The organism is Acidovorax sp. SRB_14 (genome assembly GCF_012932145.1).
GTDB lineage: Bacteria > Pseudomonadota > Gammaproteobacteria > Burkholderiales > Burkholderiaceae_C > Simplicispira.
In genome coordinates, this window is the sequence record NZ_MWOK01000018.1 from 1 (window position 1) to 57,671 (window position 57,671).

Below are 57,671 nucleotides of genomic sequence, written 5' to 3' on the forward strand. Positions count from 1 at the left end.
CCGGGCTTTGCCCTGCTCGCGCCGCAGCGGCTGTACCTTGAGGCCGGTGCGCACACCGCCCCGGCCGCACTGGGCGCCGGCTGGCTGATCGTGGCCGAGGGCCCCGGCGGCGCCGACCCGCTGGCGGACGAGCCCGGGCGCCTGCTCGACAACATGCTGCGCGCGCTGCAGCTGCACCGCCACCCACGGGTCTTCCTGTGCACGCTGCAGACGCAGGCCTCCGACGCGCCGCCCGCCGCGCCCTGCGCCGAGGCCCTTGCGCAGGCGGTGGCGGCCGTGCAGCCGGCACTGGTGCTGGTGATGGGACGCGCAGCGGCGCGCGCCGTGCTCGGGCGCAGCGAGCCGCTGGGGCACCTGCGCGCGCAGCCGCATGCCGTGGGCGGTGTGCCCGCCGTCGTCACCTACGATGCGCCCTACCTGCTGCGCGCACCCGCGGCCAAGGCCGCCGCCTGGGCCGACCTGTGCCGCGCGCGCGCGCTGGCCGGTGGCGCGGCCCCGGCTTCGGCACCCGGCTGACCGCCACGCGCTGTCACGGCGCGGTCGCAGAACCGGTTCACGATGACTCGGCGGCCGCGCCCCGAGGGCAATGCGATAATCGCCGGCTTGATTTTTGTGTGGAGAAACACCTTGGAAACCTACCCCAGTCGGTAGCTTTCAGCTCCCAGGCCAGTGGCGGGGGTTGAAAGCGCACCCCATTCCCCCGCTACCGATCGCCATTTCCAGGGAGTGAGCCATGCTCAACATCTTCACGCTTGCCAACGGACGACTCTTCCAGGAAGAAATCGAGTCGCTCGAAGAACTGTCCCAGTTCCAGCCCATCTGGGTGGACCTCGAATCGCCCACGCTCGACGAAAAGCGCTGGATCAAGCAGTACTACGGCCTGTCGATCCCCGAGGACGCGATGGACGAGGACATCGAGGAGTCCGCCCGCTTCTACGAAGAGGACAACGGCGAGCTGCACATCCGCAGCGACTTTCTGATCGACGACGACGAAGACCCGCGTTCGGTGCGCGTGGCCTTCATCCTGAACCAGCACAACGCCGACCTGAAAAGCCGCGGCGTGCTGTTCTCCATCCACGACGAAGACGTGCCCGTGTTCCGCCTGCTGCGCATGCGCGCACGGCGCGCGCCCGGCCTGATCGAGGATGCCAAGGAAGTGCTGCTCGCACTGTTCGACACCGATGCCGAGTATTCGGCCGACACGCTGGAGAACATCTACGACGAGCTCGAAAAGGTGAGCAAGCAGGTGCTCTCGGGCGACGTGACCGACGCGCGCGCCAGTGAGGTGCTGGCCGCCATCGCGCGCCAGGAAGACTTGAACGGGCGCATCCGCCGCAACGTGATGGACACGCGCCGCGCCGTGAGCTTCATGATGCGCAGCAAGATGCTCAACGCCGAGCAGTTCGAGGAAGCGCGCCAGATCCTGCGCGACATCGAATCGCTGGACAACCACACGGCCTTCCTGTTCGACAAGATCAACTTCCTGATGGATGCCACCGTGGGCTTCATCAACATCAACCAGAACAAGATCATCAAGATCTTCTCGGTCGCCAGCGTGGCGCTGCTGCCGCCGACACTGATCGCCAGCATCTATGGCATGAACTTCAAGTTCATGCCTGAGCTGGAATGGTCGATGGGCTACCCCTATGTGCTCGCGCTGATGCTGGCCAGCGCGCTCGTCCCGATGTGGTACTTCCGCAAGCGCGGCTGGTTGAAATAAATTTCAAGCCAAATCGGCATCAAACGCTTGTGCAACAAGCGCTGATAGCTCTTTATTTCATAGCGAAAGCAGCAATGCGCGCACGATGTGGTCGGCGTAGCGGCTGGCCACGGCCGCGATGAAGCGCGGAAAGTCCACGTGCGCGTCATCGTCGGCGCGGTCCGAGATGGTGCGCACCGCCGCGAACGGCACGCCGTAGTCCAGGCACACCTGGGCCACGGCCGCGCCTTCCATCTCCACGGCCAGCACCTCGTGGCCGGCGGCGCGCAGCGGCTCGCGCAGCGCGCGCGACACCTGGGCGCAGGTGACAAAGCGGTCGCCACTGGCGACCAGCCCCTGGTGCAGGCGCGGCGCGTCCTGCATGAATTCATGGTCAAAATGGCCTCCAGCGCTTTCCAGGCAAGCGCTGACAGCTCCTGAAAGCAGAGCAGTCAAAGCCGCGTCGCAGGGCAGGCGCACGCCCGCGTAGCCCGGCACCTGCCAGCGCGCGAACAGCGGCGAGGCGTCCATATCGTGCTGCACATAGTCCTGCGCCACTACCACGTCGCCCACGCGCACGCCCTCGCCGAGGCCGCCGGCCACGCCGGTGAAGACGATGCGCGTGGCGCCAAAGCGCTCGATCAGCGCGGCGGCCGTGGTCGCCGCCGCCACCTTGCCGATGCCGCTGAGCGCCAGCACCACCGGCTGGCCCTGCAGCACGCCCCGGCTGAACACGCGCCCGGCGTGCCGCACCTGCGCCGCCTGCTGCAGGCTGGCGAGCAGGCCGGATTGTTCTTCGGGGAGGGCGCTGAGGATGGCGGTGGTCATGGCGGCGGGGTCGATCCAACACAAAAACGGCAAAGAAAAGCCCCGGGCCATCGACGGCGCCAGGGCGGCGGCACGGCGCGCGGGCCGTGCACTGCGGGGCCGGTGCGCACGCGGGCGCGCACCGGCTTGCGAGCTTACTTGATGTCCACGCCGTAGAAGTTGTGGCGCCCGAATGGGCTGAGCTTGAAGTCCACCACCTCCTTGCGCACGGGTTTCAATTGCACCGCGTGCGCAATGGTGAACCACGGCGCCTGCTCCTTGAAGATCACCTGGGCCTTCTTGTACAGCTCGGTGCGCTCGGCCTGGCTGGTCACGGTCTTGGCCTTGACCACGAGCTCTTCATAGGGCTGGTAGCAGAACTTGGCGATGTTGCTGCCGCTGGCCGACTGGGCCGAGGCGCAGCCGAGCAGGGTGTAGAGGAAGTTGTCCGGATCGCCGTTGTCGCCGGTCCAGCCCAGCATGCCCATCTGGTGTTCGCCGGCCTGCATGCGCTTGCGGTACTCGCCCCATTCAAACGATTTGATCTCGGCCTTGACGCCGATCTTGGCCAGGTCGGCCTGCATCAGCTCGGCGATGCGCTTGGCGTTGGGGTTGTAGGGGCGCTGCACCGGCATGGCCCACAGGTCGGTGGACAGGCCGTTGGGGTAGCCGGCCTCGGCCAGCAGCTTCTTGGCCGCGGCCGGATCGAACGGATCGTCCTTGACCGCGTCGTTGTACGACCACATGGTCGGCGGGATCGGGTTCTTGGCGGCCACGCCGGTCGACAGGTAGACGCCGTCGATGATGGCTTTCTTGTCGATCGCCATGTTGATGGCCTTGCGCACGCGCACGTCGTCGAACGGCTTCTTGGTGGTGTTGTAGGCCAGGTAGCCGACGTTCAGGCCGGGCTGCTCTAGCACCTGCACGTTGGCGTCCTTGCGAATGGCGTCGAGGTCGGCCGGGTTCGGGTAGGGCATGACATGGCACTCGCCCTTTTGCAGCTTGGCCCAGCGCACCGAGGCGTCGGGTGTGATCGCATAGACCAGGTCGTCGAGCTTGGCCTTGCCGCCCCAGTAGGCCGGGAAGGCCTTGTAGCGGATCACGGCGTCCTTCTGGTACTGCACCAGGTAGAACGGGCCGGTGCCGATCGGGTCCTGGTCGATCTTCTCGGGCGTGCCGGCCTTGAGCATGGCATCGGCGTATTCCTTCGATTGCACGGCCGCATACGGCATGGCCAGGTTGGCCAGGAATGGCGCCTCGGGCTTGTTGAGCGTGATCTTGATGGTGTAGTCGTCGACCTTGGCCACCGACACCAGCAGCTTGGGCATGCCCATGTCGTTGAAGTACGAGTGGTTCGGGCTGGTGACCTTGAAGTAGGGGTTGTCTTCCTTCCACTGGCGCTCGAACATGAACAGCACGTCGTCGGCGTTCATGTCGCGCGTGGGCTTGAAGCTCTTGCTGGTGGTGTGCCACTTCACGCCCTTGCGCAGGTGGAAGGTGTATTCCTTGCCGTCGGCCGACACCTCCCAGCGCTCGGCCAGGCCCGGCACGACCTTGGTGCCGCCGCGCTCGAACTCGACCAGGCGGTTGTAGATGGGCTCGTTGCCGTCGAACGAGGTGCCCGTGGTGTTCACGCCGGGGTAGAAATTCTCCGGACTGCCCTCGGAGCAGAACACCAGGGTCTTGGCCGAGGCGGCGCCAGCGGCCAGCAACACGGGCAGGGCCAGCGCGGCCAGGGCGAATCGCTTGCGCGAGGGGGTGTGTGTCATCACAGGTCTCCTTCAGGTTGAAATCAGGCCACCGGGGTCGGCGACGCCGCAAGAGGTGCCGAACCGGTGGCCGGCGCCAGGAAATCCTCGGCATAGTGGCAAGCCACCAGGCGCTCGTCCACCGGCCGCTGCAGCGGCCGCTCGGCGCGGCAGCGCTCGGTGGCGTAGGCGCAGCGCGTCGAGAACACGCAGCCCGGCGGCGGATGCAGGGGCGAGGGCAGTTCGCCCTTGAGCACGATGCGCTCGCGGCGCGGGCCGCCCGCGGCCACCAGCCCCGGCGTCGACGCCAGCAGCGCCTGGGTGTAGGGGTGCAGCGGCTGCGCAAAGATCTTGTGCTTGGGGCCCTGCTCGACGGCATGGCCGAGGTACATCACCAGCACGTCGTGGGCGATGTGGCGCACCACGGCAAGGTCGTGCGAGATGAACAGGTAGGCCAGGCCCAGGTCGCGCTGCAAATCGGCCAGCAGGTTCAGCACCTGGGCCTGGATCGACACGTCGAGCGCGGACACCGGCTCGTCGGCGACCACCAGCTTGGGGCTGAGCATGAGCGCGCGCGCAATGGCGATGCGCTGGCGCTGGCCGCCCGAGAACATGTGCGGGTAGCGGTCGGCGTATTCGGGGCGCAGGCCGACCTGGGCCAGCATGGCGCGCGCGCGCTCGGCACGCTCGGCCTTGGACAGCCGGGTGTTGATGGCCAGCGGGTCTTCGAGCGCCGCGCTGATCTTCTTGCGCGGGTTGAGCGAGCCGTAGGGGTTCTGGAACACCAGCTGCACGGTCTTGCGCAGCTGCTGGCGCTCGCGCGCCGTGGCGTGCGTGACGTCGGTGCCGTCGAGCACCAGGCGGCCCGACGTCGGCGTCTCGATCAGCGACACCATGCGCGCCAGCGTCGACTTGCCGCAGCCCGACTCCCCGACCACGGCCAGCGTCTGGCCCGCGCGCACCGCAAACGAGACGCCGCCCACGGCCTGCAGCTGCGCCGGCGCGCGCAGCAGGCCGCGGCGGATCGAATAGACCTGGCGCAGGTCCTCGGCCTGCACCACGGTGGCGCGGTCAGGCACCGCGGCGCCGGGGAACTGCGCGCTCATGCGGCCACCTCCACCGCCACCGGGCCGTCGGCCTCGATGCGCACCTGCCGCGTGGCATCGCGCAGCGGATAGTGGCAGCGCACCTGGATGTCCGGCAGGCCCGCCACGCCCGCCGGCACCGGCCGCAGCTCGGGCCGCAGTGCCTGGCAGCGCACCGTGGCGTAGGCGCAGCGCGGCGCGAACAGGCAGCCCGTGGGCCGGTCGTAGAGCCCGGGCACCACGCCGGGGATGGTGGCCAGCCGCCCGTCGGCGCCGACCTGCTCGGGCATGGCCGCCAACAGCGCTTCGGTATAGGGGTGCTGGGGCGCGGCGAACAACGCATCGACCGTGCTCTGCTCGACCACCTGGCCGGCATACATCACGGCCACGCGCTGCGCCATCTCCTGGACCACGCCCATGTTGTGCGTGATCAGCACCAGCGCCATGCCGCGCTCCTGCTGCAGCTGGCGCAGCAGGTCGAGGATTTGCGCCTGGATCGTCACATCGAGCGCCGTGGTGGGCTCGTCGGCGATCAACAGGCGCGGGTTGCAGGCAATGGCCATGGCGATCATCACGCGCTGGTTCATGCCGCCCGACATCTGGTGCGGGTAGTCGTTCAGGCGCGCGCTGGCGGAAGGAATGCCGACCTGCTCGAGCAGCTCGGTGGCACGCCTGCGGGCCGCTGCCCGGTCCATCTTGAGGTGCAGGCGCAGCACTTCCATCAGCTGGAAGCCGATGGTGAAGCACGGGTTCAGGCTCGTGGTCGGGTCCTGGAAGATCATGGCCACGTCCTTGCCGACGAGGCTGCGGCGCTGGCGGTCCGACAGGCCCAGCAGGTCGTGGCCGGCGAATTGCAGCTGCTGCGCGCGCACCTGGCCCGGGTAGCCGATCAGGCCCATCAGCGCCATCATCGTGACGCTCTTGCCCGAGCCGGACTCGCCGACGATGCCCAGCACCTCCCCTTCCTGCAGCTGCAGGCTGACGCCGTCGACGGCGTGCATGACGGCCCCCTGGGTGGGGAAGTCGACGTGAAGATTCTCGATGTCCAGCAATGCCATGGCGTCGTTTACCGTTTGAGCTTGGGGTCGAGCGCGTCGCGCAGGCCGTCGCCGAGCAAATTGAAGGCCAGAACCGCGACCACGATCATCAGGCCCGGGAAGGTGACAACCCACCACGCGCGCATGACGAACTCGCGCGCGTCGGCCAGCATGGTGCCCCACTCGGGCGAAGGCGGCTGCGCGCCCAGGCCCAGGAAGCCCAGCGCCGCGGCATCGAGGATGGCCGTGGACACGCCCAGCGACGCCTGCACGATGAGCGGCGCCGCGCAGTTGGGCAGCACCTCGCTGAACATCAGGCGCAGCGTGCCGGCGCCGCTGACGCGCGCGGCCGTCACGTAGTCCTTGGACACCTCGCTGATGACGGCCGCGCGCGTGATGCGCACATAGTGCGGCAGCACCACCACCGCCACCGCCAGCATGGCGTTGATGAGGCCGGGCCCCAGGATGGCGACGATCACGATGGCCAGCAGCAGGCTGGGCAGCGTCAGGATGATGTCCATGAGGCGCATGATCGCGATCTCCAGGATGCCGCGGTAGAAGCCCGCCACCAGCCCGAGGCTCACGCCCAGGGCGAGGGCGATCAGCACCACCACGGCCCCGATGGACAATGACAGCCGTGCACCGTGGATCAGGCGCGAGAGAATGTCGCGGCCGATCGCGTCGGTGCCCAGCAGGTAGGTGGACATGCCGCCGTCCTGCCAGAACGGCGGTTTCAGAAAGGCCGCGCTGTTGGTCTGGTCGGGCGCATGCGGTGCGATGAGCGGCGCAAACAGCGCCAGCAGCAGCAGCGCGCACACGACGACCAGGCCGAACACCGCGCCCTTGTTGGCGGAGAACGCGCGCCAGAACTCGCGCAGCGGGCTCGGAGGGGTGGACGCGGCGGGGCGCGCCGTCAGGATGGTGGAAGCCATGGCGCGCACTTTCAGTGGCCGGCGCGGATGCGCGGATTGATGATGCCGTAGGTCACATCGACCAGCAGGTTGACGAGCATGACGACGGTGCCCAGCAGCAGCATGCCGCCCTGCAGCACCGGGTAGTCACGCCGGTTGATGGCCTCGATCAGCCACTTGCCCACGCCGGGCCAGGAAAAGATGGTCTCGGTCAGGATGGCACCGGTGAACAGCACGCCTACCTGCAATCCGATCACGGTGACCACGGGAATCAGCGCATTGCGCAGCGCATGCAGGGCCACGATGCGAAAGCCCGAGAGCCCCTTGGCGCGCGCCGTGCGGATGTAGTCCTCGCCCAGCACTTCGAGCATGGCCGAGCGCGTCATGCGCGCCACCACGGCCAGCGGGTTGGTGCCCAGCACAATGGCCGGCAGGATCAGGTGTTGGAGCGCCGAGAAGAACGCGGCGGTCTCACCCGCGCGCAGCGAGTCCCAGAGCAGAAAACCGGTGCGGGGCTCGACATAGTGCATGACGTCGATGCGGCCCGACACCGGGGTGACGCCGAGGTAGACCGAAAACCCCATGATGAGCAGCAGACCCCACCAGAAGATCGGCATCGAGTAGCCCGTGAGCGACACGGTCATCACGCCATGGTCGAACCAGGAGTTGCGCTTCACGGCAGCGACGATGCCGGCAGGAATGCCCAACAGCAGGGCGAACGCAATCGCGCACAAGGCCAGTTCGATGGTGGCCGGAAACAAGGTCAGGAACTCGTCGAGCACCGGCACCTGGGTGATGATGGATTTGCCCAGGTCGCCCTGCAGCACGCGGCCGATGTAGATGCCATATTGCGTGAGCACCGGCTTGTCGAGCCCATACTCCACCAGCAGGGCGGCATGGCGCGCGGCATCGATGCCACGCTCTCCGGCCATGGTCTCGATGGGGTCGCCTGGAACGAGGCGAATCAAAAAAAACGCCAGCAAGGTCATCCCCAGAAAAGTTGGGATGAGCAAGCTGACGCGGGTGAGCAGAAAACGCAGCATCGCTCAATGATGCATGAAGAATCCGGGGCCTCTGGCTCAGGGTTTTCGCTAAAAAACCCTGATTGGCGGGTCCTTGCCGTGCCGCAAGAGACAGGCTATTTTTTGTCGCGCAGTTCGCGGCGCAGGATCTTGCCCACGGGGGTTTTGGGCAATTCGGTGCGGAACTCGATCACCTTCGGCTGCTTGTAGCCGGTCAGGTTGGTGCGGCAAAACTCCCTGACCTGCGCCTCGGTCAGATCCTCGGATTTCTTCACGATGACGAGCTTGACGGCCTCGCCGGTCTTCTCGTCCGGCACCCCCACCGCCGCGCATTCGAGCACGCCCGGGCAGTTGGCGATGACCTCTTCGACTTCGTTGGGATAGACGTTGAAGCCGCTGACCAGCACCATGTCTTTCTTGCGGTCGACGATCTTGAAGAAGCCATGCTCGTCCATGGTGCCGATGTCGCCCGACTTGAAGTAGCCGTCCTCGGTCATGACCTTGGCGGTTTCATCGGGGCGCTGCCAATAGCCAGCCATCACCTGGGGGCCCTTGATGGCGATCTCGCCAGGCTGCCCCAGGGTTGTCACCTCGCGGCCCTCGTCGTCGAGCAGCTTCATGTAGGTGCTCGGAATGGGGACGCCGATGGTGCCGGTGAATTCCTTGGCCGTCACCGGGTTGCAGCTGGCGGAGGGGCTGGTTTCTGACAGCCCGTAGCCTTCGCAGACCGGGCAGCCGGTCTTCTCCAGCCACAGCTTGGCCACGGCGCCCTGCACCGCCATGCCTCCACCCACCGAGACCTTGAGGTTTTTCCAGTTGACGGTGTGGAAGTCGGGGTGGTTGGCCAGGCCGTTGAACAAGGTGTTCACCGCCGGGAAGCTGTGGAAGGTGTGCTTGGAAAGCTCCTTCAGTACCGCAGGCAGGTCGCGCGGATTGGGGATCAGGATGGTCTTTCCGCCCGTGCGCATGCTCAGCATCATGTTCACGGTAAAGGCAAAGATGTGGTACAGCGGCAGCGCGCAAATGCTGGTGGGCTGCTCATTGGCGGGCACCTGCTTCATGGCGGGTGCGTTCCAGGCCTCGGACTGCAGTACGTTGGCAATCACGTTGCGGTGCAGCAGCACGGCCCCCTTGCTCACGCCCGTGGTGCCGCCGGTGTACTGCAGCAGTGCCACATCGTCGGGCTTGATCTCCGGCTGCTTGAGCGTGCCCCGCTTACCCTGCGCGATGGCGTCGTTGAACCGCACCGCGCCCGGCAGGCTGTAGGCAGGCACCATCTTCTTCACATTGCGCACCACGTAGTTGACCAGCGCTCCCTTGAGCATGCCGAGCTGGTCGCCCATGGTGCACAGCACCACGTGCTTGACGGCGGTGTTGGCGATGCACTGCTGCAAGGTGTGGGCAAAGTTTTCGATGATGACAATGGCCTTCGCGCCCGAGTCCTTGAGCTGGTGCTCCAGTTCCCGCGGCGTGTACAGCGGGTTGACGTTGACGACCACGAAGCCCGCACGCAGGATGGCGGCCACTGCCACCGGGTATTGCGGTACGTTGGGCATCATGATGGCCACGCGGTCACCCTTCACCAGGCCCAGGCCCTGCAGGAAAGCGGCCATGGAACGGCTCAGTGCGTCTGTTTGCGCAAACGTCACCTCCTTGCCCATGAAGCTGTAGGCCACGCGGCCCGCGTGGCGGCGGAACGCCTCGTCCATCAGTGCGACCAGCGAGGGGTACTGCGCGGTGTCGATGTCGGCAGGCACACCCTGCGGATACGCGGCCAGCCAGGGACGATCGGTCATTCTTGTCTCTCCATACTTCTTGTTGCAATTAGACCGGCATTGTCATGGCGTGCACCGGCTCCCCGCGTCTGTGCTTTCCCTAAGGCGCGGCAAGCCCGGTGCCTGCCGTGCCCGCTGTCGCGCGCGCTATTCGATGGCTTTGGCCATCTCCTCGACGACTTTCTTGGCATCGCCAAACACCATCATGGTCTTGTCCATATAGAACAATTCGTTGTCCAGGCCTGCGTAGCCCGAAGCCATCGAGCGCTTGTTGACGATCACGGTCTTGGCCTTGTAGGCCTCCAGAATGGGCATGCCGTAAATGGGGCTGCCCTTGGTGTGCGCGGCCGGATTCACCACGTCGTTGGCGCCGAGGATGATCGCCACGTCGGCCTGCCCGAACTCGCCGTTGATGTCCTCCATCTCGAACACTTGGTCGTAAGGCACCTCGGCCTCGGCCAGCAATACGTTCATGTGGCCCGGCATGCGCCCGGCCACCGGGTGGATGGCGTACTTGACCGTGATGCCTTTGTCGGTGAGCTTTTGTGCCAGCTCCTTGACCGCGTGCTGCGCGCGTGCCACCGCCAAGCCGTAGCCGGGCACGATGATCACGGTCTCGGCATTGCCCAGCACGAAGGCAGCGTCGTCGGCACTGCCGCTCTTGACGGGCCGCTGCGCCTGCCCGCCGCCGCCCGCCGCGGTGGTGGCCTCGCCGCCAAAACCGCCCAGGATCACATTGAAGAACGAACGGTTCATGGCCTTGCACATGATGTAGCTCAGGATCGCGCCCGAACTGCCCACCAAGCTGCCGGCAATGATCAGCATCGAGTTGTTCAGGCTGAAACCGATGCCGGCCGCCGCCCAGCCCGAGTAGCTGTTGAGCATCGACACCACCACTGGCATGTCGGCGCCGCCGATCGGGATGATGATCAGCACGCCCATGGCAAAGGCCAGCGCCAGCATGGCAAAGAACGCTGGCCAGCTTTCGGTGACAACAAAGACCAGGCCCAGGGCCACGGTCAGCAGCCCCAGCACCAGGTTCAGCTGGTGCTGGCCGGCAAACTGCACCGGCGCACCCTGGAACAGGCGGAACTTGTACTTGCCGGCGAGCTTGCCAAAAGCGATCACGGAGCCGCTGAAAGTGATCGCGCCAATGGCCGCGCCGAGGAACAGCTCGAGCCGGTTGCCATAGGGAATGGCGTAGCGCAGGAAGCCATCGACGACCACCGCGCCGTCGGCGGTGGGCACGCCGACCGAGGCGGCAACTGGCACCGGCGTGATACCGAAAGCCCAGGGCTCGGCCACCGCGGCGATGCCGATGAACACCGCTGCCAGGCCGATCATGCTGTGCATGAACGCCACCAGCTCGGGCATCTTGGTCATCTCGACCCGCTGTGCCATCCCGGCGCCGGCGCTGCCGCCGACCAGCAAACCCAGCAGCACCCAGCCCAGGCCGAGCGCACTGCCGGCCAGAGTGACGATGAGCGCCGCCGTGGTCACCACGGCGATGGCCATACCAGCCATGCCGAAGGCGTTGCCGCGGATCGAGGTGGTGGGGTGCGACAAACCCTTGAGCGCCTGGATGAAACAGACGCTGGCGACCAAGTACAGCAGGGTGACGGCGTTCATGCTCATTTCGCGTCTCCCTGGGCCACCACGGGTGCCTTGCGTTCTTTCTTCCGGAACATCTCCAGCATGCGGCGCGTCACGAGAAAGCCGCCGAACACATTGACGGCGGCGAGCGCCACGGCCAGCACGCCCATGGTTTTGCCCAGAGGGGTCTCGGTCAGGGCGGCCGCCAGCATGGCGCCGACGATGACGATGGCCGAGATGGCATTGGTCACCGCCATGAGGGGCGTGTGCAGCGCGGGCGTGACGGTCCAGACCACGTGGTAGCCCACGTAGATGGCCAGCACGAAGATGATGAGGTTGAGGATGGTGGGGGAAACCAGGTCCATGGTGTCAGTTCCTTAGTGTGGCAAGGCCATCGGGAAGGGGCCAGAGGCACTGCAGGCGATGCAGCCGCCCTGAAGCCCGTGGCGCGGCGTCGGTGTGCGCACTGTCAAGCACGCCTCACCGCGCCCTGGTAGGCGACCAGGCAAGCGTCCACGATGTCGTCGTTGAGATCGACCTGCAAAACGCCCTGCGCATCGATGACGAGCTTGAGGAAGTCGAGCACGTTGCGCGCATACAGGGCAGATGCATCGGCCGCCACCAAGGCCGGCAAGTTGGTTTCGCCGATCAGCGTCACGCCATGCTGGAGCGTGACGGCACCGGCCTGCGTCAAGGGGCAGTTGCCGCCCTGGGCGGCCGCCAGATCGACAATGACCGACCCCGGTTTCATGGCCTTGACCATGTCTTCGGTGACGAGCACGGGCGCAGCGCGGCCCGGGATCAGCGCGGTGGTGATGACGATGTCGGCTGCCGCCACGCGTTTGGCCACTTCCTGCTTCTGGCGGTCGAGCCAGCTTTGCGGCATGGGCCGGGCATATCCGCCCACCCCCTCGGCGGCCTCTTTTTCTTCGGGTGTTTCATAGGGCACGTCGATGAATTTCGCGCCCAGCGATTCGACCTGCTCCTTGACGCTGGGGCGCACGTCAGAGGCCTCGATCACCGCGCCCAGGCGCTTGGCGGTGGCAATGGCCTGCAGGCCGGCCACCCCTACGCCCAACACCACGACACGCGCGGCCTTGACGGTGCCGGCGGCGGTCATCAGCATGGGAAAGATGCGCTGGTAGTTGTCCGCCGCCAGCATGACGGCCTTATAGCCGGCGATATTGGCCTGCGAGGACAGCACATCCATGCTCTGCGCGCGCGAGGTGCGCGGCGCAGCCTCCAGCGCATAAGCCGTCAGGCCCGCCTGCGCCATGCGCTGCAGGCCTGGCGCATCGAAGGGGTTGAGCATGCCGACGACGGTGGTACCCGTGCGCAGCAGCGCCATCTCGGGCTCTTGCGGAGCCCGTACCTTGAGCACCAAATCGCACGCGAATGCGCCAGCGGCATCGGTGATCTCGGCGCCTGCCGCCTCATAGGCCCCATCGGGCACGCTGGCAGCAGTCCCCGCGTGGGCCTGAACGCGCACGGTGTGCCCTTGGGCCTTGAGTTTCTTGACCGTTTCAGGGGTTGCAGCAACCCGGGTCTCTCCCGCCATCGTTTCGGCTGGCACGCCAATCAGCATGTATGTCTCCTCGTGGTATTGCTCAGTTCTGTTGACTGACCACGAGCTTACATGAAGAAACTTTTATGGCTGGCGTTTATTGCCGATCTGGACGGAGCTGCTCAGGGTCCAGGAGAGCAGTCTCACCAAGGGTGGCCCAAGAGCAACGCCAGCGTCCGCTGTCTGGCACACACCCCAAGCGCGGTGGATCAGTTGACCACTTGGGCCAGTGCGCCCGATGCGTACTGTGCTGCCACCACCTGCAGGCTGTGGCTCTTGATCTTCGCGCCCTGCCCTTCGCAGCCGAACTCGATGTAGCGCTGCTTGCAGATGGCCTTGGCGGCCTCGCGCGCAGGCTTGAGCCATTCACGGGCATCGAATTTTTCAGGGTTTTCAAACAGGAACTTGCGCACCGCGCCGGTCATGGCCAGGCGGATGTCGGTGTCGATGTTGATCTTGCGCACGCCGAACTGGATGGCCTTCTGGATCTCCTCGACGGGCACGCCGTAGGTTTCTTTCATCTTGCCGCCGTACTGGTTGATGGTGGCCAGCAAATCCTGCGGTACCGACGACGATCCGTGCATCACCAGGTGGGTGTTGGGGATGCGCTGGTGGATGGCCTGCACGCGGTCGATGGCCAGAATGTCTCCGGTGGGCTTGCGCGAGAATTTGTAGGCGCCGTGGCTGGTGCCAATGGCGATGGCCAGTGCGTCGAGCTGGGTGCGTTTGACGAAGTCGGCAGCTTGTTCCGGGTCGGTGAGAAGCTGCTCACGCGTCATGACGGCATCGGTGCCGTGCCCGTCTTCCTTGTCGCCCTGCATGGTCTCGAGCGAACCGAGGCAGCCCAGCTCGCCTTCGACCGTAACGCCCAGCTGGTGCGCCATGTCCACGACCTTGCGGGTCACCTCAATGTTGTACTCATAGCTTGCGATGGTCTTGCCATCGGCCTCCAGCGAGCCATCCATCATCACGGAGCTGAAGCCCAGGTCGATGGCGCCGCGGCATACGTCGGGGCTTTGCCCATGGTCCTGGTGCATCACCAAGGGAATGTGGGGATAGGCTTCGACGGCCGCCTGGATCAGGTGCTTGATGAACGCCTCGCCCGCGTACTTGCGCGCGCCGGCACTGGCCTGCAGGATGACGGGCGCACCCGTTTCATCCGCGGCGGCCATCACGGCCTGCACCTGTTCGAGGTTGTTGACGTTGAAAGCGGGGATGCCGTAGCGGTTTTCAGCAGCGTGGTCGAGCAGTTCGCGCATCGAGACGAGTGGCATGGTCGTGGGTCCATTCAAGGTTGATGAAGGCCGCGAAGGCCTGTGGCAGCGGTGGTAACCGCTTCGTAACCATGGATTTTAGCGGGCTTGCCATTTCGCGGTCGATGCGAAATCCAGACGGTAGCAGGTGGTGAACGGCGCCTGCGCAGCGGTTTGCGCAAACGTGGCGCTGTGCACCGCCGCGACACGCGCGACGATTTCATGGCCCAGGTGCAAACTGTCCGCCAACGGGCGCGTGGGCTGGGCCTTCTGCCGCCCTGCTCCATCGTCACACACCTGCAGCCAGGCCGCAAAGTCGTCGGCAGGCCCTCCGAGGCCACATTGCACTTCCACGCACGTCCCTCGGGGCGTATGGCGCAAGGCATTCTCGATCAGATTGCGCAGCGCCATCTCCAACAACACGGCATGGCCGGGGAGGAACAGTTCCGCAGGGGCCGACACCGACAACTCGCTCCCGTGATCCCACGCGGCAGGGGCACAGTCGGCCGCGACAGAGCGCACCAGCTGTGCGAGGTCCACCGGCGCGGCCGCCTCCTGCCACCGGTTGCGGGCGATGCGCGCCAGGGCCAACAGCTGGGTCAGCACATGGCCTGCGCGCAGTGCATCGGCGTGCAGGCGTTCGAGCGCGTGCGCCTGTTCCGCGCGGGGCAGGCCCGCGCCGAGCGCCTGCGCCTGCAAGGCGATCGATGCCATCGGCGTGCGCAGTTCATGGGCGACCTCGTTGGCGAACTCGCGCTCGCGCGCCAGCGCGGCCTTCTGGCGCGCGAGCAAGTTGTTGATGGAGTCCACGATGGAATCGAACTCTTGCAGCGGGTGACGCTGCACCATGCCCTGGTCGCCCCGCACATCGAGCTGCGCCACCTCTTGCGAGAGCTCGTACAGCGGCCGAAGTCCGCGCCGAATGGCCAGTCCCAGGGCCAGCGCCACCACCGGCAGCAGCCACAGGCCCGGCTCAATCATCTGCCCGGCAATATCGTGCGCCAACGCATCGCGCTCCTGCAAGTCCAGCAGCACCACGATCTTGCGGCTGCGCGCGCTATCCCACTGCGCAAAGCTGCGCCACAGCTTTGCGTTCGCCCCCAGGCGCTGCTCTGCATACCCTGGCGCTGTGTTGAACGGCGGCAGTGGCGCCGCGCCGGTGCGCACCAGCACCCGGCCTTGCGCATCCCACAGCACGACACTCAGCGATTGCTGGTAGTCGTGGCTTTTGAGCCCGGGCAAAGTGCTCAGCGGCGTCGCCGGTGTGGGCTCCGACATGGCCTGCACCTGCAGGTTCAGCACCAAGGCCGACACGCTGGCCAACTGCCCGTCGGTCAGTTCATCCGCTTCCTCCACGCCTGTCTGGTATGCCAGCGCCACAAAACAAGCCCACACCAACACCAGCGCTCCCAGGGACCACGCCAGCATTCGGCGCGTGAGCGAGCCACTGGCCTGCCTGGCAGGCGACGTCACGCGGCCTCCCGCGGAATGAAATAGCCTACGCCGCGCATGGTGCGGATGCATTGGCTGCCGAGTTTGCGGCGCAGGTGGTGGATGTGCACTTCCACGGCATTGCTGTCAACCGCTGACTGCCAGCTGTAGAGGCGTTCCTCCATCTGTGCGCGCGACAGCACCCGGCCCCGCGCCTCCAGCAAGAGCCACAACACCGCGAATTCGCGCGGGGAGAGATCCACAGGCGCTCCGCGCAGGCGCACCGTGCGCGCGGCCGGATCGAGTTCGATGTCGCCATGGCGGACCACGGGCTGCGACCGTCCCGCGGCGCGGCGCAGCATGGCGCGCAAACGCGCTTCGAGCTCATCCACGTCAAACGGCTTGGTGATGTAGTCGTCTGCCCCCAGGTCCAGTCCTGCGATGCGCTGATGGACATGGTCGCGTGCGGTCATGATCAGGACCGGCATATCCGGATCGGGCAGCGCGTTTTCGGCGAACGCGTCCTGCCCTGCGCCGGCCGCGCCGCGCAAGCGCGGCAACAGGCTGCTGCCGTCCCCATCGGGCAGCCCCAGGTCCAGCAGCACGGCGTCGAACGCCTCGCTGCGCAGTGCGTTCCATGCGCTGGCAATGGAATCACACACGTCCACGGCATAGCCGCGCTGCTCCAAATTGGCGCGCAAGCCGCTGGCAATACCGGCATCGTCCTCGACCACAAGAATTCGCATCCGGCGATTGTCGCGCCCTGTTAAGACGCGGTTAAGCACGGCGGCCTATCGTTTTCGCCCATGCCCCATCTTCTGAGCGCGCCGCCCGTGGCGCCTTACCGCCCGGCCCGCACCGCGCTCTGCACCCTGCTTGCCTTTCTGTGCTTGCTGGCATGGGATGCGGCCGGCCAGGACCTCGCATTGGCCCAGGTTTTCGGCAATTCCCATGGCTTTCCCCTGCGCGAACATTGGTTCCTGGTCTATGGGCTGCACGAAGGCCCGCGCCGCTTGGCTTGGCTGTTGACACTGGCGCTGACGCTGGCGATCTGGTGGCCCTTTGGCGTGCTGCGCCGGGTGGGCCACGCCGAGCGTTTGCAACTGGCCATCACGACGCTGCTGTCATTGGCGGTCGTCACCGCGTTGAAATACACCAGCACCACCAGCTGCCCCTGGAGCCTGGCGCAGTTCGGTGGCGTGGCGCGCCATGTCTCGCATTGGGCGCTGGGAACGCTGGATGGTGGCGGCGGTCGGTGCTTTCCGGCCGGCCACGCCGCTGCGGGCTTTAGCTTCCTCGGCGGCTACTTTGCGTTGCGCCGTCTGCATCCGCGCCAGGCGCACGCGTGGCTGGCCGCTGCGCTGGCGAGCGGCCTGGTGCTGGGCTGGGCCCAGCAAATGCGCGGCGCCCACTTCCTGAGCCACACACTCTGGACCGGCTGGCTGTGCTGGACCACTGCCTGGGTCTGCGATCTGGTCAGCCAACGGCTGCAGCATCTTCCTCGGCGGGCACGCAGCACTCCTCTCACCAAAGACTCCCCCCATGCTGCCACTTGATCTGGCCATCTTTCAGACCTTGAACGCCGGCCTGGACACGCCTGCCGGCGTGGTCACACTGGCGCGTTGGGTTTCGCAGGTCGGCCCGGCAGCGATCGGCGCCTTGATTGCCGCCAGCCTGGTCGGCAAGCAGCACCGCGGCCCGCCTTGGCGCACCCTGATCGTGTGCCTGATGGCACTGCTCCTCACGTGGTGCGCCGTGCGTGGAATACGCGACTGGTTTCCCGTCTCCCGGCCCGCGCAGCTGGGCCTGGGGTTTCAGTGGATCAAGCAAGGCGCGCGCCCGGGGTTCCCCAGCATGCACGCGGCCACGTCCTTTGCCCTGGCGCAGGGCCTGCTGCTGTGCAGCCAGCGCGCCCTGGGATGGACCGCATGGTTGGTTGCCGGCGCCGTGGCCTGGAGCCGGGTGTGCCTGGGCGTCCATTTCCCTTCGGACGTGCTCGCCGGCCTGCTGGTCGGCACGGCCATTGCGTCGTTGGTCGCGCTGGCCGCGCGGGCCGGCGGGGCTGCCGCGGTCAGCTGGCGCGGCAGATTTTCAGCATATTGGTCCCACCCGGCGCGCCCATGGGCTCCCCGCATGTGATGGCGTAGACGTCTCCCGTGTTCACGATGCCGCGCGCCTTGAGGTGTCCTTCGGCCTGCTCCAGGGCCGTGTCGCGGTCGGCACTGGTGTCCATGAGCAGCGGCCGGACATTGCGGAACAAGGCCATGCGCCGCTGCGTGGTCACCTTGGGGGTGAGCGCATAGATCGGAATATGGATGCGGTGGCGGCTCATCCACAGCGCGGTGGAGCCGCTCTCGGTCATGGCCACAATCGCCTTGGCACCCAGATGGTGCGCCGTGAACAAGGCCCCCATGGCAATCGACTGGTCGATGCGCCCGAACGTCCGGCCGGTGAAGTCGGCGTCCAGCTCCACATCCTCGGCCGATTCGGCCGCGGCGCAGATCTTGGCCATCTCCAGCACGGTTTCCAGCGGATACTTGCCCGCCGCCGTCTCGGCGCTGAGCATCACGGCATCGGTGCCATCGAGCACGGCATTGGCCACGTCGCTCACCTCGGCGCGCGTGGGCACGGGGTTGGTGATCATGCTCTCCATCATCTGCGTGGCGGTGATGACGACCTTGTCCATCTCGCGCGCCATGCGGATCATTTTTTTCTGCAGCGCCGGCACCACGGCATTGCCGACCTCGACGGCCAGATCGCCCCGCGCGACCATGATGCCGTCGCTGGCGCGCAGGATCTCCTCGAGCCGCGGAATCGCCTCGGCGCGCTCGATCTTGGCGATCAGCCCCGGCTTGTGGCGGTATTCGGCGGCGGCCACATTGCACAGCTGGCGCGCCATTTCCATGTCGGTGGCGTTCTTGGGAAAGCTCACGGCCACGTAGTCGGCCTGGAAGCTCATCGCCGTGCGGATGTCCTCCATGTCCTTGGCCGTCAGCGCAGGCGCCGTCAGCCCCCCGCCCTGCTTGTTGATGCCCTTGTTGTTGGACAGCTCGCCGCCGATCTTCACGGTCGTGTGCACGGCTTCGCCACGCACCGCGTCCACGGTGAGCACGATCAGGCCGTCGTTGAGCAGGAGCACATCGCCAGCGCGCGTGTCGCGCGGCAGTTCCTTGTAGTCCAGCCCCACACCGTCCACATCGCCCGGCTCGGTGCGCGAGGCATCGAGCACGAACTGCGCGCCCGGCTCCAGCTGGACGCGGCCTTCGGCAAACCGGCCGACCCGAATTTTGGGGCCTTGCAGATCGGCCATGATCGCCACCTCGCGCCCCGCCCGATGCGCCGCGGCCCGCACCGCGGCCGCGCGGTCGATATGGTCCTGCGCCTTGCCGTGGCTGAAGTTGAGCCGAACGACATTCACGCCGGCCGCGATCATCCGCTCCAACAACGCCGGGTCGCTGGAGGCGGGGCCCAGGGTGGCAACGATTTTGGTGGCACGGCGCACTCGCATCGGAAAACTCCTGTATGTAATCGGGTTTCAATTCTTACATGAAAGCAGTTACAGGCAGGGCCCCGCGGGTCCTGCCTGCCGGCCTTTGCCACCGGATGTGGAGCGGCGCGGCACCGAAGGCCGCGCCCTGCACCACGGCAGGCGTCAACCGCCTGCCCCAGCGCGCTTTTCGAGGATCTCGAACGCCGGGAGCTGTTTGCCTTCCAACACCTCGAGAAAGGCGCCGCCGCCGGTGGAGATGTAGCCCACCTGCTTTTCGATGCCGTACTTGGCGATGGCCGCCAGCGTATCGCCGCCACCGGCAATGCTGAACGCCTCGGACTCTGCGATGGCATGGGCAAGGGTGCGCGTGCCGTTTTCAAACGCCGGAAATTCGAACACCCCGACGGGACCGTTCCAGACGATAGTGCCTGCGGACTTGAGCTGCACCGCCAGGCGCGCTGCGGTGTCGGGGCCGATGTCCAGAATCAGATCGTCTTCCTCGACGGCGGTGGCCGCCTTCACGGTGGCCACGGCATCGGCGGCAAACGCCTTGGCCGTGACCACGTCGGTGGGAATCGGCACCGCGGCGCCGCGCGCCTTCATGGCATCGATCACCGCACGGGCCTCGGCCACCAGGCCGGGTTCGGCCAGGCTCTTGCCGATCGGCAGGCCGGCCGCCAGCATGAAGGTGTTCGCAATGCCGCCGCCGACGATCAACCGGTCGACATTCTTGGCCAGGCTCTGCAGGATGGTGAGCTTGGTCGAGACCTTGGAGCCGGCCACGATGGCGACCAGCGGGCGCTTGGGGTGCGCCAGCGCCTGGGTCAGCGCGTCGATTTCGGCCGCCAGCAGCGGGCCGGCGCACGCGATGGGGGCGTACTGGGCAATGCCGTAGGTCGTGCCTTCGGCGCGGTGCGCCGTGCCAAAGGCGTCGTTGACGAAGATGTCGCACAGCGCCGCCAGCTTGCGCGCCAGGGCTTCGCTGTTTTTCTTTTCACCCACGTTGGCGCGGCAGTTCTCCAGCAGCACGACCTCGCCGGGCTGCACCTGCACGCCATCGACCCAGTGCGCCAACAGCGGCACCGGGCGCCCCAGCAGCTCGGACAGGCGCTGCGCCACCGCGGCCAGGGAGTCTTCGGGCTTGAACTCGCCCTCGGTGGGGCGGCCCAGGTGGCTGGTGACCATCACGGCGGCGCCCGCGTCGAGCGCCATCTGGATGCAGGGCACGGAGGCGCGGATGCGCGTGTCCTCGGTGATGCGGCCCTGGCCGTCCAGTGGCACGTTCAGGTCGGCACGGATGAACACGCGCTGGCCACGGGCTTGGCCCTGGGCGCACAGGTCGGAAAAGCGAAGGATATTCATGGGAAAAGGGGTTCCGGCAGATCGCGGGTTGAGCAGGGCTGCCATTGTAGGCAGGCGCCCCCGCGCGCCGGTCCGGCTACCAGCCCAGCGCGATGTGCAGCGGCAGGTACACCGCCATCCCGACCACGATGGTGCCCAGGATGCCGCGGCGCCAGAAATAGTAGGGCGCAGCGCACAGCACGGCCGGCAGGCGCGCGTCCTGCCAGGTGGTGATGAACGCGCCCTGCGCCATGAGGACCTCGGGTGCGATCACGGCCGTGAGCGCTGCCAGGGGGGCGTACTTGAGCCCGCGTTTGAGCCAGTCGGGCATGGGCAGTTCGCGCTCGGGCAGCATGAAGAAGGCGCGCGTCAGCAGGGTGATGAGCGCCAGGCCCATGATGGCCAGCAGCGGTCCGAACCAGTCCCCGTTCATGGCCGGCCCTCCTCGCCCAGCGCCACGGTCTCGCGGGCCTGCGCAGGCGGCACTGCCGCGGCCGGCGCAGGGCCGTCCAGGGGCGCGGGCGGCACGGCGTGCGGGCGGCGCCGGTCCACGGCCTCGACCAGCAGACCGGCGGCCACGGCGGCCGCGATCGCCACCAGGATGTTGAGTTTCAGCGGCAGCGCAAAGGCGGCGATGGCGGCCGTGGCCGCCACGCCCGTGGCCAGCCAGGTGGCGCGGTCAAACAGCAGCGACAGCAGCACGCCCAGCAAGGCCAGCACCCCCGCGAACCCGAGGCCCCACGACAGCGGCACCACGTTGGCCAACAGAATGCCGGCGATCGAGGGCAGCTGCCACGACAGCCAGTTGAGCGAGGCCGCGCCCCAGAAATAGGGCACCTGGCTGGGCTCCGGCACCGGGTGCGGGTAACGCTTCATGAAGGCCACGAAGATCACGTCGCCGCTGAAATACCCCACCGCCAGGCGCTGGCGCAGCGGCAGGTGCTGAAAATAGGTGCGCCACATGCTGCTGAAGATCACGAAGCGCAGGTTGACGCACGACGCCGTGAGCCAGACCACCCACAGGGGCGCGCCCGTGGCCAGCAAGGGGATCACGGCCAGCTGCGCGCTGCCGGCATACACCAGCAGCGACATTGCCAGCGCCAGGGGCACGGACATGCCGCTCTTGACCATGGCAATGCCCGTCACCAGTCCCCAGGCACCGACGCCGACCCCCGTGCCCACCATGTCCGACACCCCCAGACGGAAGAAGGGGTCGCGCACGGCGGCGCGCAGCGCCGTCATGCCTCCGGCTCGGCCGCGGGGGCATGGCCCAGCAGCATGCCGGGCTGCAGATCGAAGCCGCGCAGGAAGTCGGCCACCGGCAGGCGCTTGCCACCGGCGCGCTGCAGCACCGTGAGGCGCAGCGCACCTTCGCCGCAGGCCACGGTCACGCCGCCTGCATTGACAGACAAAATCTGCCCATAACGCACGCCTGGCAATCGCTGATAGCTATCAATTTCGCAGTCCCATACCTTGATCACATCGGCCCCCAGCGTGGTGCTGGCGCCCGGGAACGGGTCAAATGCGCGGATGCGCCGGGCAATGGCCTGCGCGGCCTGCGCCCAGTCGATGCTGCTTTCGGACTTGTCGATCTTGTGCGCATAGGTCACGCCCTGCGCCGGCTGCGGCACAGGCTGCAGGCCGCCGCCGGCGACGCGCTCCAGCGCCTGTACCACCAGGCGCCCGCCGAGCACCGCCAGGCGGTCGTGCAGGGTGGCCGTGGTGTCGGTGGCGGCAATGGCGGTCTTTTCAAACAGCAGCATGTCGCCCGTGTCCAGGCCCGCATCCATTTGCATGATGGTCACGCCGGTCTCGGGGTCGCCGGCTTCGATGGCCCGGTGGATGGGCGCCGCACCGCGCCAGCGCGGCAGCAGGCTGGCGTGGATGTTAAGGCAGCCGCGCGCGGGCAGGTCCAGCACCCATTGCGGCAGGATCAGCCCGTAGGCGGCCACCACCATGGCGTCGGCGTTCGCGGCCACCAGGGCGGCACGCGCCGCCGCGGCGTCCTCGGGGTATTTGCCATCCAGGCGCAGGCTGCGCGGTTGCGCGACCGCGATGCCGCGTTCCAGCGCGTATTGCTTGACGGGCGAGGCCTGCAGCTTCATGCCGCGCCCGGCCGGGCGGTCGGGCTGGGTCAGCACCAGCGGCACGTCAAAGCCCGCCTCGACCAGCCGCTGCAAGGCCACGCGGGCGAAATCGGGGGTGCCGGCAAAGATGATTTTCATGGGCGGGGGCACAGCACGCCGGTCTCAGGGCATGCGGTCATCGCTGGGCACAGGCTCGTCGGTGAACATCACCAGGCGCACGACACCACTGCGGTCAATGTGGATGTGGGCCTGGCGGCGCGTGGAAAAGTCGTCGAGGAAGCGGTAGGTCCAGATGTCGCCGTCAAAACGTGCGACGCGCTCGACCAGCATGGGCCGACCAAAGGTGCGCTGCACATCGGCCAGGGTCCACTGCCCCGGCACCACCGCGGACAGCTTGGCAAACGTGAGCACCTGCTCCTTGCGCACCAGGCGTCCGCCGGCATCGAAGTCCAAATGAAACGCCTGGTAGCCCGCGGGCTGCGTGGTGTAGAGCAGGCGCTCGCCACCGCCCGCCAGAGGCGAAATGCCGGCCGGCGCCCCCAAGCGCGCCACCACCTCGGCGCGGCTTGCGCCGGGGCGCTCAAAGTCGGGAGACGCGCACGCGGCCAGCAGCAGCGCCAGGGCCGTGGCGGCCAGGGCGCGCAACGAGGAGCGTGCGCGCGGGCTCATGCGCGGGCCTCGCGTTGCGCCTTGACCATCTTGGTCTTGATGCGGTTGCGCTTGAGCGGTGAGAGGTATTCGACGAACACCTTGCCCAGCAGGTGGTCCATTTCATGCTGCAGGCACACCGCCAGCAGGCCCTCGGCCTCGATCGTGCGCGGCTGGCCCTCGCCGTCGAGCGCGCGCACATGCACGGCGGCGGAGCGCTCCACGCCGTCGTAGATGCCGGGCACCGACAGGCAGCCCTCGTCGCCCACGACCTTCTCGGCGCTGGCCCAGACGATTTCGGGGTTGATGATGACCAGGGGCTGATCGCGCTCTTCAGAGACATCGATCACGACCACCCGCTCGTGCACATCCACCTGGGTGGCGGCCAGGCCGATGCCATGGGCGTCGTACATGGTGGCCAGCATGTCGGAGACCAGCAGGCGGATGCGCTCGTCCACCACCTGCACCGGGCGGGCCACGGTGTGCAGGCGGGGATCGGGATAACAAAGAATGGGAAGAATTGCCATGGCGACCAGAAAAAGCTGTCGCTATTTTCGCCACTTTTACCGCCCTATGCAGCCTGCGTCGCCATTAATCATTGCCCAATCAAGGGCTTGCGCAGAGAATCCCTGGTGGTTTGTCACGTATACAGCTGCTCCAACCGGCACCCGGGACGCGAGCGGCGCCAGCGAGGGGGCGTTCAGCAATGCATCAAAAAAATAACGACACGGCGGCGTTTCGCCGCGCGCAGCGGGCCACCGTGGGCGCACTGACCTTGCTTGCCGCAGCCACTCTGGCCGCGCCACTGCAGGCCCAGACCTTTCCGGTCACCGCCGACCAGCGTGCCACGGCCCAGCAGGTCGCGCACCAGGGCATTCCCCTCAGCGAACTCGCACCCCAGGCCCCGGACCGCTACGTCGTCCAGCGCGGCGATACCCTGTGGGGCATTTCGGGCCTGTACCTGCGGCGGCCCTGGCGCTGGCCCGAGCTGTGGGGCATGAACCTGCAGGCCATTCCCAACCCGCACCTGATCTTCCCGGGCCAGACGCTGTACCTGGAAAAGCGCGGCGGCTACGCCCGTCTGAGCACCCTCGCGGCAGGAACGCCCGAAACCGTGCGCGTGTCACCGCGCACGCGCAGCGACAGCCTGTCCGATTCCGCGCTGCCCACGCTGCAGCCCCACCTGATCGAGCCCTTCCTGGTCGAGCCCCTGGTGGTCGATGCGCAAACGCTGGAGCATGCGCCGCGCATTGTCGCCACCGTCGACCAGCGCGTGCTCATGAGCAGCGGTGACCGCGCCTATGCGCGCGGCACGGCCGCCGCGCCGCTGCGGGTGGCGGCCGGCGTGCCGCGCTTTTACCGCATCTTCCGCAACGCGGTGGCCCTCCAAGACCCGCTGAGCGGCGAGGTGCTGGGCTACGAGGCCCAGTACCTGGGGCAGGCGGAACTGGTGCGCAGCGAGACCGAGGCGCCGGCCGCGGACGGCAAGGCAACCGAACAAGTTCCGGCCACCGTCGACATCCGCGCCAGCAAGGAAGAAGTCCGCGCGGGCGACCGGCTTCTGCCCGCACCCGCCCGCGCCTTCTCCAGCTACACGCCCCGCGCCCCGCAAGGCGCTGTTGACGCGCGCGTGGTGTCCATCTATGGCAGCACCGCCGTCGCGAACGCGGCGCAGAACCAGGTCATCGCCATCAACCGCGGTGAGCGCGACGGCATGGAATCGGGCCACGTACTGAACCTGCTCACCCAGGGCGAGCGCCTCAAGGACCGCACCGACCCGGCAAAAGCCATCATCCAGCTGCCCAGCGAGAGCAATGGCATGGCCATGGTGTTCCGCACCTTTGACCGCGTCTCTTACGCGCTGATTCTGGACGTGCGCAACACCGTGCGCGTGGGCGACCGGCTCGTCAATCCGCGCTGAACCGGACCGGCTGAAGTGGTGGTGCCCTGCGACATGGCTCCCTCTTCGGCGGCCTCCCTGCCGCTGGAGCGCGATGAACTCGCTGCGTGGCTGAGGCTGACCCTGACGCCCGGCGTGGGCGACGCGGCGGCGCGCCGCCTGCTGGGCACGTTCGGGCTGCCGCAGCGCATTTTTGGGCAGTCCGGCCAAGCCCTGCAGCAGTGCGTGACACCGGCCCAGGCACACGCGCTGCTGCGCGAACCCGATGGCCTGCCGGCCTTGGTGGAAACCACCTGGCAATGGCTGCACACCGCACCCGCTGCCGGGCCCGCGCGCGCCATCGTGGCGCTGGGCGATCCGCGCTTCCCGCGCCTGCTGCTGGAAACGCAGGACCCGCCGCTGCTGCTCTACCTGCTGGGCCCGGACCGCTTCATCGGCCCCCAGGGCTCTCCCTTTCCCGCGCACCACTGCCTGGCCATGGTGGGCAGCCGCAACCCCACGGCCCAAGGGCAGGAAAACGCGCGGCAGTTCGCCCGCGCCCTGCGTGCGAGCGGGCTGGTCATTGTCTCGGGACTCGCGCTGGGCGTGGACGCGGCCGCCCACGAAGGCGCACTGGAGGCCTCCACCGACGCCGATCCCATGCCCGCCACCGTGGCGGTCGTAGGCACCGGCCTGGACCGCGTCTATCCGCGCCGCCACCTCGATCTGGCCCACCGCATCGCCGCGCGGGGCGTGCTGGTGAGCGAATACCCGCTGGGCACAGCGCCGCTGCCAGGCAACTTCCCCAAGCGCAACCGCATCATTGCCGGGCTGTCCCTGGGCACCTTGGTGGTGGAGGCTGCCACGGCCTCGGGCTCGCTGATCACGGCCCGGCTGGCGGCAGAACAGGGGCGCGAGGTGTTTGCCATCCCCGGCTCCATCCACGCTCCGCAGTCGCGCGGCTGCCACGCCCTGCTCCGGCAAGGCGCCAAGCTCGTGGAATCGGCCCAAGATGTGCTCGAAGAACTGCGGCTGGCACCGCCGCCCCCGGCCGCCGAGGCCTGCCCGCTCCCCGAGGAGGTGCAGGAGCCCGACAGTCCGCTGCTGCGCGCGCTGGGGTTTGACCCTGTCGGCCTGGACGCGCTGCAGGCGCGCACCGGGCTCGATACGGCGACGCTGCAGGTCCAGCTGCTGGACCTCGAACTGGCGGGCGTGGTGGCGCGTTTGCCCGGGGCCTTGTTCCAGCGTTTGGCACGGGCCTGAAGGCAGCGCCGCAGCCCGGCGGTGGCGCCTGCCCTCAGCCCAGCAGCCGCTCGGGGTTGGCGTCGATCTTGGCCAGCGCATCGCGCGTGGCGCGCACCGTCAGCCCCTCTTCTTCCTGGGCCACCAGCAGACCCGCCTGCAGATAGGCGCCGAGGCGGCGCAGCTGGATCAGGTAGGTGCTGCCGTCGGGCGCGGCAAACAGGTGCAGTTGCCTGCGCTGGCTGTGCCAGGCGTACTGCACCTGGGCGCTGGCGCCCGTGTGGTCGAGCGTGAACCAGGTGCCCAGCGGCAGCGCCTGCGCCCACTGCACCATGGCTTCGTCCACTGGCGCGCCAGTGTCGGCCAGCACGTGGATGGACGAGGCATCGATGCCCAGCATCATCTCGATGTGGTCTGCATCGAGCGGAAAGTCTCCGAGCGCGGCGGCATCGTCGATAAAGTCTTCCAGGTGCTCCAGACGGCGCGCCATGGCCTCGATGTGCTCGGGGGGAATGGAGGCCGTCTTGGCCACGAAGGCTTCTGCGAGCGTGTCGGTCAGCACCTTGATCTGCGCATCTTGCGCCGCTCCGACCATCCCGATGAGGGCCAATCCCTGGCGCAGGCGCTGCAACAGCCCCGGCAGGGACTGGATGACCTGGGCGCGGTCGCTGCGGTGGGGCTTGGCGCTGGCGGCCCACACCAGGTCGGCCGCCGTGCGTTTGAACGCCAGCGTATCGGCATGCTGGGCGCCATCGCGCACCGCCGAGAGCGCCAGCACCTCCGTCCAGGTCTTGAACAGGAATTCGCGGATTTCGTCGCGCACCGGCATGTCCTTGAGCATGGTGCGCAGCTCGATGGTGTATTGAACGGCCAGCGTCTCCCGTTGCTCCACCTGCTGCGCCACGCTGGCCAGCCGGGACGTAGCCTGTTTCTCGGTCAGGAATTTGGCGAGAAATTTCTCGAATTCGTTGTGCACCAGCTGGAACACGCGCCGCCCGGTCTCGGGGTACTGCTCGATCACCTGCACAACACGGCGGATCTCGGCCTCCAGTGCACTGCCACCGATGGACGTGGCATCAAACCCGAGCACACACGCGCCCATGCGGTCGATGAGTTGGCGCGCCGGATGGTTGAGATTGCTGAAGAACTCGGGTTCGGCCAGCGCCACGCGCAGCACGGGGACCTGCAGGCGCGCAAACCACACGCGCACCGCAGACGGTATGCGGTCTTCAGAGAGGATGCTCTGGAACATCAAGGCCACGACTTCAATGATGGCCTTCTCGCTGTCCGTGGCCGCTGCCTTCTTGAGCTGGGCGGAGCGCTCACGCACCGTCCCGGCCAGCTGCACGACCGCGGCCGGGCTGTAATCTTCCACCAGCGTGCCGACCGTGCTGTAGTAGGTTTCGGCCTGCACCCGGTGCACTGCCAGCGCATGCGCCAAAGCGGCCGACGCGGGCGCTGCGTGCACCATGTCGTAGCCCATGGACGGCTCGGTGAGCAGCCGCCGCAGCTGGCCCATGACGCTCAAGGCCCGCTGGCGCGCGCGCGCCAGGGGTGTGAGGCCGGGGGCGGCCACCATGCCCATCTGCGACAGGTGCGCCGGCGCCGGCCCGCGTGCCGTGCTGACAGCCTCCTGCGACTGCGCCAGCGCCTGCGACGCCAGGCTGTCCTGTCCACTGCGGGACGGTGGCACGGCCGCGTGGCTGACGCGCACCCTCAGATCCTGCTGCGGTGCCACGCCCTGCGCGGCCAGAAAATCGTTGCCCGCCTGGTAGAGGCCTTGCACCAGCGCCGCCAGTTCCCGCTGCAAGGGGTCCACCACACGCTGCAGGTCGGCGCGCTGCAGCCCGGCCTGCACCCATTGCTCGACCAGCGCCAGGCTCAGCGCCTCGGGGCGCAGCATGTCGCTGTCGGGCAACTCGCGGCCTTCGAGCGCACGCAGCCGCAGCCGCAGTGCGTCGAACGCGGTACTGACCTGCTCCATCACGGTCAGCGCGATGCGCGAAGCCAGGATCTTGTTTTCGACGACGTCGTCGCTGAGCAGTTCGAAGCCCGTGTCGGCCGGCAAACCACGGCGGGTGGTGGGGGCCGCAGCAGGCGCGGCGAGGGCCTCCACACGCCAGGCGCTGCCCAGGGCCTGCACCCAGGCGGCGCGGTGTGCCTGGTACTCCATCCAGGCATCGCGCCGCTCCTGCATCTGGCGCTGCGTGCCCGTCTGGGACATTAGCGTGGCCAAGAACTCCAGCAAGGCCTTGTCCAGCCCCGCCAGGCCGGACGCCAAGCCTTCGACAAACTGCCGGCGCACCGCCCCCGCGAGCCTGTGCTGGGTGGGGGGCGGGGCCGAGGTGTGCATGGCCGGATATTAGTACCGAGCGCGCTTGCCCGGCTATACGGTGGCACCCGCGTTCGGATCGCTGGGGTCGCCCTCGTCCTTGCGCACGGTCTTGACAAGGTCTTCGCGCTTGACGCCGAGCCACATGGCCAGCGACGCCGCCACGAACACCGAGGAGTAGATACCGAACAGGATGCCGATGGTCAGCGCCAACGCGAAATAGTGCAGGCTGGGACCGCCGAAGAAGAACATGGACAGCACCATGGCCTCGGTCGACGCGTGCGTGATGATGGTGCGGCTCATGGTCGAGGTGATGGCATGGTCGATCACCTCGTGCGTGCTGAGTTTGCGGAACTTGCGGAAGGCTTCGCGGATACGGTCGAAGATCACCACCGACTCGTTCACCGAATAGCCCAGCACCGCCAGCACGCCAGCCAGCACCGACAGCGAGAACTCCCACTGGAAGAACGCAAAGAAGCCCAGGATGATGACCACGTCGTGCAGGTTGGCAACGATGGCGGCGACACCGAACTTCCACTCAAACCGCAAGGCCAGGTAGATCACGATGCCCAGCACCACCATGCCCAGCGCCATGAGGCCGCCGTGCACCAGCTCCTCGCCCACCTGCGGACCGACGAACTCGGTACGGCGCAGCGTCACCTGCGGGTCGCCGGCCTTGAGGGCCGTGAGCACTTGCTCGCTTTGCTGCGCCGATGTGACGCCCTTTTGCACGGGCAGGCGGATCATCACGTCGCGCGAGGTGCCGAAGCTCTGCACCACCACGTCGGTGTAGCCCAGGGACGAGACCGTGTCGCGCACCTTGCCGATGTCGGCCGTCTGCGTGTAGGCCACTTCCATGACCGTGCCGCCCGTGAACTCCACCGACAGGTGCAGGCCGCGCGTGACCAGGAAGAAGACCGCCAGCGCGAAGGTGATGAAGGAGATCGCGTTGAGCACCAACGCGTACTTCATGAACGGAATGTCTTTGCGGATGCGGAAAAACTCCATGTCTTTCCCTTTCGTTAGTTGTTATCGCCACGGGCGGCGACAGAACGCAACTGCGATGCGTCTTCAGGCTTCCAGACCTGGCCGATGGACACGCTCTTGAGCTTTTTCTGGCGACCGTACCAGAGGTTCACCAGGCCGCGCGAGAAGAACACGGCAGAGAACATGCTGGTCAGGATGCCGATGCAGTGCACCACCGCAAAGCCGCGCACCGGGCCCGAGCCGAAGGCCAGCAGTGCCAGGCCCGCGATCAGCGTGGTCACGTTCGAGTCCAGGATGGTGGCCCAGGCGCGCTCGTAGCCCGCATGGATGGCGGCCTGCGGCGTGGCGCCCGCGCGCAGCTCCTCGCGGATGCGCTCGTTGATCAGCACGTTCGAGTCGATGGCCACACCGATGGCCAGGGCCATGGCGGCGATGCCGGGCAGCGTGAGCGTGGCCTGCAGCATCGACAGGATGGCCATCAGCAGCAGCACGTTCACGGACAGCGCCACGGTCGAGAACACCCCGAACAGCGCGTAGTAGATGCACATGAAGGCGGCAATGACGACCATGCCCCAGACCACGCTGTGGATACCGCGGTCAATGTTGTCTGCGCCCAGGCTCGGGCCGATGGTGTATTCCTCGATGATTTCCATCGGCGCGGCGAGCGATCCCGCGCGCAACAGCAGCGCCGTGTCGTTGGCCTCCATGGAGGTCATGCGGCCCGAGATCTGCACGCGCCCGCCGCCGATCTCGGAGCGGATCACAGGTGCCGTCACCACTTCGCCCTTGCCCTTTTCAAACAGCACGATGGCCATGCGCTTGCCGACGTTCTCGCGCGTGATGTCCTTGAAGATGCGCGAGCCCTTGGCGTCCAGCGTGAGGTTCACGGTGGGTTCCTGGGTCTGGCTGTCAAAGCCGGGCTGGGCGTCGGTCAGGTTCTCGCCCGTGAGCACGACCTGCTTCTTGACGATCACGGCCTGGCCGTTGCGGTCGAGGTATTTTTCGTCGCCGAACGGCACCGGGCCCGAGCCCAGCTCGGCGGCACGGGCGTCCGATCCCTCGTCGACCATGCGCACTTCGAGGGTGGCCGTGCGGCCCAGAATGTCCTTGGCCTTGGCCGTGTCCTGCACGCCCGGCAGCTGCACGACGATGCGGTCCAGCCCCTGCTGCTGGATCACGGGCTCGGCCACGCCGAGCTCGTTGATGCGGTTGTGCAGCGTGACCATGTTCTGCTTGAGCGCCTGCTCCTGCACCTTGCGCAGCGCCTCGGGCTTGATCGCGGCGCGCAGGCGCATGCCCTCGCCGTCGGGGCTGGAGGTGACCGCCAGGTCCGGGAACTGGTCGGCGATCAGGTTGCGCGCGGCCGCCAGCATGGCCTCGTCGCGCACCTTGATGTCGATGGTCTGGCCGTCGCGGCCGATGCCGCCATGGCGGATGTTCTTGTCGCGCAGCGCCGTGCGGATGTCGCCCGCATACGACTCGGCCTTCTTGGTCAGCGCGGTCTGCATGTCCACCTGCAGCATGAAGTGCACGCCACCGCGCAGGTCCAGGCCCAGGTACATGGGCGCGGCATGCAGCGCCGTGAGCCAGGCGGGCGAGCGCGAGACCAGGTTGAGCGCCACGATGTACTGTGGATCCTCCGGATCGGGCACCAGGGCCTTCTGGATCGCGTCCTTGGCCTTGAGCTGGTTGTCGGGCGTGTCAAAGCGCGCGCGCACCGAGCCGCCATCCAGGCCGATCAGGTCGGGCTGCACGCCGGCGGCGTCCAGCGCCTCCTGCACGCGCTGCTGCAGCGCGGCGTCCACCTTGACGGTGGCCTTGACCGAAGACACCTGCACGGCCGGGGCTTCACCAAAGAAATTGGGCAGGGTGTACAAGACCCCCACCAGCAGCGCGACCACAATGATCGCGTACTTCCAGACCGGGTAACGGTTCATGATCGCGCTTTAACCTCAGGAACAATGAAAGCGGGCGCCCCGCGGGGCGCGCCAGCGAAGGGGCAGCGGCGATTTACTTGATGGTGCCCCTGGGCAGCACCTGCACCACGGCCGAGCGCTGCACCTGCACTTCGACGCCATTGGCGATTTCCACGTGCAGGTACTGCTCGGACAGGCGCGAAACCCGGCCCAGCATGCCGCCGCCGACCACGACCTCGTCGCCCTTGGCGATCGCCTCGACCATGGCGCGGTGCTCTTTCTGGCGCTTCATTTGCGGGCGGATCATGACGAAGTACAGCACCACGAACATCAGGACCAGCGGCAGCATGCCGGTGAGGGACGACATCATGTCGCCGCCGCCGGCGGCGGCTGCAGGGGCGGTCTGGGCAAAGGCTGAAGAAATGAACACGGCAAACTCCCAACAGAAGGGTCAAAAAAGAAACACCTGACCCGGCCTGCACCACAGCGCCTGCCTGGACGGAAAAGGCAGATTGTATGCGGCGCCTGCCGCGTATCCCCCGGCGCACGCACGGGGTATTCCGGGGCCGGTCCGGCACGGCCCTGGCGCACGAAATATCCACCAAAACAGCGCCAAAAGCTTACCCATCAAGCGCTCATAGCTACTCTATTGATAGCAAAAATAAACCCCGGCGGCGCCCGCAAGGCAGCGGTCGCACCGCCGGGGCGGCCCGGGGGGCGCGGGCGGCGCGGCGCCGCCCGGCACTCAGGCCGCCGCGCGCGCGGGCGCGGGGCTGTTCCACTGCGCCAGCAGGCCCTCCCACTTGGCGCGCGCGGCGTGCAGGTGCCGCTCCTTGACGTGGCCGTAGCCGCGGATGTCCTCGGGGATGGACGCGATCTCGACGGCCAGCGCCAGGCGCTCGGCGGTGAGCGCATGCAGCAGGGCCTCGATGCAGGCGCGGTACTCCTGGACCAGCGCGCGCTCCATCCGGCGCTCGGCGGTCTTGCCGAACAGGTCCAGGGCCGTGCCGCGCAGGCCTTTCATCCTGGCCAGCATGCCGAAGGCGTTGCGCACCCACGGGCCGAACGGCTGCTTGACGAGCTCGCCCTTGTCGTTTTTCTTCGCGGTCAGGGGCGGCGCCAGGTGGTGGACGATCTTGTAATCGCCCTCGAACATGCTGGCGATCTTCTCGGTGAAGGCCGGGTCGGTGTGCAGGCGCGCGACCTCGTACTCGTCCTTGTAGGCCATCAGCTTGAACAGCGAGCGCGCCACGGCCTCGGCCAGGCGCGTGCCACGGCCGAGCGGCGCTTCGGCCGCCTGCACCTTCTCGACGAAGGCCTGGTACTCGGCCGCATAGGCGGCGTTCTGGTAGCCGGTAAGGAAGCCGGTGCGCAGCGCCAGCGTGTCGGCGAGAGACGGCTTCTTGACGAACGCGATCACCTGCGCGGGCTGCAGCAGCGCCAGCACGGCCGGCAGGTCGTGCGCGCAGCGCCGGCCCCACTCGAAGGCGGCCTTGTTGTTGTCCACCTGCACGCCGTTGAGTTCCATGGCGCGCATCAGCGACGCATGCGACAGCGGCACGCGGCCCTTCTGCCAGGCGTAGCCGAGCATCAGCGGGTTGGTGTAGATGCTGTCGCCCAGCGCCTGCACCGCCACCTGCTCGGCGTCGAAGCTGCCCACGCGGTCGGCGCCCACGGCCGCCGCGATGGCGCTCTCGCACTGGCCGCCCGGAAACTGCCAGTCCGGGTTGGTGACAAACGCCGCCGTCGGCGTGCCGTGCGAGTTCAGCGCCACATAGGTGCGTCCGGGCTGCATCACGGCCAGCGTGGCCTTGTGGGCGGCCACGATCGGATCGCAGCCAATCACCAGGTCGGCCTTGGCCATGTCGACTTTGGTCGTGTAGAGGGACTCGGGGCGGTTGGCGATCTGGACATGGCTCCAGGTGGCGCCGCCCTTTTGCGCCAGGCCCCCCGCGTCCTGCGTGACCACGCCCTTGCCGTCGAGGTGCGCGGCCATGCCCAGCAGCGAGCCGATGGTGATCACGCCCGTGCCGCCGACGCCGCCGGTCACGATGCCCCAGGCGGCATCGGCCACCGGCAGCACGGGCTCGGGGATGGCGGGCAGGCTGGCCAGGTCGCCCTTCTTTTCCTTCTTGGGCTTTTTCAGCGTTCCGCCCTCGACCGTGACAAAGCTCGGGCAGAAGCCGTTGACGCAGGAATAGTCCTTGTTGCAGGTGCTCTGGTTGATGCGGCGCTTGCGGCCGAACGGTGTCTCCACCGGCTCGACCGACAGGCAGTTCGACTGGACCGAGCAGTCGCCGCAGCCCTCGCACACCAGCTCGTTGATGACCACGGTCTTGTTCGGCGTGGCCAGCGTGCCGCGCTTCCTGCGCCGGCGCTTCTCGGTGGCGCAGGTCTGGTCGTAGATCAGCACCGTGCAGCCGGGCACCTCGCGCAGCTCGCGCTGGATGCGGTCGAGGTCGCTGCGGTGGTGCACCGTGACGCCCTCGGCCAGCGGCGCGCCGTCGTACTTTTGCGGCTCATCGGTCACGATCACGGTCCGTGCCGCGCCCTCGGCCTTGACGCTGTTCATGATCTGCAGCACCGAGTGGCCCTCGGGCCGCTCGCCGACCTGCTGGCCGCCGGTCATGGCGACGGCGTCGTTGTAGAGGATCTTGTAGGTGATGTTGACGCCGGCCGCTATTGCTTGGCGGATCGCCAGCAGGCCGCTGTGGAAGTAGGTGCCGTCGCCCAGGTTGGCGAACACGTGCGCGTCCTTCGTGAACGGTGCCTGGCCGACCCAGGTCACGCCCTCGCCGCCCATCTGCGTGAAGGTGCTGGTCGAGCGGTCCATCCACAGCGCCATGTAGTGGCAGCCGATGCCGGCCACCGCACGCGAGCCCTCGGGCACGCGCGTGCTGGTGTTGTGCGGGCAGCCGCTGCAGAACCAGGGCGCGCGCTCGCCGGCCTCGCCCCCGACCTCGGTCAGCGCGCGCTCCTTGGCGTCGAGGATGGCCAGGCGCGCGTCCATGCGCGCGGCAATCTCCTGCGGCACGCCGAGCTTGTGCAGGCGTTTGGCGATGGCGCGCGCAATCAGCGCCGGCGTCAGGTCGGCCTTGGCGCGCAGCAGCCAGTTCTGGCCCGGGTTGGGCACCGACCATTCGCCGCCCGAGGCGTCGCCCTCCTGCTCGTCGAACTTGCCCAGCACCGTCGGGCGCACATCGGCGCGCCAGTTGTAGAGCTCTTCCTTGATCTGGTATTCGATGACCTGGCGCTTTTCCTCGACCACCAGGATCTCCTGCAGGCCCTGGGCGAAATCGCGCGTGATCGTGGCTTCGAGCGGCCAGACCACGTTGACCTTGTGCAGGCGGATGCCGAGCTGGCGGCAGGTGGCATCGTCCAGCCCCAGGTCGACCAGCGCCTGGCGCGTGTCGTTGAAGGCCTTGCCGCTGGCGATCAGGCCGAAGCGGTCGTGCGGCCCTGCGATCACGTTGTAGTTGAGCTTATTGGCGCGGATGTAGGCCAGCGCGGCGTACCACTTGTAGTCCATCAGGCGCGCCTCCTGCTCGAGCGGCGCGTCGGGCCAGCGGATGTGCAGGCCGCCAGGCGGCATCGCGAAGTCGTCGGGCGTGATGATCTTCACGCGCTCGGGGTCGATCGAGATGCTGGCGGACGACTCGACGACCTCCTGGATCGTCTTCATGCCCGACCACAGGCCCGAGAAGCGGCTCATGGCAAACGCGTGCAGGCCCATGTCGAGGATGTCCTGCACATTGCTCGGGAAGAACACCGGCGTGCCGCACGCCTTGAAGATGTGGTCGCTCTGGTGCGGCGCAGTGCTGCTCTTGCTGATGTGGTCGTCGCCGGCAATCGCGATCACGCCGCCGTGCTGCGCCGTTCCCGCCATGTTGGCGTGCTTGAACACGTCCGAACACCGGTCCACGCCCGGGCCCTTGCCGTACCAGATGCCGAAGACACCGTCGTACTTCTTGCTCTGCGGGTACAGGTCGAGTTGCTGCGTGCCCCAGACCGCGGTGGCGCCCAGCTCCTCGTTCACGCCGGGCTGGAAGACGATGTGGTTGTCTGCCAGGTGCTTCCGGGCGGCCCACAGCGACTGGTCATAGGTGCCCAGCGGGCTGCCGCGGTAGCCGCTGATGAAGCCGGCGGTGTTCAGCCCCGCGGCGGCGTCGCGCTGGCGCTGCAGCATGGGCAGGCGCACCAGGGCCTGCACGCCGCTCATGAAGGCGCGGCCCTGCGGCAGCGCATATTTGTCGTCGAGCGAGACGGTTTCGAGGGCCTGGCGGACGTGCTCGGGCAAAGGGGCGTTCATGGGTTTGTCTCCATCGGCGGGGGTCACGAAAGGCGCCTCTGGGCGGGCGCTCCACGGCCAGCCAGTTTAGGGGGGATCGCGTGGAAAATCTTTGCTTTCTTTGCCGCCGTTTGGGCACCCATGGCAAGATTCTTTCTCGGAGAACGCCAAAAATGAACCAAATCGACAAATTCGACCTCGCCATCCTGCACGAGCTGCAGGCCGATGCGCGCCTGACCAACGCCGAGCTGGCGCAGCGCGTGGGGCTGTCGGCGGCGCCCTGCTGGCGCCGCGTGCGCGCGCTCGAGCAGGCCGGCTACATCTTGGGCTACCGCGCCGAGATCGACCGCCACAAGATCGGCCTCGGCGTGCTGGCCTTCGTGCGGCTGGACGCCGACCGCAGCACCGGCGGCCTGACGCGCGCGATGGAAGAGGCCATCCGGCAGATTCCCGAGGTCGTCTCGTGCCACTACATCAGCGGCACCGGCACCTTCGAGCTGCAGGTGGTGGCGCGCGACCTCGAGAGCTTTTCGCAGTTCGCGCGCGAGGTGCTGCTGAACCTGCCCAACGTGAAGGACATGCACACCAGCTTCTCGCTCGGCGAGGTCAAGGCCAGCGGCGCGCTGCCGCTCGCGCACCTCGGGCTGCCGGGCCCGCGCTGACTCCTGTTTCGATAGCTGTCAGCGCTGACTGGACAAGGGCTGGAGGCCAATTTGGCTGTTAGCGTGCGCCACGCCGCATTCCCGAGCGCCGGACGTGGCACCGGCAGGCCCGCCAGCGCCCCGCGCCGCAGTTGCGCACAATGAGCCCTCATGCCCCCCATGCCGCACCCCGCCTCCGCCCCCGATTCCGTCGCCGCCACCGCGTCGGCCACGGCCGACCACACAGAAGCAGCAGTGGCCGCGCAGCTGGCGCACGACACCGCCGAACGCGCCGAACTCTCGCCGCTGGCGCCGCTCTCGCGCCCGGTGTTCCGCATGCTCTGGCTCACCTGGATGGCCGCCAACACCTGCATGTGGATGAACGACGTCGCCGCCGCCTGGCTCATGACCACGCTCACCACCTCGCCCATGCTGGTGGCGCTGGTGCAGTCGGCCTCGACGCTGCCGGTGTTCCTGCTCGGCCTGCCCAGCGGCGCGCTCGCCGACATCCTGGATCGGCGGCGCTACTTCATCGCCACGCAGTTCTGGGTGGCCGCCGTGGCGCTGGTGCTCTGCGGGGCCGTGCTGGCCGGCGGCATGACGGCGCCGCTGCTGCTGGCGCTGACGTTTGCCAACGGCATCGGCCTAGCGATGCGCTGGCCGGTGTTCTCGGCCATCGTGCCCGAGCTGGTCAGCCGCCCGCAGCTGCCGGCGGCGCTCGCGCTCAACGGCGTGGCGATGAATGCCTCGCGCATCATCGGACCGCTGCTGGCCGGCGCGATCATCGCCAGCGTGGGCAGCGCCTGGGTGTTCGTGCTCAACGCCGTGCTGTCGGTCGCCTCGGGCCTGGTCATCATGCGCTGGCGCCGCACGCACGTGCCGAGCCCGCTCGGGCGCGAAAAGCTCTCCAGCGCCATGCGCGTGGGCCTGCAGTTCGTGCGCCAGTCGCCGCGCATGCGCGGCGTGCTGTGGCGCATCGCCATCTTCTTCCTGCACGCGACCGCCATGCTGGCGCTGCTGCCGCTGGTGGCCAAGGGACTCGACGGCGGCGGCGCGGGCACGTTCACGCTGCTGCTGGCGTCGATGGGCGCGGGTGCCATCGCCGCGGCGATGTTCCTGCCCCGGCTGCGCCAGGCCATGCCGCGCGATGTGCTGGTGTTCCGCGGCGCGCTGCTGCAGGCTGCGTCGACCGCCGTCATGGCCGTCGCGCCGAACGTCTACGTCGCGGTGCCGGCCATGGTGCTCGGCGGCATGGCGTGGATCACCACGGCCAACTCGCTGAGCGTGTCGGCCCAGCTCGCGCTGCCCAACTGGGTGCGCGCGCGCGGCATGTCGATCTACCAGATGGCCATCATGGGCGCCACGGCGCTGGGCGCGGCGGTGTGGGGCCAGGTGGCGACGCTCACGAGCGTGAACGTGAGCCTGGCCATGGCGGCGCTGACGGGCGTGGCCGCCATGGCGCTGGTGCAACGCGTGGTGGCCGACCGCCACATCGAGGAGGACCTGAGCCCGTCGCAGGCCTTCAAGGCGCCGGTGGCGCGCACGCCGCCCGACTCGGGCAAGGTGGTCGTCACCATCGAGTACTTCATCCACCCCGACCGGGCCGCCGATTTCCGCAAGCTGATGCAGGAGAGCCGGCGCAGCCGCCTGCGCCAGGGCGCGCTGTCGTGGCAGCTGCAGCACGACCTCTCGGACCCGGCACGCTACGTCGAGCAGGTCACCGACGAATCGTGGACCGAGCACCTGCGCCGCTTCGACCGCGTGACGGCCTCCGACGTGGCGCTGCGCGAGCGCAAGCTGGCATTCCACACCGGCGATGCGCCGCCGGTCGTCGCGCGCTACCTGGTCGAACAAGACCGCTGACGCCGCGCTGCCACTATCGAAACGGGAGCTGGCTGCGCGCGCCCGCTCAGCGTTTCAAATATAAACAGTGTAAGAACAAGCTACAGCAAGCGCTGGCAGCTCACTTTTTTGCAGTGCGGTGTGCAGCCGCCCTTTCAGCGCGGCCACAGCGCCCACAGCCGCAGCCCCTGCTTGAGCCGGCCGGCCACCTCGCCCGCCTCCGGGCCCCAGCCGGTGAAGTAGTCGGCGCGCACCGCGCCGACGATGGCGCTGCCCGTGTCCTGCGCCAGCACCAGGCGCTGGAACTGCCCGGCCGGGCCGCTCGAGGCCATCCACACCGGCGTGCCATAGGGAATGCTCTGCCGGTCCACGGCGATCGAGCGGCCCGGCGTGAGCGCCACGCCCTGCGCGCCCTTGGGGCCGAACTGCGCATCGAGCGCATCGAGCGGCTCCTCGCGGAAGAACACGTAGCGCGGGTTGCTCCACAGCAGCTCGTTCACGCGGCCCGGGTTGGCCGAGATCCAGGCGCTGATGCCGGGCCAGGTGGCGTCGCGCACCAAGCCCTGGTCGAGCAGCCAGCGGCCGACGCTCTTGTAGGGCTGCTCGTTGGTGCCGGCAAACGCCAGGCGCACCAAGCGCGTGCTGCCGTCGGGCTCGGTGATGCGCAGCCGCCCCGACCCCTGGATGTGCAGCACCATGGCGTCGACCGGGTCGGCCAGCCAGGCGATCGCGCGGTCGGCGAGCTGCGCCTGCGCCTCGGGCAGGGTGTCAATCTGCTGGCGCGTGTACCAGGGCTTGCGCGCCGCCAGGCCCGCGGGCACGCGGTATAGCGGCACGGTGTAGCCCTTGCCCGGCTGGCGCGCGGCGTCGAGCTGCGGCTCGTAGTAGCCGGTCAGCAGGCCGTCGGCGCTGCCGCTGGCGGCTTCGACGCGGTAGGGCTGCAGGCGCGCGAACATCCAGGCGCGCTGCTCGTCGGCGCTGCCCAGGCTCAGGCGGCGCACCTGCGGGCACAGCGGCGCAAAGGCCGGCGGCGGGCGCTCGCAGCTGCGCACCCAGGCGTTCCAGGCCTCGTGCAGGGCGTCCTCCGAAAACCCGGGCAGGTCCTCCCAGCGCACCGGCACCCAGCGGCTGCCGGGTTGGGCGATGGGCGCAGCGCCAACGGCGCCGCTGTCCGCGGGCGGCGCGGCGCTGGGCACGGCAGGCGCGGCGGGTCCGGCGGTGGGCAGCGGGGTGGTGGAGCAGGCGGCCAGCGTTCCTACAATCAGGGCTGTTACGGCATGGCGCAGGAGTGCAAGTTTCATGGGTCTGATTTTGCTTGAAGCGCTGTTGGCGCTCGTGGTTCTGGTGCTGATCGTCTGGTGGACGATGTTTTCGGGGCGCAAGGGCGGCGAGCTCAAGGCCCCGCCCCCGACCGAGGACCAGCGCCTGCCGCCGCCCTGAGCGGCGGGCGATGCGGGCTTGTCCTACAACCGAGTGGCTTACATGCCGATACTTCAGTTGTAACAACGCTTCGCATAATCGGCGCAGGGGGCTGCCGGGAGGGCGGACCCTTCCACCTACAAGGAGTATTCCTATGCGCAAACACATCGTCTTGGGCGCCGCAGCAGCGGCATTGCTGATCACCGGCTGCGCCGACATGAACATGTCGGACACCCAGCGCCGCACCGCCACCGGCGCCGGCGTGGGCGCGCTGGCCGGCGCGGTGCTGAGCTCGGCCACCGGCGGCAAGGCCGGCACGGGCGCCATCGCCGGCGCAGCGGTGGGGGGCATTGGCACCTACATCTGGTCGCAGAACATGGAGCGCCAGAAGCGCGAGATGGAGCAGGCCGCGCAGGGCACGGGCGTCGCGGTGTCGCAGACTGCCGACAACCAGCTCAAGCTCGACATCCCGAGCGACATCTCGTTTGACGTCGGCCGCTCCGACATCAAGGGCAACTTTGCCCCGGTCCTCGACCGCTTTGCCGCCAGCCTGCGCAACAACCCGGCCACCGATGTGCGCATCGTCGGCCACACCGACAACACCGGCAGCGATGCGATCAACAACCCGCTCTCCGTGGAGCGCGCCAACAGCACGCGCAACTACCTCACGGCACGCGGCGTCAACGGCTCGCGCGTCCAGGTCGAAGGCCAGGGCTCGTACCAGCCCATCGCCAGCAACAACACGGCAGACGGCCGCTCGCGCAACCGCCGCGTCGAAATCTTCGTGGGTGAACGCCCGCGCTGAGATCGCCCGCGCGACACCACGGCCCGCCGCGGGCATCAGTGGCTGTCGCGCAGCAGGTTGGCCAGTTCGACGGCCGACTTGACCTGCATCTTGTCGAACACGCGCGCACGGTGCACTTCCACTGTGCGCACGCTGATGTCGAGCTGATCGGCAATCAGCTTGTTGGGCAAGCCCTCGACCACGCAGCCCATGACGGCGCGCTCGCGCTCGGTCAGGTCGGCCAGGCGCGCGCGCAGGTCGTCGCGCGCATGCAGCTGGGCCATGTGCTGGGCCGACAGCGCCAGCGCCTGCTCCACGCGGTCGACCAGGACGTTGTCCGAGAACGGTTTTTCGCAGAAGTCGAACGCGCCGCGCTTGACCGTGTCGACGGCGGTGGGCACATCGGCATGGCCGGTCAGGAAAATCACCGGCATGGCGGCCACCGCACCGCGCTCCACCAAGGCATCGAACAAGGCCAGGCCGCTCATGCCCGGCATGCGCACATCGAGCAGCAGGCAGCACGGGGAGCGCTGCGGCGTGCGCTGCGCCATGCTGGCCTCGAACGCCTCGGCGCTGTCAAACGATTCGCTGTGCAGGCGGCGCGAGCGCAGCAGCCACGCCAGTGCCTCGCGCACGCTGGCGTCGTCGTCGACGATGAATACGGTGGCGTCGGTGATGGGTTGCATGGTCAATGCGTCTCTGGCGCGGGCCTGGCGAACGGGAGGGTAAAGGTAAAGACCGTACCACGCGGCGTGTGCGGGCCGTAGCCCAGAAACCCGCCGTGCTGCTCGACCACCGTGCGGCACAGGCTCAGGCCCAGGCCCATGCCTTCGGGGCGTGTCGTGAAAAACGGCGTGAACAGCTGCCGCGCAGTGTCGTCCGTGATGCCGCTGCCGCAGTCGGCCACCGAAAACTCCAGCCAACCGCTGTGCGCGTTCGATCCGGCGCGGCGCACCCGGATGTCCAGCACGCGCACGGCGATGGCCGGATCGTCCATGGCCTGCATGGCATTGCGCGTGAGGTTGAGCAGCACCTGCTCGACCATGATGCGGTCGCACAGCACCGGCTGCAGGCCCGGCTCCAGCGCCACCTGCACGCGCACGCCGAGCTTGCGCGCCTGCAGGTGCACCAGCGGCAGCACGTCGCCCAGCAGCTCCTGCGCGGGCACGGCTTCGCGCGCCTGGTCGCGCCGGCGCACGAAGTCGTGCACGCTCTTGATGACCCGGCCGGCACGTTCGGCCTGGTGGGCAATGCGCTGCATGGCCGTGCGCGCGTCCTGCAGGACCGCCTGCAGGGCGGCGCTGTCGCTGCCCGGCCCCACTTCCAGCAGGTTCAGGGTTCCGGTGGCATAGCTGGAGATGGCCGCCAGCGGCTGGTTGAGTTCGTGGCTCAGCAGCGAGGCCATCTCGCCCACCGTCGCCAGGCGCGCGGTGGCCTGCAGGCGCTCCTGCGAGGCGCGCGAGAGCTCTTCGACCCGGCGCTGCTCGCTGATGTCGATGAAGGCGCTCATCCAGCCCGTGTGCTGGCCCACGGCGTTGATGAGCGGCGCCTCGATGATGAGCACGGGAAAGCGCGTGCCGTCCTTGCGCATGAACACCGAGTCGAAGCCTTCGCGCGGCGGCGCGGTGCCGGCCAGCCGCACCGCCTGGCGGTGCCAATACTCTTCCGCCAGTTCGGGCGGCCAATAGGGCGCCTGCGAGCTCTGGCCCAGCAACTCCGCCGGGCTGAACCCCACCATCTCGCAAAAGGCCGGATTCACGTAGGTGATGCGCCCCTGCAGGTCGCGCGCACGCAGGCCGGTGACGAGCGAATCCTCCATGGCCTTGCGGAACGCCAGCGCGTCGCCCAGCTCGCGCTCGGCGCTGAGGCGCCGGCGGTTGTCGCGCACCAGCATCGCGACCACGGTGACGAGGGCGATCGACATCGCGGTCACCAGCGCCGTGAGCACGTTCGGGAACAGGCTGGGGGCGGCGTGCCAGCCGTCCAAGCGCAGCACCAGGGTGTTGCCGGGCAGGTCGAGCAGCTGCTGCGCGGTGAACATGCGCGTGCCGCGCCGCGCCGCGCCCACCATCGCCAGGCGGGTGCCATCGGCTTCGGTGAACGACACTTCCTGGCGACGCGTCAGGTTGTGGCCCACCAATTCGGTCAGCATGTTCTGCAGTGAATAGGTGACCACTAGGTAGCCGCTGGCGCGCCCCGCGGTGGACAGCGGCAGGCACAGCTCCATCATCTCCACGCCCAGGCCCGCGCCCTGCGGCTGGAAGTAGCTGCTGGAGTAGGCCGCGCCGCTCAGGCGCCCCGCGTTGGCACATGCCAGGGCCGTGTCCGAATGCGCGCCGTCGCTGTTGCCGCGCTCGCCTCGGGTCGAGAAGAACGGGCTCTGGGCCTGCGCATGTACGTTCAGCGCCCTGTCGCGCCATTCGATGCCGACCAGCTCACGGTGCTCGCGCAGCAGGGCGCCCGCCTGCACCTGCCACTGCGACCCGCCCGGGGCCAGCCCCTGCAGGGCCTGGATGTTTTGCAGGTTGCGCGCCAGCGCGGTCCGCAGGTCTGCCACCGCATCGGCGGTATCGCGTTCGAGCTGGCTCTGCACCACGCTGGCCTCGTAGCGCCCCGCCAGCCACACGACGGTGACCAGCATGGCGGCCACCAGCGCCACCAGCAGCGTCCACAGCGACCAGCGCCGCCACGCGCCCTGCCAACGGCGCCACGCCCAACGGACCACGGCCGCTTTCACAAGACGCGGTGCGCCAGCGCCGGCAGCTGTGCACGCACCTGCTGCAAACGCCCCGCGTCGACCGTCCCGACCACCACGCCCGGGTCCTGTGCCTGCACGGCCAGCACGTCGCCCCAGGGATCGACCAGCATGCTATGGCCCCAGGTGCGGCGCCCGTTCTCGTGCACGCCGCCCTGGGCCGGCGCCAGCACATAGGCCTGGTTCTCCACCGCGCGCGCGCGCAGCAGCAGCTCCCAGTGCGCCTGGCCCGTGGGAACGGTGAAGGCGCTGGGCACGAGCAGCAGGTCGGCACCGGCGCGCGCGTGGCTGCGGAACAGCTCGGGAAAGCGCAGGTCGTAGCACACGCTCAACCCGACGCACCACGCACGCCCGTCGCGCGCCGCCAGGCGAAATTGCACTGGCGCGTCGCCCGCCTCGATGGCCCGGCCCTCGTCGTACTGCTCGCGCCCGTTGTCGAAGCGAAACAGGTGGATCTTGTCGTAGCGTGCCACGCACTCGCCCGCCGGCGAATACACCAGCGAGGTATTGCGCACGCGCTGCGCGTCCGCACAGGCCATGGGCAGCGTGCCGCCCACCAGCCACAGGTTCAGAGCGCGCGCAGTGTGGGCCAAAAAGTGCTGCACGGGCCCTTCGCCCAGGGTTTCGGCCAGCGCCAGCTTGTCGGTGTCGCGCATGCCCATGGCGCAAAAGTATTCGGGCAGCACCGCCAGCTCGGCGCCTTCGGCGGCGGCGCGTTCGAGCAGGCCGCGCGCCGCCGCCAGGTTGTCAGCCACACGCGGGCCTGAAACCATTTGCACTGCAGCCACTTTCATGACGGATCTCCAGGTGGGTGGGGGGTGCGGACCGGCGGCGCCGCGGCGCCCGCATTGTCGGAGCGGCCGCGCCGCGGCAGGCGCTGCACGCGCGGGTCGGCCCAGGTGCCGTCGATGCGGAACTCCTGGGTGGCCGCCGCGATCAGTGGGCCGCGCAGGAACACCTGCGCCAGGAAGCTGCCCAGCCCGATCACCGGGTTGATGGCGGTGGCCACGAGGGACGCCGTCATCGCATTGATCTCGGGCACCACGACGACGTGCAAATCCTGCGTCTCGTGCGCGATGTCGGCGCGCCCCTCCATCAGCACGGCCGCATTGACGCCCTTCATCTGCAGGTTGTTGGTGGTCGCGACACCGTGGTCGATGCGCACATCGCCGCGCACGAAGTCGAAGGCAAACCCGTCGCTGAAGACATCGCGGAAGTCGAGCGTGAGGCGGCGCGGCAGCGACTGCAGGCTCAGCACGCCCAGCAGCTTGGCCAGCCCCGGATCGGCCTTGAGGAACTGGCCCGCCTCCACGTCAAGGTGGACCTGGCCGGTCATTGAGGGGTAGTCGAGGCTGAGCGGCGCGCCCTGCCAGGCGACCTGTCCCTGCAGCCGCCCCTTGCCACGGCGCACCACGTCGGCCATGCCGAAACGGCGCAGCAGTTCGCCCGAGTCCCGGATGTCCAGCTGGAAGTCGAGCAGCGTGCGCCGCTGCGACGTGCGCGCCGCGCCCGGCGCCGGCAACGCGGCATGGAGCAGGGCCCAGCTGCCGCTGGCCGTGAGCGTGGCCTCGGGCGTGTCCATGTTGAACTTGCTCAGCCGCCACTCGCGCTGCGCGCCGACGCCACCGCGGTTGAGGGCCTCGATTTCGAGACGGCCCCACTTGCGCCCGCGCAGCTCGAAGTCATCGACCACGATGTCCAGTGCCGGCAGGCTGCCCGGCGGCTCCTCCAGCAGGGCATCCACCTGCGAGGCCGCGCTCTGCGGCACCGTCAAGCGCGACAGCCGCGCAAACAGGCGCCCGGCGGGGCTGTCGGGTGTGCCGGCCTGGCGGTATTCCAGGTAGCCGTCGAGCTCGGTGGCGTCGAGGTTGGCGCGCCAGACCGTGCCTTCGCGCGAGCCCCCCACGGTCACCGCGTGCAGGCTGCGGCCCTGAAAGGCCAATTCGCGCGCCCGCAGCGCGAGCTGCGTGGGCAAATAATCCGAATGGGCCGCCGCCGCTGCCTCCGCGGCCGGCGCCGCAGCGGCGGCCTTGGGCAGCAGCACGGCTTCCCAGGCGTCGACATCGACCCGCTCCAGCTGGAGATTGGCGACGACGCCACGCGGCGGCAGCGGTGCGGTCTCGCCCGGCGGCAGGCCCATGGCGATGGCGCCGCGCAGCACCTGCGGCTGGGGACCGGAAAGATCGCGCACATACTGGACCGACCCCAGGCGCCCCAGGTCGAGCGTGAACAGGTCGTGCAGCGGCGCGGCCTTGGCAGGGGGCGCCGCGGTGGCCAGGGCCTCGCGCGTGAGCTGGGTTTCAAAACGCACGGGCAGCGCGCTGTCGGCACTCTTGGCCAGGGGCGCGGGCAGCGCCAGCGCCAGACCCTGCAGCGTGGTGGCCACTTGCAGCTCGGGGACGCCCCGGCGCATCGCCAGGGCCACGGTGTACGGCGTGCTGCCCGAGGCCTTGTGCGCCAGCTGCGCCACCAAGCCCAGTTCGCTGGCCTGCTGCAGGCCTTCGGCCGTGGCCAGGCCCTGGGCACGCAGCTGCAGCGCGCTCTCGCTCGCTGGCGCACCCGCCGGCAGCGCCCGCATGCCGCCTTCGAGCCGCACGTCGCCGCCGAGGGCACGGGCCTGCACGCCTTGCAGTGCAAAACCGCTCTCGGTGAACTGCACTGCGCCGCGCGCACGCGCCAGCAGCGGCGTGTCGGGCGTGATGCGCACGTCGTTGCCGGCCAGGGTGACGCTGCCGCGCACCTTCGCCGTGTGCAGTGCATCGATCGGCAGGCTCAGGTCCAGGCGCAGCTGGGCGTTGCCGCTGCCGCGGGCCTGGTCCAGCGCGTGGCCGGTCATCGCGCCCAGGGGCGAGCCCGACAGCACGCCCAGCAGTTCCGCCAGCGGCCCGCGCGCGTCGGCGCCCACCGACACCACGGTGTGCGACAGGTCGGGGATGTGGGCCTGGACCTTGCTCAGCTGCGTCTGGCGCGTGCCCGAGAAGGCCCCGCTGGCCCCGTTGACGCGCATGGACGAGCGCTCGAACACCAGTTCGCCGCCCAGTTGCGTCAGGGCGGGCCACGGCAGTTCGCCCGCCGTCTGCAGGCTGCGCGGGACAAAGGCGTAGGTCACGTCCTTGACCCGTGCGGCAATGCGGAATTCGCCCTGCCGCGGGTTGTCGAACGGCATGTCGTGCAGGTCGCCCTTGACGCGAAAGCGCACCGCGCTCGCCGTGCCCGCCAGCACGGCGTCGCGCACGTAGTGGCGCGCGTCCGCCGGAATCTCCAGCGGCAGATAGCGGTGCACGCGCGCGCCATTGGCACGGTCGAGCGTGCCGGTCAGGTCGAGAACGCCCGGAAAACGCGAGCGGCTGCCCGAGCGTGCGGGGTCGCTGGTGTGCCAGGTGGCGCGCAGCTCGCCCTGCGCATCGGCATTGCCAAAGCGTGTGTCGCCGACCTGCACGGCGATGCGTTCGCCGTCCACCTGCCAGCGCACCTCGCTGCGCAGGTGGTCCAGCTGCAGCAGCGGGTCTTCGAACACGTGCGGCAGCACCAGCGCGCCGTCGGCGACCACCACCGTGGCCTTGCCGGCGGACTGCGTCAGGTCCACGTCCACCGTGGCGCCGCGCAAACCCAACGCGGGCGCCGGCATGCCCTGGCCTGCGGGCACCAGCGCATCGGCCAGGGCCAGCCCGGCCACCCGGCCGCGCAGCTGGTAGCCCTGCGGCGCATCCCAGGGTCCGCGCCAATGGGCCTCCACGGTTTCCACCAGGCCCCTGGGGGCATAGCCCTGCAAGAGGCCGTGGACGGCCTCCGTGAGCGGCAAGCGCGCGGCAATGCGCGCCAGCGCTGCCAGGTCCAGGCGATCGGCGTGGAATTCGCCCCGCTCGCGTTCGGGCTGGCCCTGGCCCTGGCCGGTGACCTGCAGGCGCAGGTTGCCCCCGGGCCAGCGCAGGCCGTCATCGGTCACGAACTGCAGCCCCTGCGTGAAAAATTCGAAACCGCCGAGCAGCCTGTGCCCCCCCAGACGCCCCTGCACCGACGGCAGCGCGAGCGGCTGCAGGTGCGCGCCCAGCGTGGCACTGACATCGGCCAGGGCGACATCGGCCACGCCGCCCACCGGTTGCCCGCGCTCCACATCCACCCAGGCCCGCAGGGCGCCGTGGCCGCGCTCCAGCGCAATGCCCAGATCGGCATGGGCGCGCAGGCGCGACAGGTCGACGCGCGCAAAGCTGCCAAACAGCTGGCCGCTCCAGCGCTGCCAATCGCCGCTGCGCGTGCTCAGCAGGGGTTGGCGAAACTGGCCGCTGACGGTGAAGCGTTCGCCCCACTCCGGCGGCGGCGTGGCGTCGATGCGCAGGCTGTGGCGCCAGCCGCGGTTGCGCAGCAGCAGATCCATCTGGCCCAGCGCCAGCGGCGGGGCGCCACGCAATTCGTCGGTCCAGCGCAAGGTGCCGCCGCGCACCACCACCTCGGTCTGGGCAAACAACCAGTCGGCGGCACTGGTGTCACCGGGCGCGGCCGGCGAGAACGGGAGCCCGGCGACCACAATGCGTCCGTCGCCAGTGCGGCGGACATCGAGTTCGGGGCTTTCGATGTAGAGCTGCTCGAAGCCCAGGCGCCACAGCGAGCGCGGCGACACGGCCAGGACCACGCGCGGCAGGCGCAGCGCCGCGCGGCCCTGGGCATCGAGCAAGGCGACGTCGCCGAGCTCGACCGCAGGGATCAACCCCTCGCTGCGCGCCGAGATCGAACCGATGCGCACCGGTACCCCCAGCGCGCGTGCGGCCAGGGTTTCCAGCGGAACGCGAAACTCCCCGATACGCGGCACAATCCAGCCGTGAAGCGCGCCCCAGCCGATAGCCAGCACCAGTGCCAGGGCCAGCAGCAAACCCAGAGACCACCGCGCCAGCCACGCCGCAGATTTGAGCAGGCGTGTGGGGTGGATCGGGGCTTCGTTCATGGCAGGCTTGGCGTGGCAAGAATTATCACCCGCAGCCGCTGTGCGGGTGGGCGCGTGCTGACGTTCTTGCACTTCCATGTCGTTTTACATGCGGCTCAGTCCCGCCGCGCAGGCCATGCAGACAGCCCTTCTTGACAGCACCGACGCCGCCTCCGGCCCCGCTTCGCATTCGCGCTTTTTCCAGCGCCTGCACCGCCGCTACAGCACGCACCTGGCCCTGCTGCCCGACGGCGTTCCGGTGCGCGCCACCATGGAACAGGCACTCGCGCGCCTGACCGAGGCCGGGCACGACACCGGCACGGCGCTGCGCATCCTGCGCCAGCTGGTGATGGAGCGGCTGCTGCGCCTGGACTGCGATGCCCAGGCACCGCTGGCGGCCGTCACCCAGGCCGTGACGGAGCTGGCCGAACTGGCGCTGGACCGCGCCTGCCAGCAGGCCCGCGCCGACCTCGACGCCCGCCATGGCACGCCGCGCGGCCCGCAGGGGCAGGGCGTGCAGATGTGGGTCATCGGCATGGGCAAGCTCGGCGCGCGCGAGCTCAATGTGTCGAGCGACATCGACCTGATCTACGTCTACGAGCACGATGGCGACACCGAGGGCACGCCCGACGGACGCGGGCGCCTCTCGAACCACGAATACTTCGCGCGCGCCGTCAAAGCCATCTACAGCCTGATCGGCGACACCACCGAGCACGGCTTCGTGTTCCGCGTCGATCTGGCGCTTCGCCCCAACGGCAACTCGGGGCCGCCCGCGATTTCACTGGCGGCGCTGGAGGAATACATGCAGACGCAGGGGCGCGAATGGGAGCGCTTTGCCTGGCTCAAGAGCCGCGTGGTCGCCCCCCTGAGCTGCATCGCCAGCCCCCAGGTCCAGGCGCTGCGCGGCGTGGTCCTGCCCTTCGTGTTCCGCCGCTACCTCGACTACAGCGTCTTCGACGCCCTGCGCGCACTGCACCGGCAGATCCGCGACCATGCGGCCAAGCGCAGCGCCGGCCACCCCGAGCGCGCCAACGACGTCAAGCTCTCGCGCGGCGGCATCCGCGAGATCGAATTCACCGTGCAGCTGCTGCAGGTGGTGCGCGGCGGCCAGTTTCCCGAGCTGCGCCGACGCCCCACGCTCGAAGCCCTGGCGCGCTTGGCGCAGGCCGGGCTGATGCCGGCCGAGACCGCGCAGGCGCTGGCCGAGGCCTACACCTTTCTGCGCCGCGTCGAGCACCGCATCCAGTACCTGGACGACCAGCAGACCCATGTGCTGCCCACGCGCGACGACGACCTGGCCTGGATTGCCCACACTTTGGGCTACGCCGATTGCTGCGCCTTCCTGCACCAGCTCGACGCCCACCGCGAGCTGGTGGCCCAGGAGTTCGACACCCTGCTGGGCGGCAATGGCCAGAAACAATGCCAGGGCGGCGGCTGCGCTGGCCGCCAGTCCGGCAGCGCCGCCCCCACCGAACTGGAGACGCTGCTCGATCAGTTGCCACCGCTGTTGCGCGAGCGTGTCGCCGAATGGCGCACCCACCCGCGCGTGGGTGCGCTGCGCGAGGAGGCGCGCGCGCGCCTGTTCCGGCTGGTGCAGCGCACCGCCCAGTGGCTGCGCGAAGGGCACGCGAGCGAAGAAGCTGCCGTGCGCCTTGTCAACTGGCTCGAACCGCTGCTGCGCCGCGAAAGCTATCTGGCCTTGCTGCTTGAGCGCCCGGCCGTGCACGAGCAGCTGCTGCACCTGCTGGGCGCCGCGCGCTGGCCGGCGCGCTACCTGCTCCAGCACCCGGGGGTGATCGACGAGCTCGCCGGCCATTCGCTGCTGTCCGAACGCTTCAGCGCGGCCGATTTCGAGCGCGACCTGCAGCGGCGCCTGGCCTCGCTGCGCTCCACCCAGGAAGACGACGACGAAACCCTGCTCAACCTGCTGCGCCGCGCCCACCACGCCGAGGTGTTCCGCACCCTGGCCCGCGACGTGGAAGGGCGCCTGACGGTCGAGCAGGTGGCCGACGACCTCAGCGCCCTGGCCGACAGCGTGCTGCGCGTGACCGCACGCTGGTGCTGGAGTCGCCTCAAGAGCCGCCACCGCGACCCGCCGCAGTTCGCGATCATTGGGTACGGCAAGCTCGGCGGCAAAGAGCTCGGCTACGGCAGCGACCTGGACATCGTGTTCGTGTTCGACGACGACGACGAGCGCGCCCCCGAGGTCTATGCCGCCTTTGTGCGCAAGCTCATCAACTGGCTGGCGGTCAAGACCGGCGAGGGGGACCTGTTCGAGATCGACACCGCGCTGCGCCCCAACGGCAACTCGGGCCTGTTGGTCACCAGCTTTGACGCTTATGCCAACTACCAGCAGCAGCGCGGCAGCAACACCGCCTGGACCTGGGAGCACCAGGCCATGACGCGCGCGCGCTTTGTGCTGGGCACGGAGGACCTGGCCACGCCCGCCACCGAGGGCGAGGCGCCCGCCCTGCCCGGCGGCGGCCTGGGGCTGCGCGCGCGCTTTGACGCCGTGCGCGAGGCCGTCATCAGCGCCCCGCGCGACCCTGCGGCGCTGCGCCAGGAGATCGTGGCCATGCGCGAACGCGTGCGCGCCGCCCACGCGGTGCGCAGCGAGCGCTTTGACGTCAAGCACAGCCCCGGCGGCATGGTCGATGCCGAGTTCGCCGTGCAGTACCTGGTGCTGGCCCACTCGGCCGCGCACCGCGAGCTGCTGGGCAACGTCGGCAACATCGCGCTGCTGCAGCGCGCCGAGCAGACCGGCCTGCTGCCGGCCGGCGTCGGCAACGCCGCCGCCGACGCCTACCGCCGGCTGCGCAGCGTGCAGCACAAGGCGCGCCTGGACGAGGCCTCGCTCGAAGTCGACCCCGCCACGCTGCTGGCCGAGCGCGGCGCGGTGCTGGCTCTGTGGGCCGCGGTGTTTGGCGCCGGCGCGGTGCCTTGAACAGGCCCCGATTTCCCCCCGCTGTGCCGGCCTTCACAGGCCTGAAGCCCGGGATAATTCAGCGACCGCCATGAACCTTCTGCCCCTCAACATCGACAGCCTCCAGCTGGGCCAGCCGCTGCCCTTCGTGCTGCGCGGCGCCAGCGGCGCCGTGCTCGCGCACAAAGGCTACGTCATCCGCACGCGGGCCGAGCTCGACGCCCTGGTGCGGCGCGGCGTCGACCTGTGCGTGGACACCGACGAGTCGGGCGACAGCCACCGTGCCTACCTGGCGCAGCTGCAGCGCATGCTGCTGTCGCAAAAACCGCTGGGCCAGATCGCATCGATGCAAATGGCGGCCACCGCGCAAGCGGCCAGCGCCGCGCCGGGCCAAGGCCTGCCCGACTGGCCCGAACTGCAGCTGCGCGCCACGCAGCTGCTGCGCTCGCCGCAGCTGGGCGACTTCGGCGCTCGTTTCACGGCGCTGCACGCGTGCCTGGCACAGCGCTGCCAGCAGGCCCCCGATGCCAGCCTGCTGGCGCTGGTACACCTCTCGGCGCAGGAGACCGACCTGTACAGCGCCACGCACGGCCTGCTGGTGGGCTGCGTGGGCATGGTCGTGGCCCGCGCCACGCTGCAATGGAGCGAAGCCCAGGTGCTGCGGGTGGGCCGCGCGGCCCTGAGCATGAACATTGCCATGACCGCGCTGCAAGACCAGTTGGCCCAGCAAACCGAGCCGCTGGACGCGCAGCAGATCGCCGCCGTGGAGGGCCATGCGCTGCGCTCCGAGAGCCTGCTGCGCCAGCTCGGCGTGAACGACCCGGTGTGGCTGGAGGCAGTGCGCTTGCACCACCACCGCTCGCCCGGGCCCCTGGCGGCCAAGAGCGAAGCGCAGCAGCTGGCGCGGCTGCTCCAGCGCACCGACATTTTTGCCGCGCGCATGGCGCCGCGCGCCACGCGCGCGCCCATGCCGGTGACTGCGGCGATGCAGGCCTGCTATTACGACGAGGCACAACAGGTCGACGAGGCCGGCGCCGCCATCGTCAAAACACTGGGCATCTACCCGCCCGGCGCCTTTGTCCGCCTGGCCAGCCACGAGGTCGGCGTGGTGCTCAAGCGCGGCGCCACGGCCACCACGCCGCGCGTGGCGGTGCTGCTCAACCGCGAAGGCCTGCCCACCGGCGAAATGATCCCGCGCGACACGGCGCAGGCGGCCTGGAAAATCACCGGGGCCGTCGCGCAGCGCGATGTGCGCGTCAACCTGTCACTCGACCGCCTGCTGGCCATGGTCTGACGCGCGGGCGCGGGCGTGGCCGCGGCCGCGGCCGGCGCCCGCGGGCCGAAACTGGTTACTTCTTTCGATGTTTTGCAACCCCGCCGTGTCGGAACTTCTGCAAAAATTCCCGGTCGACCAACCGTGGGATGCGAGGCGTCCCCACCGTTTTCTTGTTGCGATGCCTTTGGGCTCTGTGCCCAACTGAAAATCCCGGAGTGCTCCTCCTCCCTCCCTCTCTTCTTCACTTCGGGACGCATCGCAGCATTTTTCTTCCACCGCCTGCACCCCAGGGCCAGCAGAGGGGTGCGCCCGCCGCTTCAGGCGGGCCGGGTCTCCGCAAAGCTCGGCCGCTGGGCCAGCTTGTCGGCCAGGCGCGCGAGGTTCGGGTGCTCGGCACGCCAGGCGATCTGCGGAAATCGAAAATCCAGCCATTCGAGCGCACAGCCCACGGCAATGTCGGCCAGGCTCAGGTGGATGCCGCTGCAAAATGGCTTGTCGCCCAGTCCCTGCGCCATGGCGCGCAGCCCGGCGTCGACCTTGCCCAGTTGCCGATCGATCCAGGCTTGGCTGCGCTCGCTCTCGGTGCGGCCGGCGAATGTCTGCTCCAGGCGCACCAGAATGGCCGCATCTAGCACGCCGTCGGCCAGGGCTTCCCAAGTCTTGATGTCGGCGCGCTCGCGCCCCTGCTGCGCAATCAGCTTGCCCACGGGCGAGAGCGTGTCCAGGTATTCGACGATGACGCGCGAATCGAACACCGCCTCACCGCCCTCCATCACCAGGCACGGCACCTTGCCCAGCGGATTGGATGCGGCGATCGCCGTGTCCTGGTCCCAGACGTTGTCGAGCACGAAGGCGTAGTCGAGCTTTTTCTCGGCCATCACCACGCGCACTTTCCGCACGTAGGGGCTGGTGGTCGTTCCAATCAGTTTCATAGTGTTTCTTCTCGTGCTCGGGGCCACGGCGGCGCTGGGGCGCTGATTCTAGCCAGACCGCGCCGGGCCGCAGCGCCACCTACAATCGGCGCCCATGAGCCTCTCGACCCTTAACGCCCTGTCGCCGCTGGACGGCCGCTACGCCGCCAAACTCTCTACCCTGCGCCCCATCATGAGCGAGCACGGCTACATGCACCGGCGCGTGCAAGTCGAGGTCGCCTGGTTCATCGCGCTCTCCGACGCCGGCTTTGCCGAGTTCAAACCGCTGACCACGGGCGCGCGCGCCTACCTGCTGGGCCTGGTGAAGAACTTCTCCGAGGCCGACTGCGCCGCCATCAAGGAGTTCGAGCGCACCACGAACCACGACGTCAAGGCGGTCGAATACTGGATCAAGAGCAAGTTCGAGGCCCGCCCCGAGCTCGAAAAGGCCGCCGAGTTCGTGCACTTCGCCTGCACCAGCGAAGACATCAACAACACCAGCCACGCGCTGCAGCTGCGCGCCGGCCGCGACCAGGTCGTGCTGCCGGGCCTGGACCGCATCGTGCTCAAGCTGCGCGAGATGGCCCACCTGCACGCCGCCGTGCCCATGCTCAGCCGCACGCACGGCCAGACGGCCAGCCCCACGACCGTGGGCAAAGAGCTGGCCAACGTGGTGGTGCGCCTGCAGGCCGCCTGCGACCGCATCGCCGCCGTGAAGATCATGGCCAAGATGAACGGCGCCGTGGGCAACTACAACGCCCACCTGTCGGCCTGGCCCGATTTCGACTGGGAAACTTTTAGCAAGCACGTCGTTGAAACCCACGAGCCCATGGGCCTGGGTTTGACGTTCCAGCCTTACAGCATCCAGATCGAGCCGCACGACTACATGGCCGAGCTGTTCGACGCCGTGGCGCGCGCCAACACCATCCTGATCGACCTCGCGCGCGACATCTGGGGCTATGTGAGCCTGGGCTACTTCAAGCAGCGTCTGAAGGCCGGCGAGATCGGCTCGTCGACCATGCCGCACAAGGTCAACCCGATCGACTTCGAGAACGCCGAAGGCAACCTGGGACTGGCCAACGCGCTGCTCAAGCACCTGTCGGAGAAGCTGCCGATCAGCCGCTGGCAGCGCGACCTGACCGACAGCACGGTGCTGCGCAACATCGGTGTGGCGCTGGGCTACGCCACGCTGGCCTACAGCTCGCTGCTCACTGGCCTGAACAAGCTCGAACTCAACGAGCAGGCGCTGGCGGGCGACCTCGACGCCGCCTGGGAGGTGCTGGCCGAGCCGATCCAGACCGTGATGCGCCGCTATGGCGTGCAGGGCGCCTACGAAAAGCTCAAGGAAGTCACGCGCGGCCAGACCGTCACGGCCGCCGACCTGCACGGCCTGATCCGCTCGCTCGACATCCCCGAGGCCGAGAAAACCCGCCTGCTGGCCATGACGCCGGGCAGCTACACCGGCATGGCGGCGGAGCTGGCGCGCCGAGTATAAAAATCATAGCTGCCAGCGCTTGCTGTGTGGCTTTTTCCGATATCTAGAGCTGCCAAAGCAAGCAAGGACTTGCGTTGGCAGCTCTTATTTTTGATAGACCATGGCCATCAAATCCACCATCTTCAAGGCGAACCTGCAGATCGCCGACATCGACCACGGCTACTACGCCGACCACGCGCTGACCCTGGCGCGCCACCCCAGCGAGACCGACGAACGCATGATGGTGCGGCTGGCCGCGCTGGCCCTCCACGCGCACGCGCTGCAGGACACCTGCCACGGTGACGGCACGCTGGCGTTCGGCGCCGGCCTGTCCGACCCGGACGACCCGGACGCCTCGCTGACCGACTTCACCGGCCGCAAGCGCCTGTGGATCGAGGTCGGCCAGCCCGAGGACAAGCCGCTCACCAAGGCCTGCAGCAAGGCCGATGCGGTGGTGGCCTACGCCTTCCACCACGCCGCCGAGGTCTGGTGGAAGGGCATCGAAACCAAGCTCTCGCGCCTGGAAAAGCTGCAGGTCTGGCGCATCCCGTCCGAGGCCTCGCAGCAGCTCGCGCAGCTGGCCGAGCGCAGCATGCAGCTGCAGGCCACGGTGCAGGAGGGCGCGCTCACGCTCAGCAGCACGCAGGGCAGCGTGCACCTGGAGCCAGTGCGCTGGAAGTAAGAAATCAGGCAAATCGGCCGCAAACGCCTGCTGGACAAGCACTGGCAGCTATCAAAATAAACGTTACCGCGGCATCAGTGCGCCGCAGTGCCAGCACTGCTCGAAGCCACCTTCAACGGTTTCGCCGCAGCGGCAGTGCCACAGGCGCTGGGGCAGGTGGTGCAGGTCGTCGAGCAGCGTGCGCGCCCGCTCCAGGTGCTCGCCGTGCTCCAGCCAGATCTCGGGCAGGCATTCGTGCGGCGGCAGGTGGCCGGCGGCCGCGCCCAGGTACTGGCGCTGCACGGTGGCCGGCATGCCGGCCTCGCACAGCAGGTCGGCCCACAGGGTGGCCAGAGCGGCATTGGGGGCCTGGGTCAAGCGCTGCACAGACGGGCTCCTTTGTGAACAGCGTCCGGCGCCTGCCAGGCAAGCGCTTGCGCCATGGTTTGCGATGCACCGGCCCGCGCCGGCACCGGGCCTGCGCTCCCTTATGCCGGGGCCCCCTCGGCGGCGCGCTCGGCATAGCGCGTGAAGCGCCACGCCGTGCCCTGCTGCGTGATGCGGCGCCAGGTGGCGCGCTTTTCGATGGGGCGCATGCCAGGCCACAGCTGCACCTCCTCGAAGCTGCGCCCGCAGCCCTTGCACCAGTCGTCGCCCTGGCTGGTCGAGCAGATGGCGATGCAGGGCGTGTCGGGCGTGGTCTCGTACCAGGCGGCCCAGGCCTGCAGCGCCGGGGCCGGCACCTCGCGTTCGTCGATTTCGTCGCGGTGGCCATAGACCAGCCGCGCATAGACCTCGGCCAGCGCGGCCAGCTGCGGCGCCAGCGTGATGCCGTCGGGCGACGGCGCGCGCGCGCGCCAGTGGTTGATGGCGGCCTCGATGTCGGTGATGTGGAATGCGGCCATGGGCAGCCATGATACCGGCGTGCCGCGCGCGCTTTGTTGCACTCTCAAATGCATAGCTGCACGCGCTTTACCGCAAAGGGTTTGCGGCCTGTTTGACTTCAAGCCTGGCAAAAGGTTAAAGCCCTGGGCGCTTGCCAAACCGGGGCGCGCAGTGCTTTAATCGCGGCCCGAAGGGGAGTAGCTCCCGCCCCGGCCGCACGGCCTGGGTATCGGCAGGTCGTCAATACGGAGCGCCGCAAGCGCTTCCGGCCTGTCGGGCGGTGCACACACTGTGCCGCTGAGCAAGACCTTCGATCTGAACCCGCGCAGGTTTGGTCGAAGGCATCCGCAACGCTCCCTGGAGCCACCCATCCGGGTGCAGCACGCCATCGACCCGGCCGGCACGCTGCATTGATACGGAAACCAAGAGGACTCCATGGAACAATTCATGACCCCAGAATTCTGGGTCGCGGTCGGTCAAATCGTGATGATCGACATCCTGCTCGGCGGCGACAACGCCGTCGTCATCGCCCTGGCCTGCCGCAAGCTGCCGGCGCAGCAACGCACCAAGGGCATCCTGTGGGGCACGGCCGGCGCCATCGTCCTGCGCGTCGTGCTGATCTACTTCGCTCTCACGCTGCTGGCCATCCCGTTCCTCAAGCTCGCCGGCGCGGCGCTGCTGGTGTGGATCGGCGTCAAGCTGCTGGCACCCGATCCGGACGACGACCACAGCAACATCACCGCCAGCGACAAGCTGCTCGCCGCCATCAAGACCATCATCATTGCCGACCTGGTGATGAGCATCGACAACGTGATCGCGATCGCCGGCGCGGCCCAGGGCGCGGCCGACCACCACGAGATGCCGCTGGTCATCTTCGGCCTCGTGATCAGCATCCCGATCATCGTCTGGGGCAGCCAGCTGGTCATCAAGCTCATGGACCGCTTCCCGGCCATCATCACCTTCGGCGGCATGCTGCTGGGCTGGATCGCCGGCACCATGGCCGTCTCCGACCCCGCCGTGGCCGTGACCGAGACCCTGCCCTGGATG

48 protein-coding genes (1 of these 48 running past the window's edge) are annotated in these 57,671 nt (G+C 68.5%); 15 read left to right on the forward strand and 33 right to left on the reverse strand.

Features of this window, described 5'->3' with window-relative positions; genetic code table 11:
- Together B2J86_RS13515 and corA are read left to right on the forward strand one after the other, a co-directional pair.
- Positions 1–516: uracil-DNA glycosylase family protein (locus B2J86_RS13515; RefSeq protein WP_254068114.1), on the forward strand; the 516-nt coding region annotated here is incomplete at its 5' end.
- A 217-nt stretch (positions 517–733) separates the two neighbouring features.
- Positions 734–1,720, forward strand: coding sequence for a magnesium/cobalt transporter CorA (gene corA / locus B2J86_RS13520; RefSeq protein ID WP_169169159.1), 987 nt, complete (start codon positions 734–736; stop codon positions 1,718–1,720).
- 57 nt (positions 1,721–1,777) lie between these two features.
- Here corA and B2J86_RS13525 read toward each other — a convergent pair whose 3' ends face one another.
- The 13 genes from B2J86_RS13525 to B2J86_RS13585 all read right to left on the reverse strand — a co-directional run bounded on the left by B2J86_RS13525 (position 1,778) and on the right by B2J86_RS13585 (position 16,671).
- On the reverse strand, positions 1,778–2,527 hold the full coding sequence (locus B2J86_RS13525; protein WP_169635742.1) for a 5'-methylthioadenosine/adenosylhomocysteine nucleosidase: 750 nt from the start codon (positions 2,525–2,527) through the stop codon (positions 1,778–1,780).
- 134 nt (positions 2,528–2,661) lie between these two features.
- Positions 2,662–4,275 carry an ABC transporter substrate-binding protein gene (locus tag B2J86_RS13530; protein ID WP_173025869.1) on the reverse strand — a complete coding sequence of 538 codons (1,614 nt, stop codon included), beginning with the start codon at positions 4,273–4,275 and terminating at the stop codon, positions 2,662–2,664.
- Positions 4,276–4,298: 23 nt separating this feature from the next.
- Positions 4,299–5,360 (reverse strand): peptide ABC transporter ATP-binding protein, encoded by a 1,062-nt coding sequence (locus B2J86_RS13535; protein ID WP_169169156.1) that lies wholly within the window; start codon positions 5,358–5,360, stop codon positions 4,299–4,301.
- Positions 5,357–6,397 (reverse strand): ABC transporter ATP-binding protein, encoded by a 1,041-nt coding sequence (locus tag B2J86_RS13540; protein WP_173025870.1) that lies wholly within the window; start codon positions 6,395–6,397, stop codon positions 5,357–5,359. The genes B2J86_RS13535 and B2J86_RS13540 overlap by 4 nt, the downstream gene beginning before the upstream one ends.
- Positions 6,398–6,405: 8 nt before the next feature.
- Complete coding sequence (locus tag B2J86_RS13545; RefSeq protein ID WP_173025871.1) at positions 6,406–7,308, reverse strand: ABC transporter permease subunit; 903 nt, start codon at positions 7,306–7,308, stop codon at positions 6,406–6,408.
- Between the two features lie 11 nt (positions 7,309–7,319).
- The gene (locus B2J86_RS13550) at positions 7,320–8,330 is read right to left on the reverse strand and encodes an ABC transporter permease subunit (RefSeq protein WP_169169167.1); all 1,011 of its coding nucleotides are present in this window, start codon (positions 8,328–8,330) and stop codon (positions 7,320–7,322) included.
- Positions 8,331–8,425: 95 nt separating this feature from the next.
- Entirely contained in the window at positions 8,426–10,105 is a 1,680-nt protein-coding gene (locus B2J86_RS13555; RefSeq protein WP_169635746.1) for a long-chain-fatty-acid--CoA ligase, read from the reverse strand.
- Positions 10,106–10,231: 126 nt separating this feature from the next.
- Complete coding sequence (locus tag B2J86_RS13560; protein WP_173025872.1) at positions 10,232–11,719, reverse strand: NAD(P)(+) transhydrogenase (Re/Si-specific) subunit beta; 1,488 nt, start codon at positions 11,717–11,719, stop codon at positions 10,232–10,234.
- Positions 11,716–12,042: an NAD(P) transhydrogenase subunit alpha gene (locus tag B2J86_RS13565; RefSeq protein ID WP_173025873.1), complete on the reverse strand. Its 327-nt coding sequence runs from the start codon at positions 12,040–12,042 to the stop codon at positions 11,716–11,718. The genes B2J86_RS13560 and B2J86_RS13565 overlap by 4 nt, the downstream gene beginning before the upstream one ends.
- Positions 12,043–12,146: 104 nt before the next feature.
- Positions 12,147–13,262, reverse strand: a complete 1,116-nt coding sequence (locus B2J86_RS13570) for a Re/Si-specific NAD(P)(+) transhydrogenase subunit alpha (protein ID WP_173025874.1) — start codon at positions 13,260–13,262, stop codon at positions 12,147–12,149.
- A gap of 188 nt (positions 13,263–13,450) precedes the next feature.
- Positions 13,451–14,515, reverse strand: a complete 1,065-nt coding sequence (gene fba / locus B2J86_RS13575) for a class II fructose-bisphosphate aldolase (protein WP_169635748.1) — start codon at positions 14,513–14,515, stop codon at positions 13,451–13,453.
- Positions 14,516–14,593: 78 nt separating this feature from the next.
- On the reverse strand, positions 14,594–15,922 hold the full coding sequence (locus B2J86_RS13580; RefSeq protein WP_169635766.1) for a histidine kinase dimerization/phospho-acceptor domain-containing protein: 1,329 nt from the start codon (positions 15,920–15,922) through the stop codon (positions 14,594–14,596).
- Between the two features lie 41 nt (positions 15,923–15,963).
- The gene (locus tag B2J86_RS13585) at positions 15,964–16,671 is read right to left on the reverse strand and encodes a response regulator transcription factor (RefSeq protein WP_169169165.1); all 708 of its coding nucleotides are present in this window, start codon (positions 16,669–16,671) and stop codon (positions 15,964–15,966) included.
- A 60-nt stretch (positions 16,672–16,731) separates the two neighbouring features.
- Between B2J86_RS13585 and B2J86_RS13590 the strand changes: the two genes are divergently transcribed.
- Entirely contained in the window at positions 16,732–17,481 is a 750-nt protein-coding gene (locus B2J86_RS13590) for a phosphatase PAP2 family protein (protein ID WP_173025876.1), read from the forward strand.
- On the forward strand, positions 17,468–18,064 hold the full coding sequence (locus B2J86_RS13595) for a phosphatase PAP2 family protein (protein ID WP_169169147.1): 597 nt from the start codon (positions 17,468–17,470) through the stop codon (positions 18,062–18,064). The genes B2J86_RS13590 and B2J86_RS13595 overlap by 14 nt, the downstream gene beginning before the upstream one ends.
- Here the strand turns inward: B2J86_RS13595 and pyk are convergent.
- The 7 genes from pyk to def all read right to left on the reverse strand — a co-directional run bounded on the left by pyk (position 17,997) and on the right by def (position 24,018).
- Complete coding sequence (gene pyk, locus B2J86_RS13600; protein WP_169169146.1) at positions 17,997–19,433, reverse strand: pyruvate kinase; 1,437 nt, start codon at positions 19,431–19,433, stop codon at positions 17,997–17,999. The genes B2J86_RS13595 and pyk overlap by 68 nt on opposite strands.
- 144 nt (positions 19,434–19,577) lie before the next feature.
- Positions 19,578–20,777 carry a phosphoglycerate kinase gene (locus B2J86_RS13605; RefSeq protein ID WP_173025877.1) on the reverse strand — a complete coding sequence of 400 codons (1,200 nt, stop codon included), beginning with the start codon at positions 20,775–20,777 and terminating at the stop codon, positions 19,578–19,580.
- Positions 20,778–20,853: 76 nt separating this feature from the next.
- Positions 20,854–21,189, reverse strand: coding sequence for an AzlD domain-containing protein (locus tag B2J86_RS13610; RefSeq protein ID WP_173025878.1), 336 nt, complete (start codon positions 21,187–21,189; stop codon positions 20,854–20,856).
- Complete coding sequence (locus B2J86_RS13615) at positions 21,186–21,998, reverse strand: AzlC family ABC transporter permease (protein ID WP_173025879.1); 813 nt, start codon at positions 21,996–21,998, stop codon at positions 21,186–21,188. Before B2J86_RS13615 ends, B2J86_RS13610 begins: the two co-directional genes overlap by 4 nt.
- Positions 21,995–22,981, reverse strand: coding sequence for a methionyl-tRNA formyltransferase (gene fmt / locus B2J86_RS13620; protein ID WP_173025880.1), 987 nt, complete (start codon positions 22,979–22,981; stop codon positions 21,995–21,997). The genes B2J86_RS13615 and fmt overlap by 4 nt, the downstream gene beginning before the upstream one ends.
- A gap of 24 nt (positions 22,982–23,005) precedes the next feature.
- On the reverse strand, positions 23,006–23,512 hold the full coding sequence (locus B2J86_RS13625; RefSeq protein WP_173025881.1) for a hypothetical protein: 507 nt from the start codon (positions 23,510–23,512) through the stop codon (positions 23,006–23,008).
- Positions 23,509–24,018 carry a peptide deformylase gene (gene def, locus B2J86_RS13630; RefSeq protein WP_173025882.1) on the reverse strand — a complete coding sequence of 170 codons (510 nt, stop codon included), beginning with the start codon at positions 24,016–24,018 and terminating at the stop codon, positions 23,509–23,511. Before def ends, B2J86_RS13625 begins: the two co-directional genes overlap by 4 nt.
- A 179-nt stretch (positions 24,019–24,197) precedes the next feature.
- Here def and B2J86_RS13635 point away from each other — a divergent pair, with 179 nt between their 5' ends.
- A complete protein-coding gene (locus B2J86_RS13635; RefSeq protein ID WP_173025883.1) occupies positions 24,198–25,412 on the forward strand; it encodes a LysM peptidoglycan-binding domain-containing protein in 1,215 nt (404 codons plus the stop codon).
- A 63-nt stretch (positions 25,413–25,475) separates the two neighbouring features.
- The gene (gene dprA / locus B2J86_RS13640) at positions 25,476–26,633 is read left to right on the forward strand and encodes a DNA-processing protein DprA (RefSeq protein ID WP_173025897.1); all 1,158 of its coding nucleotides are present in this window, start codon (positions 25,476–25,478) and stop codon (positions 26,631–26,633) included.
- Between the two features lie 34 nt (positions 26,634–26,667).
- Here dprA and B2J86_RS13645 read toward each other — a convergent pair whose 3' ends face one another.
- The 5 genes from B2J86_RS13645 to B2J86_RS13665 form a co-directional block, all read right to left on the reverse strand.
- Positions 26,668–28,965: a DUF1631 family protein gene (locus tag B2J86_RS13645; protein WP_173025884.1), complete on the reverse strand. Its 2,298-nt coding sequence runs from the start codon at positions 28,963–28,965 to the stop codon at positions 26,668–26,670.
- A gap of 33 nt (positions 28,966–28,998) precedes the next feature.
- Entirely contained in the window at positions 28,999–29,952 is a 954-nt protein-coding gene (gene secF, locus B2J86_RS13650) for a protein translocase subunit SecF (RefSeq protein WP_169169137.1), read from the reverse strand.
- A 14-nt stretch (positions 29,953–29,966) separates the two neighbouring features.
- Positions 29,967–31,868 carry a protein translocase subunit SecD gene (gene secD, locus B2J86_RS13655; RefSeq protein WP_173025885.1) on the reverse strand — a complete coding sequence of 634 codons (1,902 nt, stop codon included), beginning with the start codon at positions 31,866–31,868 and terminating at the stop codon, positions 29,967–29,969.
- Positions 31,869–31,941: 73 nt separating this feature from the next.
- Positions 31,942–32,277 carry a preprotein translocase subunit YajC gene (yajC, locus tag B2J86_RS13660; protein ID WP_169635755.1) on the reverse strand — a complete coding sequence of 112 codons (336 nt, stop codon included), beginning with the start codon at positions 32,275–32,277 and terminating at the stop codon, positions 31,942–31,944.
- A gap of 315 nt (positions 32,278–32,592) precedes the next feature.
- On the reverse strand, positions 32,593–36,156 hold the full coding sequence (locus B2J86_RS13665; RefSeq protein ID WP_173025886.1) for an indolepyruvate ferredoxin oxidoreductase family protein: 3,564 nt from the start codon (positions 36,154–36,156) through the stop codon (positions 32,593–32,595).
- Positions 36,157–36,308: 152 nt separating this feature from the next.
- Here B2J86_RS13665 and B2J86_RS13670 point away from each other — a divergent pair, with 152 nt between their 5' ends.
- The gene (locus tag B2J86_RS13670) at positions 36,309–36,797 is read left to right on the forward strand and encodes an Lrp/AsnC family transcriptional regulator (RefSeq protein ID WP_173025887.1); all 489 of its coding nucleotides are present in this window, start codon (positions 36,309–36,311) and stop codon (positions 36,795–36,797) included.
- A 150-nt stretch (positions 36,798–36,947) separates the two neighbouring features.
- Positions 36,948–38,639 (forward strand): MFS transporter, encoded by a 1,692-nt coding sequence (locus B2J86_RS13675; protein WP_173025888.1) that lies wholly within the window; start codon positions 36,948–36,950, stop codon positions 38,637–38,639.
- A gap of 134 nt (positions 38,640–38,773) precedes the next feature.
- Here B2J86_RS13675 and B2J86_RS13680 read toward each other — a convergent pair whose 3' ends face one another.
- Positions 38,774–39,985 (reverse strand): MltA domain-containing protein, encoded by a 1,212-nt coding sequence (locus B2J86_RS13680; RefSeq protein WP_173025898.1) that lies wholly within the window; start codon positions 39,983–39,985, stop codon positions 38,774–38,776.
- On the opposite strand from B2J86_RS13680, the gene B2J86_RS13685 reads away from it, so the two are divergent.
- Both B2J86_RS13685 and B2J86_RS13690 read left to right on the forward strand, forming a co-directional pair.
- Positions 39,918–40,058: a hypothetical protein gene (locus B2J86_RS13685; RefSeq protein WP_169169132.1), complete on the forward strand. Its 141-nt coding sequence runs from the start codon at positions 39,918–39,920 to the stop codon at positions 40,056–40,058. The two genes, B2J86_RS13680 and B2J86_RS13685, sit on opposite strands and share 68 nt — an antisense overlap.
- Positions 40,059–40,191: 133 nt before the next feature.
- Entirely contained in the window at positions 40,192–40,842 is a 651-nt protein-coding gene (locus B2J86_RS13690) for an OmpA family protein (RefSeq protein WP_169169131.1), read from the forward strand.
- A gap of 35 nt (positions 40,843–40,877) precedes the next feature.
- Here B2J86_RS13690 and B2J86_RS13695 read toward each other — a convergent pair whose 3' ends face one another.
- From B2J86_RS13695 to B2J86_RS13710, 4 genes are read right to left on the reverse strand one after another with little or no spacing between them, the layout of a single operon-like run.
- Positions 40,878–41,507 carry a response regulator transcription factor gene (locus tag B2J86_RS13695; protein WP_173025889.1) on the reverse strand — a complete coding sequence of 210 codons (630 nt, stop codon included), beginning with the start codon at positions 41,505–41,507 and terminating at the stop codon, positions 40,878–40,880.
- 2 nt (positions 41,508–41,509) lie between these two features.
- Positions 41,510–43,546: a nitrogen regulation protein NR(II) gene (locus B2J86_RS13700; protein ID WP_371736561.1), complete on the reverse strand. Its 2,037-nt coding sequence runs from the start codon at positions 43,544–43,546 to the stop codon at positions 41,510–41,512.
- Positions 43,547–43,554: 8 nt separating this feature from the next.
- Positions 43,555–44,370, reverse strand: a complete 816-nt coding sequence (locus tag B2J86_RS13705) for a carbon-nitrogen hydrolase family protein (protein WP_173025890.1) — start codon at positions 44,368–44,370, stop codon at positions 43,555–43,557.
- A complete protein-coding gene (locus B2J86_RS13710) occupies positions 44,367–48,515 on the reverse strand; it encodes a YhdP family protein (protein ID WP_173025891.1) in 4,149 nt (1,382 codons plus the stop codon). Before B2J86_RS13710 ends, B2J86_RS13705 begins: the two co-directional genes overlap by 4 nt.
- Before the next feature lie 115 nt (positions 48,516–48,630).
- On the opposite strand from B2J86_RS13710, the gene glnE reads away from it, so the two are divergent.
- Together glnE and B2J86_RS13720 are read left to right on the forward strand one after the other, a co-directional pair.
- A complete protein-coding gene (gene glnE, locus B2J86_RS13715) occupies positions 48,631–51,438 on the forward strand; it encodes a bifunctional [glutamate--ammonia ligase]-adenylyl-L-tyrosine phosphorylase/[glutamate--ammonia-ligase] adenylyltransferase (RefSeq protein WP_173025900.1) in 2,808 nt (935 codons plus the stop codon).
- 70 nt (positions 51,439–51,508) lie between these two features.
- Positions 51,509–52,711: an HD-GYP domain-containing protein gene (locus B2J86_RS13720; protein ID WP_173025892.1), complete on the forward strand. Its 1,203-nt coding sequence runs from the start codon at positions 51,509–51,511 to the stop codon at positions 52,709–52,711.
- Between the two features lie 299 nt (positions 52,712–53,010).
- On the opposite strand, the gene B2J86_RS13725 is transcribed toward B2J86_RS13720, so the two are convergent.
- On the reverse strand, positions 53,011–53,625 hold the full coding sequence (locus B2J86_RS13725) for a glutathione S-transferase N-terminal domain-containing protein (RefSeq protein WP_169169126.1): 615 nt from the start codon (positions 53,623–53,625) through the stop codon (positions 53,011–53,013).
- Between the two features lie 94 nt (positions 53,626–53,719).
- Between B2J86_RS13725 and purB the strand changes: the two genes are divergently transcribed.
- Entirely contained in the window at positions 53,720–55,099 is a 1,380-nt protein-coding gene (gene purB, locus B2J86_RS13730; protein WP_169169125.1) for an adenylosuccinate lyase, read from the forward strand.
- Between the two features lie 100 nt (positions 55,100–55,199).
- Entirely contained in the window at positions 55,200–55,760 is a 561-nt protein-coding gene (locus B2J86_RS13735; RefSeq protein WP_169169124.1) for a YaeQ family protein, read from the forward strand.
- A 63-nt stretch (positions 55,761–55,823) separates the two neighbouring features.
- Here B2J86_RS13735 and B2J86_RS13740 read toward each other — a convergent pair whose 3' ends face one another.
- Together B2J86_RS13740 and B2J86_RS13745 are read right to left on the reverse strand one after the other, a co-directional pair.
- Positions 55,824–56,126 (reverse strand): putative signal transducing protein, encoded by a 303-nt coding sequence (locus B2J86_RS13740; RefSeq protein ID WP_173025893.1) that lies wholly within the window; start codon positions 56,124–56,126, stop codon positions 55,824–55,826.
- Positions 56,127–56,227: 101 nt separating this feature from the next.
- Positions 56,228–56,644: a DUF3717 domain-containing protein gene (locus tag B2J86_RS13745; protein WP_173025894.1), complete on the reverse strand. Its 417-nt coding sequence runs from the start codon at positions 56,642–56,644 to the stop codon at positions 56,228–56,230.
- A gap of 415 nt (positions 56,645–57,059) precedes the next feature.
- Between B2J86_RS13745 and B2J86_RS13750 the strand changes: the two genes are divergently transcribed.
- A protein-coding gene (locus tag B2J86_RS13750; RefSeq protein WP_173025895.1) for a TerC family protein crosses the window boundary here: on the forward strand, positions 57,060–57,671 show its 5' portion. 135 nt of this gene lie beyond the right edge of the window; 612 of the gene's 747 nt are visible here — the first part of the coding sequence; its start codon is at positions 57,060–57,062; the stop codon falls past the right edge of the window.

Coding starts and splice junctions, on each gene's coding strand:
- B2J86_RS13570 (WP_173025874.1), bottom strand. CDS start 13,262: ATGCTGATTGGCGTGCCAGCCGAAACGATGGCGGGAGAGACCCGGGTT.
- B2J86_RS13690 (WP_169169131.1), top strand. CDS start 40,192: ATGCGCAAACACATCGTCTTGGGCGCCGCAGCAGCGGCATTGCTGATC.
- def (WP_173025882.1), bottom strand. CDS start 24,018: ATGGCAATTCTTCCCATTCTTTGTTATCCCGATCCCCGCCTGCACACC.
- B2J86_RS13615 (WP_173025879.1), bottom strand. CDS start 21,998: ATGACGGCGCTGCGCGCCGCCGTGCGCGACCCCTTCTTCCGTCTGGGG.
- B2J86_RS13565 (WP_173025873.1), bottom strand. CDS start 12,042: ATGGACCTGGTTTCCCCCACCATCCTCAACCTCATCATCTTCGTGCTG.
- corA (WP_169169159.1), top strand. CDS start 734: ATGCTCAACATCTTCACGCTTGCCAACGGACGACTCTTCCAGGAAGAA.
- B2J86_RS13540 (WP_173025870.1), bottom strand. CDS start 6,397: ATGGCATTGCTGGACATCGAGAATCTTCACGTCGACTTCCCCACCCAG.
- B2J86_RS13675 (WP_173025888.1), top strand. CDS start 36,948: ATGCCCCCCATGCCGCACCCCGCCTCCGCCCCCGATTCCGTCGCCGCC.
- pyk (WP_169169146.1), bottom strand. CDS start 19,433: ATGCGAGTGCGCCGTGCCACCAAAATCGTTGCCACCCTGGGCCCCGCC.
- B2J86_RS13610 (WP_173025878.1), bottom strand. CDS start 21,189: ATGAACGGGGACTGGTTCGGACCGCTGCTGGCCATCATGGGCCTGGCG.
- B2J86_RS13710 (WP_173025891.1), bottom strand. CDS start 48,515: ATGAACGAAGCCCCGATCCACCCCACACGCCTGCTCAAATCTGCGGCG.
- B2J86_RS13665 (WP_173025886.1), bottom strand. CDS start 36,156: ATGAACGCCCCTTTGCCCGAGCACGTCCGCCAGGCCCTCGAAACCGTC.
- B2J86_RS13560 (WP_173025872.1), bottom strand. CDS start 11,719: ATGAGCATGAACGCCGTCACCCTGCTGTACTTGGTCGCCAGCGTCTGT.
- B2J86_RS13525 (WP_169635742.1), bottom strand. CDS start 2,527: ATGACCACCGCCATCCTCAGCGCCCTCCCCGAAGAACAATCCGGCCTG.
- B2J86_RS13580 (WP_169635766.1), bottom strand. CDS start 15,922: ATGCTGGCGTGGTCCCTGGGAGCGCTGGTGTTGGTGTGGGCTTGTTTT.
- B2J86_RS13550 (WP_169169167.1), bottom strand. CDS start 8,330: ATGCTGCGTTTTCTGCTCACCCGCGTCAGCTTGCTCATCCCAACTTTT.
- B2J86_RS13705 (WP_173025890.1), bottom strand. CDS start 44,370: ATGAAAGTGGCTGCAGTGCAAATGGTTTCAGGCCCGCGTGTGGCTGAC.
- B2J86_RS13605 (WP_173025877.1), bottom strand. CDS start 20,777: ATGAATATCCTTCGCTTTTCCGACCTGTGCGCCCAGGGCCAAGCCCGT.
- fba (WP_169635748.1), bottom strand. CDS start 14,515: ATGCCACTCGTCTCGATGCGCGAACTGCTCGACCACGCTGCTGAAAAC.
- secF (WP_169169137.1), bottom strand. CDS start 29,952: ATGGAGTTTTTCCGCATCCGCAAAGACATTCCGTTCATGAAGTACGCG.
- B2J86_RS13670 (WP_173025887.1), top strand. CDS start 36,309: ATGAACCAAATCGACAAATTCGACCTCGCCATCCTGCACGAGCTGCAG.
- B2J86_RS13595 (WP_169169147.1), top strand. CDS start 17,468: ATGCTGCCACTTGATCTGGCCATCTTTCAGACCTTGAACGCCGGCCTG.
- B2J86_RS13625 (WP_173025881.1), bottom strand. CDS start 23,512: ATGAGCCCGCGCGCACGCTCCTCGTTGCGCGCCCTGGCCGCCACGGCC.
- B2J86_RS13585 (WP_169169165.1), bottom strand. CDS start 16,671: ATGCGAATTCTTGTGGTCGAGGACGATGCCGGTATTGCCAGCGGCTTG.
- purB (WP_169169125.1), top strand. CDS start 53,720: ATGAGCCTCTCGACCCTTAACGCCCTGTCGCCGCTGGACGGCCGCTAC.
- secD (WP_173025885.1), bottom strand. CDS start 31,868: ATGAACCGTTACCCGGTCTGGAAGTACGCGATCATTGTGGTCGCGCTG.
- B2J86_RS13685 (WP_169169132.1), top strand. CDS start 39,918: ATGGGTCTGATTTTGCTTGAAGCGCTGTTGGCGCTCGTGGTTCTGGTG.
- B2J86_RS13720 (WP_173025892.1), top strand. CDS start 51,509: ATGAACCTTCTGCCCCTCAACATCGACAGCCTCCAGCTGGGCCAGCCG.
- B2J86_RS13555 (WP_169635746.1), bottom strand. CDS start 10,105: ATGACCGATCGTCCCTGGCTGGCCGCGTATCCGCAGGGTGTGCCTGCC.
- B2J86_RS13545 (WP_173025871.1), bottom strand. CDS start 7,308: ATGGCTTCCACCATCCTGACGGCGCGCCCCGCCGCGTCCACCCCTCCG.
- B2J86_RS13745 (WP_173025894.1), bottom strand. CDS start 56,644: ATGGCCGCATTCCACATCACCGACATCGAGGCCGCCATCAACCACTGG.
- B2J86_RS13530 (WP_173025869.1), bottom strand. CDS start 4,275: ATGACACACACCCCCTCGCGCAAGCGATTCGCCCTGGCCGCGCTGGCC.
- B2J86_RS13645 (WP_173025884.1), bottom strand. CDS start 28,965: ATGCACACCTCGGCCCCGCCCCCCACCCAGCACAGGCTCGCGGGGGCG.
- B2J86_RS13535 (WP_169169156.1), bottom strand. CDS start 5,360: ATGAGCGCGCAGTTCCCCGGCGCCGCGGTGCCTGACCGCGCCACCGTG.
- B2J86_RS13725 (WP_169169126.1), bottom strand. CDS start 53,625: ATGAAACTGATTGGAACGACCACCAGCCCCTACGTGCGGAAAGTGCGC.
- fmt (WP_173025880.1), bottom strand. CDS start 22,981: ATGAAAATCATCTTTGCCGGCACCCCCGATTTCGCCCGCGTGGCCTTG.
- B2J86_RS13590 (WP_173025876.1), top strand. CDS start 16,732: ATGCCCCATCTTCTGAGCGCGCCGCCCGTGGCGCCTTACCGCCCGGCC.
- B2J86_RS13695 (WP_173025889.1), bottom strand. CDS start 41,507: ATGCAACCCATCACCGACGCCACCGTATTCATCGTCGACGACGACGCC.
- B2J86_RS13735 (WP_169169124.1), top strand. CDS start 55,200: ATGGCCATCAAATCCACCATCTTCAAGGCGAACCTGCAGATCGCCGAC.
- glnE (WP_173025900.1), top strand. CDS start 48,631: ATGCAGACAGCCCTTCTTGACAGCACCGACGCCGCCTCCGGCCCCGCT.
- B2J86_RS13635 (WP_173025883.1), top strand. CDS start 24,198: ATGCATCAAAAAAATAACGACACGGCGGCGTTTCGCCGCGCGCAGCGG.